Source organism: Mammaliicoccus sp. D-M19, assembly GCF_022386695.1.
Taxonomy (GTDB): Bacteria; Bacillota; Bacilli; order Staphylococcales; family Staphylococcaceae; genus Mammaliicoccus; species Mammaliicoccus sciuri.
Genome location: NZ_JAJNHW010000008.1, coordinates 57,672 through 115,342, shown reverse-complemented (window position 1 = coordinate 115,342; position 57,671 = coordinate 57,672). Strand labels below are relative to the sequence as shown.

General features: G+C 32.9%; 46 protein-coding genes and 1 pseudogene (1 of these 47 only partly in view). 21 read left to right on the top strand and 26 right to left on the bottom strand.

All coding sequences use genetic code 11. The features are described from left to right. The first annotated feature begins 343 nt into the window (after positions 1-343). Complete coding sequence (locus LQ675_RS12875; protein WP_048540427.1) at positions 344-817, top strand: GNAT family N-acetyltransferase; 474 nt, start codon at positions 344-346, stop codon at positions 815-817. A gap of 41 nt (positions 818-858) precedes the next feature. Here the strand turns inward: LQ675_RS12875 and LQ675_RS12870 are convergent, their stop codons facing one another. Together LQ675_RS12870 and LQ675_RS12865 are read right to left on the bottom strand one after the other, a co-directional pair. Then, the gene (locus tag LQ675_RS12870) at positions 859-3,741 is read right to left on the bottom strand and encodes a DEAD/DEAH box helicase (protein ID WP_207593291.1); all 2,883 of its coding nucleotides are present in this window, start codon (positions 3,739-3,741) and stop codon (positions 859-861) included. Between the two features lie 2 nt (positions 3,742-3,743). After that, the gene (locus tag LQ675_RS12865; protein ID WP_025905399.1) at positions 3,744-4,136 is read right to left on the bottom strand and encodes a (deoxy)nucleoside triphosphate pyrophosphohydrolase; all 393 of its coding nucleotides are present in this window, start codon (positions 4,134-4,136) and stop codon (positions 3,744-3,746) included. A 196-nt stretch (positions 4,137-4,332) separates the two neighbouring features. On the opposite strand from LQ675_RS12865, the gene dcuS reads away from it, so the two are divergent. From dcuS to LQ675_RS12835, 6 genes are all read left to right on the top strand, one after another. Beyond that, positions 4,333-5,940, top strand: coding sequence for a DcuS/MalK family sensor histidine kinase (gene dcuS / locus LQ675_RS12860; RefSeq protein ID WP_239727758.1), 1,608 nt, complete (start codon positions 4,333-4,335; stop codon positions 5,938-5,940). Further along, positions 5,934-6,647, top strand: coding sequence for a response regulator (locus LQ675_RS12855; RefSeq protein WP_048540430.1), 714 nt, complete (start codon positions 5,934-5,936; stop codon positions 6,645-6,647). The genes dcuS and LQ675_RS12855 overlap by 7 nt, the downstream gene beginning before the upstream one ends. A 135-nt stretch (positions 6,648-6,782) precedes the next feature. Beyond that, on the top strand, positions 6,783-8,126 hold the full coding sequence (locus tag LQ675_RS12850; RefSeq protein ID WP_107610412.1) for a 2-hydroxycarboxylate transporter family protein: 1,344 nt from the start codon (positions 6,783-6,785) through the stop codon (positions 8,124-8,126). Between the two features lie 27 nt (positions 8,127-8,153). Beyond that, positions 8,154-9,335 (top strand): NAD(P)-dependent malic enzyme, encoded by a 1,182-nt coding sequence (locus tag LQ675_RS12845; RefSeq protein ID WP_107610411.1) that lies wholly within the window; start codon positions 8,154-8,156, stop codon positions 9,333-9,335. A 139-nt stretch (positions 9,336-9,474) separates the two neighbouring features. Beyond that, the gene (locus tag LQ675_RS12840; protein ID WP_084756153.1) at positions 9,475-10,074 is read left to right on the top strand and encodes a hypothetical protein; all 600 of its coding nucleotides are present in this window, start codon (positions 9,475-9,477) and stop codon (positions 10,072-10,074) included. Between the two features lie 115 nt (positions 10,075-10,189). Further along, positions 10,190-11,611 carry an amidohydrolase gene (locus LQ675_RS12835; protein WP_107610410.1) on the top strand — a complete coding sequence of 474 codons (1,422 nt, stop codon included), beginning with the start codon at positions 10,190-10,192 and terminating at the stop codon, positions 11,609-11,611. A 537-nt stretch (positions 11,612-12,148) separates the two neighbouring features. On the opposite strand, the gene LQ675_RS12830 is transcribed toward LQ675_RS12835, so the two are convergent. Then, a complete protein-coding gene (locus LQ675_RS12830) occupies positions 12,149-13,429 on the bottom strand; it encodes an amidohydrolase (protein ID WP_107610409.1) in 1,281 nt (426 codons plus the stop codon). 12 nt (positions 13,430-13,441) lie between these two features. Then, complete coding sequence (locus tag LQ675_RS12825) at positions 13,442-14,953, bottom strand: AbgT family transporter (RefSeq protein ID WP_107601964.1); 1,512 nt, start codon at positions 14,951-14,953, stop codon at positions 13,442-13,444. Between the two features lie 121 nt (positions 14,954-15,074). Between LQ675_RS12825 and LQ675_RS12820 the strand changes: the two genes are divergently transcribed. Then, entirely contained in the window at positions 15,075-15,611 is a 537-nt protein-coding gene (locus tag LQ675_RS12820) for a putative immunity protein (protein ID WP_107610408.1), read from the top strand. 622 nt (positions 15,612-16,233) lie between these two features. On the opposite strand, the gene LQ675_RS12815 is transcribed toward LQ675_RS12820, so the two are convergent. The 7 genes from LQ675_RS12815 to LQ675_RS12785 form a co-directional block, all read right to left on the bottom strand. Further along, positions 16,234-17,217, bottom strand: coding sequence for a FecCD family ABC transporter permease (locus LQ675_RS12815; protein ID WP_048540438.1), 984 nt, complete (start codon positions 17,215-17,217; stop codon positions 16,234-16,236). Then, positions 17,214-18,212 carry a FecCD family ABC transporter permease gene (locus LQ675_RS12810; RefSeq protein ID WP_075578286.1) on the bottom strand — a complete coding sequence of 333 codons (999 nt, stop codon included), beginning with the start codon at positions 18,210-18,212 and terminating at the stop codon, positions 17,214-17,216. The genes LQ675_RS12815 and LQ675_RS12810 overlap by 4 nt, the downstream gene beginning before the upstream one ends. Beyond that, positions 18,202-19,131, bottom strand: coding sequence for an ABC transporter substrate-binding protein (locus LQ675_RS12805; RefSeq protein WP_058591938.1), 930 nt, complete (start codon positions 19,129-19,131; stop codon positions 18,202-18,204). The genes LQ675_RS12810 and LQ675_RS12805 overlap by 11 nt, the downstream gene beginning before the upstream one ends. 118 nt (positions 19,132-19,249) lie before the next feature. Then, positions 19,250-20,374, bottom strand: a complete 1,125-nt coding sequence (locus LQ675_RS12800; protein WP_048540440.1) for an alanine racemase — start codon at positions 20,372-20,374, stop codon at positions 19,250-19,252. Continuing rightward, complete coding sequence (locus tag LQ675_RS12795) at positions 20,361-21,527, bottom strand: MFS transporter (RefSeq protein WP_239727760.1); 1,167 nt, start codon at positions 21,525-21,527, stop codon at positions 20,361-20,363. Before LQ675_RS12795 ends, LQ675_RS12800 begins: the two co-directional genes overlap by 14 nt. Continuing rightward, entirely contained in the window at positions 21,511-23,196 is a 1,686-nt protein-coding gene (locus tag LQ675_RS12790) for an IucA/IucC family protein (RefSeq protein ID WP_075578288.1), read from the bottom strand. The genes LQ675_RS12795 and LQ675_RS12790 overlap by 17 nt, the downstream gene beginning before the upstream one ends. Before the next feature lies 1 nt (position 23,197). After that, positions 23,198-24,760, bottom strand: a complete 1,563-nt coding sequence (locus LQ675_RS12785; protein WP_239727763.1) for an IucA/IucC family protein — start codon at positions 24,758-24,760, stop codon at positions 23,198-23,200. A 274-nt stretch (positions 24,761-25,034) separates the two neighbouring features. Here LQ675_RS12785 and LQ675_RS12780 point away from each other — a divergent pair, with 274 nt between their 5' ends. Next, positions 25,035-25,493, top strand: coding sequence for a MarR family transcriptional regulator (locus tag LQ675_RS12780; protein ID WP_239727770.1), 459 nt, complete (start codon positions 25,035-25,037; stop codon positions 25,491-25,493). Between the two features lie 587 nt (positions 25,494-26,080). Beyond that, positions 26,081-27,469, top strand: a complete 1,389-nt coding sequence (locus tag LQ675_RS12775; RefSeq protein ID WP_152291923.1) for a DHA2 family efflux MFS transporter permease subunit — start codon at positions 26,081-26,083, stop codon at positions 27,467-27,469. Positions 27,470-27,520: 51 nt separating this feature from the next. Here LQ675_RS12775 and LQ675_RS12770 read toward each other — a convergent pair whose 3' ends face one another. The 4 genes from LQ675_RS12770 to LQ675_RS12755 all read right to left on the bottom strand — a co-directional run bounded on the left by LQ675_RS12770 (position 27,521) and on the right by LQ675_RS12755 (position 31,552). Continuing rightward, complete coding sequence (locus LQ675_RS12770) at positions 27,521-29,455, bottom strand: LPXTG cell wall anchor domain-containing protein (protein WP_239753262.1); 1,935 nt, start codon at positions 29,453-29,455, stop codon at positions 27,521-27,523. A 282-nt stretch (positions 29,456-29,737) separates the two neighbouring features. Further along, positions 29,738-30,358, bottom strand: a complete 621-nt coding sequence (locus tag LQ675_RS12765) for an NAD(P)-dependent oxidoreductase (protein ID WP_048540447.1) — start codon at positions 30,356-30,358, stop codon at positions 29,738-29,740. 200 nt (positions 30,359-30,558) lie between these two features. Next, positions 30,559-30,726, bottom strand: coding sequence for a hypothetical protein (locus LQ675_RS12760; protein WP_155403650.1), 168 nt, complete (start codon positions 30,724-30,726; stop codon positions 30,559-30,561). Positions 30,727-30,991: 265 nt separating this feature from the next. Then, positions 30,992-31,552, bottom strand: coding sequence for a TetR/AcrR family transcriptional regulator (locus tag LQ675_RS12755; RefSeq protein WP_048540448.1), 561 nt, complete (start codon positions 31,550-31,552; stop codon positions 30,992-30,994). A 103-nt stretch (positions 31,553-31,655) separates the two neighbouring features. On the opposite strand from LQ675_RS12755, the pseudogene LQ675_RS12750 reads away from it, so the two are divergent. Together LQ675_RS12750 and LQ675_RS12745 are read left to right on the top strand one after the other, a co-directional pair. Continuing rightward, positions 31,656-31,778: pseudogene (locus LQ675_RS12750) on the top strand (intercellular adhesin biosynthesis polysaccharide N-deacetylase); the annotation flags it as partial. Next, positions 31,771-32,811, top strand: coding sequence for an acyltransferase family protein (locus tag LQ675_RS12745; protein ID WP_048540449.1), 1,041 nt, complete (start codon positions 31,771-31,773; stop codon positions 32,809-32,811). The pseudogene LQ675_RS12750 and the gene LQ675_RS12745, both read left to right, overlap by 8 nt. A gap of 58 nt (positions 32,812-32,869) precedes the next feature. Here the strand turns inward: LQ675_RS12745 and brnQ are convergent, their stop codons facing one another. From brnQ to LQ675_RS12730, 3 genes are all read right to left on the bottom strand, one after another. Next, positions 32,870-34,228 carry a branched-chain amino acid transport system II carrier protein gene (brnQ, locus tag LQ675_RS12740; RefSeq protein ID WP_182675949.1) on the bottom strand — a complete coding sequence of 453 codons (1,359 nt, stop codon included), beginning with the start codon at positions 34,226-34,228 and terminating at the stop codon, positions 32,870-32,872. Between the two features lie 233 nt (positions 34,229-34,461). Then, on the bottom strand, positions 34,462-35,739 hold the full coding sequence (locus tag LQ675_RS12735; RefSeq protein ID WP_048540451.1) for a hydroxymethylglutaryl-CoA reductase, degradative: 1,278 nt from the start codon (positions 35,737-35,739) through the stop codon (positions 34,462-34,464). Beyond that, the gene (locus LQ675_RS12730) at positions 35,739-36,896 is read right to left on the bottom strand and encodes a thiolase family protein (RefSeq protein WP_239727776.1); all 1,158 of its coding nucleotides are present in this window, start codon (positions 36,894-36,896) and stop codon (positions 35,739-35,741) included. The genes LQ675_RS12735 and LQ675_RS12730 overlap by 1 nt, the downstream gene beginning before the upstream one ends. Positions 36,897-36,998: 102 nt before the next feature. On the opposite strand from LQ675_RS12730, the gene LQ675_RS12725 reads away from it, so the two are divergent. Then, a complete protein-coding gene (locus LQ675_RS12725) occupies positions 36,999-38,168 on the top strand; it encodes a hydroxymethylglutaryl-CoA synthase (protein WP_239727785.1) in 1,170 nt (389 codons plus the stop codon). Between the two features lie 52 nt (positions 38,169-38,220). Here the strand turns inward: LQ675_RS12725 and LQ675_RS12720 are convergent, their stop codons facing one another. Next, positions 38,221-39,618, bottom strand: a complete 1,398-nt coding sequence (locus LQ675_RS12720) for an MFS transporter (RefSeq protein ID WP_239727787.1) — start codon at positions 39,616-39,618, stop codon at positions 38,221-38,223. A gap of 157 nt (positions 39,619-39,775) precedes the next feature. On the opposite strand from LQ675_RS12720, the gene LQ675_RS12715 reads away from it, so the two are divergent. The 4 genes from LQ675_RS12715 (at position 39,776) to LQ675_RS12700 (ending at position 43,915) form a co-directional block, all read left to right on the top strand. Further along, a complete protein-coding gene (locus tag LQ675_RS12715; RefSeq protein ID WP_048540455.1) occupies positions 39,776-40,519 on the top strand; it encodes a glycerophosphoryl diester phosphodiesterase in 744 nt (247 codons plus the stop codon). 164 nt (positions 40,520-40,683) lie between these two features. Further along, positions 40,684-41,637 (top strand): extracellular solute-binding protein, encoded by a 954-nt coding sequence (locus LQ675_RS12710; RefSeq protein WP_075578296.1) that lies wholly within the window; start codon positions 40,684-40,686, stop codon positions 41,635-41,637. Beyond that, complete coding sequence (locus LQ675_RS12705) at positions 41,634-43,175, top strand: sensor histidine kinase (RefSeq protein WP_075578297.1); 1,542 nt, start codon at positions 41,634-41,636, stop codon at positions 43,173-43,175. Before LQ675_RS12710 ends, LQ675_RS12705 begins: the two co-directional genes overlap by 4 nt. Before the next feature lie 5 nt (positions 43,176-43,180). Beyond that, positions 43,181-43,915, top strand: a complete 735-nt coding sequence (locus tag LQ675_RS12700) for a response regulator transcription factor (protein ID WP_075578298.1) — start codon at positions 43,181-43,183, stop codon at positions 43,913-43,915. A 34-nt stretch (positions 43,916-43,949) separates the two neighbouring features. Here LQ675_RS12700 and uhpT read toward each other — a convergent pair whose 3' ends face one another. The 3 genes from uhpT to LQ675_RS12685 all read right to left on the bottom strand — a co-directional run bounded on the left by uhpT (position 43,950) and on the right by LQ675_RS12685 (position 47,299). Next, positions 43,950-45,329 (bottom strand): hexose-6-phosphate:phosphate antiporter, encoded by a 1,380-nt coding sequence (gene uhpT / locus LQ675_RS12695; RefSeq protein ID WP_075578299.1) that lies wholly within the window; start codon positions 45,327-45,329, stop codon positions 43,950-43,952. A gap of 168 nt (positions 45,330-45,497) precedes the next feature. Continuing rightward, positions 45,498-46,841, bottom strand: coding sequence for a dihydrolipoyl dehydrogenase family protein (locus LQ675_RS12690; RefSeq protein ID WP_075578300.1), 1,344 nt, complete (start codon positions 46,839-46,841; stop codon positions 45,498-45,500). Between the two features lie 20 nt (positions 46,842-46,861). Next, on the bottom strand, positions 46,862-47,299 hold the full coding sequence (locus tag LQ675_RS12685) for a MarR family transcriptional regulator (protein WP_119493335.1): 438 nt from the start codon (positions 47,297-47,299) through the stop codon (positions 46,862-46,864). Between the two features lie 196 nt (positions 47,300-47,495). Here LQ675_RS12685 and LQ675_RS12680 point away from each other — a divergent pair, with 196 nt between their 5' ends. Then, complete coding sequence (locus tag LQ675_RS12680; protein WP_025907530.1) at positions 47,496-47,681, top strand: hypothetical protein; 186 nt, start codon at positions 47,496-47,498, stop codon at positions 47,679-47,681. Between the two features lie 48 nt (positions 47,682-47,729). Here LQ675_RS12680 and mecA1 read toward each other — a convergent pair whose 3' ends face one another. Further along, positions 47,730-49,730, bottom strand: a complete 2,001-nt coding sequence (mecA1, locus tag LQ675_RS12675; protein WP_107611023.1) for a PBP2a family beta-lactam-resistant peptidoglycan transpeptidase MecA1 — start codon at positions 49,728-49,730, stop codon at positions 47,730-47,732. 291 nt (positions 49,731-50,021) lie between these two features. On the opposite strand from mecA1, the gene LQ675_RS12670 reads away from it, so the two are divergent. From LQ675_RS12670 to fadH, 3 genes are all read left to right on the top strand, one after another. Next, positions 50,022-51,848 (top strand): APC family permease, encoded by a 1,827-nt coding sequence (locus LQ675_RS12670; protein WP_239727814.1) that lies wholly within the window; start codon positions 50,022-50,024, stop codon positions 51,846-51,848. A gap of 545 nt (positions 51,849-52,393) precedes the next feature. Then, positions 52,394-53,734 (top strand): hypothetical protein, encoded by a 1,341-nt coding sequence (locus tag LQ675_RS12665; RefSeq protein WP_239727789.1) that lies wholly within the window; start codon positions 52,394-52,396, stop codon positions 53,732-53,734. A 186-nt stretch (positions 53,735-53,920) separates the two neighbouring features. Next, positions 53,921-54,685, top strand: coding sequence for a 2,4-dienoyl-CoA reductase (gene fadH / locus LQ675_RS12660; RefSeq protein ID WP_048540465.1), 765 nt, complete (start codon positions 53,921-53,923; stop codon positions 54,683-54,685). A gap of 52 nt (positions 54,686-54,737) precedes the next feature. On the opposite strand, the gene nadA is transcribed toward fadH, so the two are convergent. The 3 genes in view from nadA to LQ675_RS12645 are tightly spaced (each overlapping or abutting the next) and all read right to left on the bottom strand, a layout consistent with a single transcriptional unit that may run on beyond the window. Continuing rightward, the gene (gene nadA / locus LQ675_RS12655) at positions 54,738-55,838 is read right to left on the bottom strand and encodes a quinolinate synthase NadA (protein WP_107611024.1); all 1,101 of its coding nucleotides are present in this window, start codon (positions 55,836-55,838) and stop codon (positions 54,738-54,740) included. Beyond that, positions 55,839-56,672 (bottom strand): carboxylating nicotinate-nucleotide diphosphorylase, encoded by an 834-nt coding sequence (nadC, locus tag LQ675_RS12650; RefSeq protein ID WP_107611025.1) that lies wholly within the window; start codon positions 56,670-56,672, stop codon positions 55,839-55,841. After that, on the bottom strand, positions 56,623-57,671 hold the 3' portion of the coding sequence (locus LQ675_RS12645) for an L-aspartate oxidase (RefSeq protein ID WP_107611026.1). 526 nt of this gene lie beyond the right edge of the window; only the last 1,049 of its 1,575 coding nucleotides appear in the window; the start codon falls outside the window, past its right edge; the stop codon is at positions 56,623-56,625. The genes nadC and LQ675_RS12645 overlap by 50 nt, the downstream gene beginning before the upstream one ends.

Here is a 57,671-nt window from a genome sequence, read left to right as displayed (position 1 = left end):
GTAATCATTCCAGAACTCCGTCAAAAGTTGGAATGGTTACTTTTTGAATGTTGCTAATTAATATTAAACCACTGATTGATATGACAACCATTAGAATTTCATAATCAGTCATTCTACTACTTTCAAGGAGCAAAAACCAACATCATAGGCATCACCCTTGAAATAGAGATTAGCCACTATCTTTCGAACTTGCTTATATTAATATAAAAATAAAATCAATCATTCCGTAAACTTGATTAATAGTTGGGAATGGTTATTTTTTTGTAATAATTTAATGCTCATAGCACAAATTAAAGAGTATTTAATATAATTTGTTTAAAGTACAAGAAGCGGGTGATTAATAATGAAAGTGGTTCATACTAATGACATCAATAAACAAGTACTCATCGATTTGTTTATTGATAACTGGGGAGATGATGAAATGGTTGTCTCTTCAGGAACTTATCAATTATCAGATTTACCAGGATTTGTTGCGTTCGATGAAGCGGAAATAATCGGTGTGATTACATATATAATAAGAAATGATCAAATAGAAATTATTTCATTGGATAGTTTTAGAGAGAATGTAGGAATAGGAAGTCAATTGTTGAAAAAGTTAGAAGAAATATCTGAGGAAAAGGATATAACAAAAATTACAGTCATAACAACAAATGATAACTTAAATGCTTTGAAGTTCTATCAAAAAAGAGGATATAGCATCATAAAAGTCATATCAAATGCAGTAGAAAAAGCAAGAAAGCAAAAACCATCCATTCCACTATTAGCAGAAAATGGGATTCCAATTCGAGATGAAATAGTGTTGGAGAAATATTTGTAGAGAATTGAAAAGTCTAGAACAATGATGTCCTAGACTCTTCCCTACGCCTCTATGATATATCTATATATTTCGTCTTTTACAGGTGATTCCATAGATAATGTCATTGTGACGATATTTTGTTGTTTAGCATTTGGCATGATTGTTTGTTCTGCCGAATCTTTAATGTAATGTGCTTTTCCCAGGTAATAAAATTCTTTTCCGTCTGCCACGTCTTCTTTCTTTACAAAGATATACATGTCTATATTATTTTCTTGATGTGCTAAGATTTTTTGGACTTCTTTTGATTCTAATGTACGATTACTTCTTGTAAACCATTTGAGTTCATCAGGGCTTAGGAATTCATCTTCGTACTTTGTATTATCACTAATATCATCTTGTTTATGATATGTAATGAAAATTGGTAAAGTATTATTTCCGAATTTATAGCCGTTAATTGTTCCGGACTCATCAGATTTCCAGTTTAGTAATTTAACGAAGTCTTTTCTTGTATATTTGTTATATAGTAGTAGGCCGTTTTGGCTACCGTGATGTACCATATTATTGTATTTAGCTAATTCGATAATGTCATCAACGTATGTTTTGAACTCTGTTTTTTCTAGTGCTGCTGAAAATGTATCGGTCAGTCTAACCTCATCATCGATTATGTTGATAATAGGATTACCATACGTTTTGTTTATTGTAACGCTAAAGAAACGATGGTCTAAAATTTTCAAGGTTGTCTGAATGTCATCGTTTGTAACGTTTGAATCAATTTGTTGTGCGATTGGTAGTAGCTCATGTATTTTATGAGGTCTTCTAATAATAGCTTCTAAAATTGTATAATCAACGTTTTTTAAGCCTGGTGCTATTTCTCGAGACAAGAACGTTAAGTTGAGACTTTCATTCTTAGTTAAAGTATCTTCAATTTTCTTAAATCTGACTAGAAATTCATGATAGTTATTATAGGTACTGTCACTAGAATATATCACGCTAGGATCTATAGAGTTCTGTCTAATGAAATCCATTAAAAATGGCGTTCGACCAATTCTTTGTTCAACTTCATTAAAAGCCTGTTTAATGTGAGCTGCTGAACTCAAGTTGACTTGTTTCAGTGAATCATATATTTGTTTCTTAGCTACTTCTTCAAAGTTGATAGTAGAAACACCTGTTAATGCAGTATTATCCGCTATAAATCTTCTGTAATTATCTTTATTTTGTGATTGGTCACCAGATAATGCGACTGGAATGAGGTAGTTTTTCTTATAGTTACCTATGAAATCAATAACCGTTAAATATTCTTTGTTTTCCGCTTTTCTTAATCCTCTACCAAGCTGTTGAATAAAGATAATACTTGATTCTGTCTCTCTTAACATGACAATCTGATTTACAGGTGCGATATCAATACCTTCGTTAAATAAGTTAACGGTAATAATGTAATTGATTTCTCCTGATTTTAGTTGTTCGATTGCTTCTTGTCGTTTATCCATGTTGTCTTCACCAGTCAATGCAAGTGAAGGTACGTTAAGAGCAGTTAATTTATTAGCGAGCTCCCATGCTTCATCTTTTCTACTTACGAAAATAAGTCCTTTAAGCGTATCACCAGAATAACCATAGTATTGTGTCTTTTCTAGAATATGTTTAACTCTTTCATCAGAAGTTAAATCCGCTAAACTACTGTAATCATCTGTAGATTGACCATTAAGCACATAGTCTGTGACACCAAAATAATGGAAGGGACAGAGTATTTCACTTTCCAGCGCTTTTTGTAATCTAATTTCATAAGCAATGTTGTAATCGAACATTTCAAATATATTTAAATTATCGGTTCTTTCAGGTGTTGCGGTCATCCCAAGTAAAAACTCAGGTGTAAAGTAATTGAATACCTTTTGATATGATGAGGCAGCAGAGCGATGCGCTTCATCGTAAACGATATAATCAAAGTATTTTTCATCAAACTGCCTAAAAACATCTTCTTTAGATAATGTTTGAATCGTTGCAAATAAATATTTAGAATTAGTATTCTTTTGTTTCCCTGTTAATAAGCCAAAGTCCTCATCTTGTGCTAATGGCAGTACTTTTTTAAATTCTTGAATGGCTCTTTTTAAAATACCTTCATTATGAACAATAAATAGAAATTGATTAGGGTTGTAACTTCTCACATCTAATGCAGAGAGAATTGTTTTCCCTGTACCAGTAGCTGAAATAATCAGTGCTTTATCTTTATGCTCTTTTCTGAGTTCAGCTAATGAGTGTAAAGCTTCTTTTTGCATAATGTTTGGTTCGATTCTAACAGCTTCATCAATATTTTTCTGAATTTCATTTTGTTGCTCAGTAATACGATATGCTTCTTTTAAATTACGCGCATCATATGTCTTCTCATAATCTTGAATCCATTCATCAGAAAGAGGCGTACTATTATGCCATAGTTCATCAAATTGAGCCTTAACATTATAAACAAGATCGCCGTTCTTTTGCGTAGAAAGTAAGATATTATGTTCGTAGTTTACTTTTAAAGCATTAGAAGTTAAATTAGAGCTTCCGACAATCATGGATGAATAATGTTCATGATCAAATACATAACCTTTAGCGTGAAATCCACTAACACCAGTTAATTTTACATCTACATTTTTAAGCTTTAATAATTCTTTATACATTTTAGGCGTGTTGAATCCTAAATAATTCGAAGTAATAATTTTACCTCGAACACCTTTTTTGTCTAAATCATATAGATGAGATTTTAAACTTGCTAATCCACCTTCTGTGATAAAAGCGACTGAAATCGTGAATGTCTTACATTTATGCAGTTCATTAATAATAGTTGAAAGTACATTTTCTTCATTATTATTAACCAATAATTTCGGCATGAAATTACCTTTATGTGAAATTGTACGATCTATAAACCCTTTGTGTAGCGACTGATTAAAGTCTTCTAATAAATTGTTCATATTTATACCTCATCTACAATGATTTTGACAGCAGGTATATCGGCCGGTGCCCATTCTAAAGTTTCAAGATCTTTAACATCAAGCCATTGAATACTTTTATGTTCAGTAAGTGTAGGCATTTTTTCTTTCAATTTACATTTATATGTATGAAGGTTAACTATTCCAAAGTCATATTCATAAGAAGTAGAAGTAACTTTATCACCAACTTCAAGATCACATAACATTTCTTCACTGATCTCTCGTTTTAAAGCTTCTATTTCAGATTCACCTTTTTCTATTTTACCGCCAGGGAATTCCCACATAAGAGGTAAACTCATATTTTCATTTCTTTGTGCACAAAGTACCTTATCATCATTAAAGATAATTGCACCTACAACTTCGATTTGTTTTTTCAAAATATTACCTCCAAAAATTATGATATTTGTCTATATTTTATCAAAAATTGTTCTCAAGGTTAATAAAATGTAAAATTACGATCCATAAAAATTCAACTTTAGATAATTTCCAGTGATTTATTATATGAAAACTAAGAATATGATATATTCTTAATAATTAATGACATTTGTAATGTTTACTAAAGGCGGTTATGTTTTGAAGAAGCAAAGATTAAAGTTGAGTACGCTTGTGATTATTGTGGTTTGTATTGTGGTGTTATTTTCTTTATTAATTACGTGTTTATTAATCAGTAATACGATTAAGGATACGATTCATAGTACGACAAAGGAGAAGGCAGAGGTTATTGGTAACGCGATTGCTGGTTCTGAGGTTGTGCAGAAGTCTTTGGCTGAGGGTAGTGATGATCGTAAGATTCAAGATTATACGTCTAAGATTCAAAAAACAACGGACGTGAGTTTTATTGTTGTGATGGATATGAATGGAATTAGAAAGTCTCACCCGAATGAGAAATTGATTGGTAAGCATTTTAAAGGTGGCGATGAAGGGGATGTCTTACATGGTAAGGCTGGTTCGTCTATTGCGAAAGGTACGCTTGGTTTAACGATGCGTGCTTTCACGCCTATTTATGCTGATGGTAAACAAGTGGGTGCGGTATCGGTTGGTGTGCCAATGCAGACGGTGTATGAAGCTTTAGCAGATGGTAATAAGAAAATTATGATTGGATCTGTAATTGGTTTAATTGTAGGTGCTATTGGCGCGTATTTATTATCGATTTATATTAAGCGTATTTTGTTAGGACTTGAACCTTCACATATCGCGAAAATTCTAGGTGAACGTAATACGATGTTACAGTCTGTTCATGAAGGGATTGTGGCAGTGGATAAAGATGGCAAAATTAATTTGGTTAATAAGTCTGCAATGGATATTTTTAAGAAAGCAGGTCTTAAAGGAGATCCTATAGGTATGCCAATTAATGATTATATGGCTTCGACGCAATTACCTAAGATTGTTGAGCTTGGAAAGCCTGAACTTGATAAAGAACAAGATATTAACGGCGTGAAGATATTGGTTAATAGAGTACCGTTAATTGTGAATAATGAAATAGTGGGTGCGATATCAACGTTTAGGGATAAGACGGAAGTGCATAAATTATCGGAGCAGTTAGTAGGTGTTCGGACTTATGCAGATACCTTAAGAGCACAATCGCATGAATTTAGTAATAGATTGCATGTAATTTCTGGTATGTTGCAGATGGAACATTACGATGATTTAAAACAGTACATACGCGAAATTGTAGAACTTGGTAGTCAAGAAAGTGGAGATATCACATCGAAGGTTAAAGATGCAGCATTAGCTGGTTTCTTAATTGGTAAGCTTAGTCTGGCACGCGAACAACAAATCAAGCTTTCTATAGTTAATCATGCTACGATACCAGAACCGAAAGATTCACATGTTACGCATGAAGTGATTACAATTATCGGTAATTTAATTGATAATAGTATAGACTCATTAGTATCATCATCACTTAAAAAGAAAACAATTGACGTACATTTAAACTATAAACAGGATCAGTTAATGATAGATGTAATAGATTCAGGTGTAGGACTCAATCATGAACTAGATGAACATATATTTGAAAAAGGCTTTTCTTCTAAAGGAGAGAATAGAGGATATGGTTTGCACCTTGTTCAACAAAGTGTTGAAAAGCTTGATGGTCAAATATCAATTAATGCGCATGAAGCAGGAAATGTACAGTTCTCAGTTGTTATAAACTATCCGAAAAAGGACGAAGATAAATGTTAAATATACTTATAGTTGAAGATGACCCAATGGTTGCGCAAATCAATCGTCAATTTATAGAAAAAATAGATCCTGAAGCGTTAGTTGATTTTGCACAGAATGTAACAGAAGCAATGGAAGTCATTCAGTCAAAGACGATCGATTTATTATTGTTAGATATATACATGCCAGAAGAAAATGGCTTAACTTTTTTGAAATATGTAAGAGAGCAAGGTTATCAAGTAGATGCGATATTGATAACAGCTGCTACAGATGCTGAAGATATTCAGACGGCGTTCAGATATGGTGCGGTAGATTATTTAATTAAACCATTTGAATTTGAAAGATTTAAGAAGTCTTTACTTAAATACAAACAAGGACAGACTTTCTTTAAAGGTAATCATCAAATTAAACAAGCAGATATTGACGCAGAGTTCTTGAATAAACAAGTTGTTACAGATGATTCAGAATTGAAATTACCAAAAGGCGTCACAAAAGAAACGTTACAAAGCATCATTGAGAAGATGAATGACTTTGAAGATCATGCATTTTCAACAGATGATATTTCTAAAGCAGTTAATATTTCAAGAGTATCTGTAAGAAAGTATTTAAAATTCTTAACAGATATTGAAGTACTGGAAGAGTCTTTAACATATGGTATTGGCCGACCGATCTACTTCTATAAGTTAAACAAAGACAACTTAAAATATTTACAAGGATATATGTCATGATATATCTCAATAAAAAACCAAACGATTCAGTTCGTTTGGTTTTTTTAATTACAAAAAGATAATTAAAATTTCATAAGCTATAATTTTTGGTTGCGTTTTCATAAAATGAGTTTATATCAATTAAGGGGGATAAAAATGAATACGAAGACCAATTTGGAAGCGGTTACCGAGAATGAGTTACCCATCCAAAATAATATAAAAAGCTTATGGGAAAAATTGATGAAAGCTAAAGTTGGTGTATTGCCATTACCGTTATACATTGTCTTAGCTGCAATTATATTAACAGCATCTATATATAATACGTTACCAGCAGATATGATTGGTGGATTTGCTGTCATTATGATTTTAGGAATGTTGCTCGGTGATTTAGGGCAGAGAATTCCTATATTAAAAGAAATAGGTGGTCCGGCTATATTAGCATTGCTTGTACCTTCTATTTTAGTGTTTTTAAACGTGATTAATACATCTTCAATGGAAGCCGTTACGACTTTGATGAAGACGTCTAATTTCTTGTATTTCTATATTTCTTGTTTAGTAGTCGGCAGTATTTTAGGAATGAATAGGAAAGTATTAATTCAAGGTTTCACACGCATGTTTGTACCTTTAATAGTGGGTACAGTCTTAGCTGTCTTAGCAGGTATGTTAGTTGGATTATTGTTTGGATATGATTTACAACATACTTTCTTCTATATCGTTGTTCCAATTATAGGTGGTGGTATTGGTGAAGGGATACTTCCATTATCTATTGCGTATTCATCTATTTTAGGTGGATCAGCAGAATCATTCGTATCTCAAATGATCCCAGCAGCTGTTATTGGGAATATCTTCGCAGTTGTCAGTGCAGGACTTATGATGCGTTTAGGAGAAAAGAAAAAGCATCTTTCAGGAAATGGGAAGTTAGTAAAATCTGAAGATGGTAATGAAGTTCCTGAAGAAAAAGAGAAAGTCATTGATTTCTCATTAATGGGTGCAGGGTTACTCATTGCTTGTACATTCTTTATTGTTGGTACACTTGGTCAGAAATTCATTGGTGTCCCAGGACCGGTTATTATGATTTTATTTGCGACATTAATTAAATGTCTTAAAGTGATGCCACACAAAATGGAAGACGGTGCGCATAATTTATACAAATTTATTTCAACAAGTTTAACTTGGCCGTTAATGGTCGGTCTCGGTATGCTTTATATTCCATTAGAAGATGTTGTGAAAATTGTGACACCAGCCTACGTTATCGTATGTGCTTCAGTTGTATTCATCATGATGTTATCAGGATATTTCGTAGGAAAATTAATGAAGATGTATCCCGTTGATGCAGCAATCGTAACAGGTTGTCATAGTGGATTAGGTGGAACAGGAGATGTTGCGATATTATCAGCATCTAAACGTATGGCATTAATGCCGTTTGCACAAGTGGCTACTAGAATCGGTGGTGTATCTACCGTAATCTTAGCATCACTTTTATTAAAATTATTAAGCTAAATATAAATAAATAAGGAGTAAATAAAAATGACTGAAAGTAATGAATACGGAGAATCTATAAATTTACATCAAGAACGCGCAGGTAAAATTGAAATCACGAGCAAAGTAGATGTGACTTCAGAAGAAGATTTAAGTGTTGTCTATACACCAGGTGTTTCTGCAGTATGTAGAGCAATTGCTGAAGATGAAACAAAAGTAAATACTTTAACTGCTAGAGGTAACATGATTGCAGTTATTACAGACGGAACAGCCGTACTTGGTTTAGGTGATATCGGTCCGAAAGCAGCCATTCCTGTTATGGAAGGTAAGAGTATTCTCTTTAAAAAACTTGCGAATGTTGATGCTTTTCCAATTTCATTAGACACGAAAGATACTGAAGAAATCATATCAATTATTAAAGCGTTACAACCTAATTTTTCAGGTATCAATTTAGAAGATATTTCAGCACCTCGTTGCTTTGAAATAGAGAAGCGTTTAATAGAAGAATTAGATATACCTGTATTTCATGATGATCAACATGGAACAGCAATTGTCGTACTTGCAGCACTAATCAATGCACTTAAAGTTGTAGATAAAACGGATAAAGATGTCAAAATCATTATAAATGGTGCAGGTTCAGCAGGCATTGCGATTGCGAAATTATTGTTAGAAGCAGGTTGTCAAAATATCACCCTCGTTAGTCTAGAAGGGGTCTTAAATAAATCAGAAGAATGGTTGAATGATGCACAAAGAGATATTGTAGAATATACAAATTTTGATAATGTACAAGGTACTCTAGAAGATGTCATTAAGGATGCAGATGTATTTATTGGCGTATCAGGTCCAAAAGCATTATCAAAAGAACATGTTCAATCCATGAACAACGATCCAATTATCTTTGCATTAGCGAATCCAACACCAGAAATTTATCCAGAAGAAGCGTATGAAGCGGGTGCAGCAATCGTTGGAACAGGTCGTTCAGACTATCCAAATCAAATTAATAATCTGTTAGCATTCCCTGGTATATTTAGAGGTGTATTAGATGCCAAGACACAACATATCACAACTGAAATGAAAATAGCTGCAGCAAAAGCCATAGCAGCAACGATTCATAAAGACGAACTCAATGCAAATTATGTCATTCCAAATTCATTAGAAAAAAGAGTCGTCAATCAAGTAGCAGCATCAGTCCAACAATGCGTAGAAAATAAAACAGAAATTTTGGTGTAAGATATATTTAGAAATAGTTTAAAAAGAATAGAGGAATCTATTCTTTTTTTATTTTAGGTTACTATAGAAAGTCATTTTGATATGAATTACAATACATTTATAAACTTTTTTATGAAAATTATAGTTCGGAGGAAGGAATTTGAAACAGATATTTTCGGGAATGATATTAGTATTACTACTTTTAATCGTTGGTGTATTTGGTTTCATCGCGTATCAATTTATTGCTGGTGATAATCGTATTGAATTTTCTAGTAATCAACAAACAGCTGATAAAGAACCGAGTAGTGAAGAAAGTAATGACAAAGAATCAAGTGATGATTCTGAGGAACCAGAAGGCGATCCTCCAAGCATCGATGTCCAAACGACTCAATTTAGCCAAGATTTTATGAATTCTGATGTAAGAAGGGGATTTTATGGAGTAGGTATTGGATTGTCGCGAGATGCCATTGAAAAGAAATTCGGGAAGTCAGATGGACGTATAGAAGTTGGGCAATCTCATGCTGAAAAATATGGCAATGTAGCCGTAAGATATAATAGTAAAGATAAAGCAGAACATATATACGTAGCACCGACAAATGTAACAGTAGAAGCATTTAAATCCGTTCACGGAACACCGACTATAGAAAATAGCGATGGGTTAGTTTATGATGATAATCCAAACAATTCCTTCTCAATATTAATAACGACAAAGAATGGTAAAGTAACAGCCATTGAAAATGCCAATCAAATACAAAGATAATATAATGCCAGCTATGATGATGTAGCTGGTATTTTTATATGTTATAAGAAATGCCTCTAAATGAATATATTACACCTTTATGGTAAAATTTATATTTAAAAGGGGGGATGGTTTTATGAGTAGAGTAAAGTTTTTGAAAGATTATAGAGATAGTCATCTAGACCAGTTCAAGGCAATTAGTGAATATTTATTTTATCATCCAGAATTAAAGTTTAAAGAATTTCAATCTGCAGAATATCTCATGAAACAATGTGAAGAATTGGATTTTAAAGTTGAAGGTAATGTAGCAGAAATTGAGACAGCTTTTGTTGCTTCATATGGATCAGGTAAGCCAGTCATTGCAATTTTAGGAGAATATGATGCACTACCAGGTTTATATCAGACACCAAACTCAGCTTCGAAAAATGACGAAGGGAATGAGGTTGGTCATGGATGCGGTCATAACTTATTAGGTACAGGATCACTTATGGCGGCAGCTATGGTTAAAGCTTATATGGAAGAACATCAACTAGAAGGTACGGTAAGATACTATGGTTGTCCGGGTGAAGAAATTGGTTCTGGTAAGACATTTATGGTTAGAGATGGTGCTTTTGATGATGTTGATTTTGCATTATGTTGGCATCCGTCACCTTCTAACAGCGTGATGAATTTGTCATCACTCGCCAATTACTTAGTGAATTTTCATTATAAAGGTATTTCATCACATGCTGCTAATAGCCCTCATCTTGGTAGAAGTGCCTTAGATGCTGTCGAGTTAATGAATGTTGGTGCCAATTATTTGAGAGAGCATGTTACAGAAGATGTGAGATACCATTATGCATTACACGATGTAGGTAGTTCATCTCCAAGTGTTGTACAAGACTCAGCAACAGTACAATATTTGATTCGTGCCAAGACAATTGATACAGTTCATGATGTCTATGAGCGTATTAAGAAAATTGCACAAGGTGCTGCTTTAATGACTGAAACTGAAGTAGAAATCGACTTTGTTAAAGGATGCTCAAATTATATTCCGAATACACAAATAGGCGCTCAATTACATCACTCATTAAATGAAATTTATGAGTATCAAGCGAGTCGTGATGATGAACAATTTGCAAAAGAAATTTTTAATTCATTAACAGACAATGAACGAAAAAATAAATTAACAAGTTTAGTAGGGTTTGGATTTTTAGATGATGAAGAGGCTTTAGAAGGTAAATATATATACGATAAAGTCAGTCTATATAAAGAGACAGATCATATATTATCAGGCTCTACCGATGTATCTGATGTAAGTTGGGTAGTACCAACTGGCCAAGTGTCATGTGCGACCTCAGCTATCGGAACACCATTACATACATGGCAAATGACAAGCCAAGGATTATCAAACTTAGCAGTACAAGGCACAAGTAACGCTGCTATGACAATGGCACATACAGCAATAGAACTATTAGATAACCCAAATTTAAGATCACAAGTACAACAAGAATTTAAACAATTCCGTAGTAAAAATGAATATACAAATCCAATACCAAAAGGCGTATTACCTAGGTAATAATTGGAGGATGAGTTTAGTGTCAGTGGAAAGGTGAATAGGGGAAGAGAAAGTCGAAATCATGGCTTAAGTAATGAGTAAAGCCAAGAGATGGTCCAAGTCATGGCTTAAGTCCTGAGTAAAGCCAAGAGATCGCCGAAGTCATGGCTTAAGTCCTGAATAAAGCCAAGAGATCGCCGAAGTCATGGCTTAAGTCCTGAATAAAGCCAAGAGATAGTCGAAGTCATGGCTTAAGTCCTGAATAAAGCCAAGAGATAGTCGAAGTCATGGCTTAAGTCCTGAGTAAAGCCAAGAGATAGTCGAAGTCATGGCTTAAGTCCTGAGTAAAGCCAAGTGATGGTCCAAGTCATGGCTTAAGTATTGAATAAAGCCAAGAGATAGTCCAAGTCATGGCTTAAGTCCTGAGTAAAGCCAAGAGATAGTCGAAGTTATACCTTCCCCTCATACAAACCCAACATTCAATTAATCTCTCCATCCTACATACGACAAAAAAGCATGGCCAATTTTTAATGGTCATGCTTTTTCAATATTCTATTGTTATTTACTTTGATAGTGTTTTACGATTTCGTATAATACGTTAATACCATTAAATATATCATTTTCTACGACATCAAATTTTGGATGGTGATGGTTATAATCATGATTGCTTCCGATATTCATATAGATTGCATCTTTTTTACGGCTCATCACTCTGTCTATAAAATAAGTAGCATCTTCACTTCCACTAGGTGTGGATTCTTCTTGAATAATATTTAATGATGGCAACTTATCTTTTAATAATTGATAAACTGTTTGTTCCATATCTTCGGATGGCTTAATACTAATGGCTTCACCGACTTTTGTCATTGTAATTGTGACACCAAACATTGCTTCAACGCCAGCCTTAATTTCTTCTACACGTTTCATCATAAATTGATTCACGTCGTTATTTTCTCCTCTTACTTCCAATTGTAGAAATGCTTCATCTGCAATAACATTTCTGCCGCTACCTGCTTGAAGTGTACCAACATTTACACGAGATGCACCTTTTTCATGACGTTCGATTGCATATACTTGTTGAACAAATGTTGCTGCAGCGAGTAGGGCATTGCGACCATCTTGAGGTTGTGCTCCTGCATGACTTGAAACACCGTTTATTTGAACATCTAATTTAGTAGAAGCTAAGAATCCTTTTACGGATGTGATAATTTCATTAGATTGAGCATTTAATCCGATATGTGCGCCAACAAAGTAGTCGACATCATCTACGACACCTTGTTCTACCATAGATCTAGCACCTCGAACACCTTCTTCTGCAGGTTGGAAAATGAGCTTAAGTTTCCCTTTTAGTTCAGATTCATGTTCTTTTAAAAGTTCTGCAAGGCCAATACCGATAGTTGTATGAACATCATGTCCACATGCATGCATAAAGCCTTTGTTTGTAGAAAGGAATCCATTGGCTTGAGGATAATGATCGCTATCCTTATTTTCTGTAATTGGTAAAGCGTCCATATCAAATCTAAGTGCAAATATTGGACCAGGAACTTGTGTATCTAATGTTGCAACGATTCCTGTATATCCATCTCTAAAATGCGGAAGTTCTTCGTCGAGTTGATCTAATTTTTCAATATGTGAATTAAATTCATTTTCAGTAGGATACCCCATTAAATAATCTTTGTTCATCACTTCTTGCCCACTTTTAATGTCATATCCAAAAGAATCAAGATAGTTCTTAACGATATTTGCAGTTCGAATTTCTAAAAATCCTACTTCAGGAAAAGCATGTAAATTACGTCTAAGTTTGATTAACTTTTGTTTAAAATCTTCGTCAAAATTCATGAATATCACTCCTTACAAATGTCTTGTTACGCCAGGACCTAAAGGTAATCCTGTTAAATAGAAAATCGTTAATAAAATAATCCAAGTAATAATAAATGCAACCGTATAAGGTATCATTAATGAAATAAGCGTACCTATACCAGCCTTTTTATCGTACTTATTTAAGAAAGCTATAATGACGACAAAATATGGATTCAAAGGTGTAACAATATTAAATGATGAATCAGCTACACGATAAGCTGCTTGAGTAAAACCTGGATGAATACCAAGTTGCATAAACATCGGAACAAACACGGGTGCTTCTAATGCCCATTTAGCTGAACCAGATGTGATTAATAAGTTGAGACATGCTGTAAATAAGATATATAACAAGATTAATGGTAGTCCTGTTAAATGAATACTTTTCAAGAAATCAGCGCCATTTACAGCAATCCAAGTAGCCATATTAGACCATTGGAAGAAACTGATGAATTGTGATGCAGCAAATATGAGCACAATGTATCCTGACATGTCATTAACAGCTTGCGTCATAAATTTTCCTACATCATGTGTGCTTTTAATCTTTTGATCAACAATACCAAACGTTGTGCCGACTACAAGGAAGAAACCAAGTATGACAGGTACAATTCCTGCTAAAAATGGAGATTCAAGTATGTCGCCTTTTTCACCTAATAAAGGACTGTTTGGTATTAATAAACCAACAACAAATATAAGTATATAAATTGCAGCTGCAATTAAAGCGTAAATGAAAGCTTTTTTGGCAGTAGGTGAGTCTTCATGTTCATCTAAATCTTCAATATGTCCATTATATTCACCTAAGCGTGGTTCTATAATTTTAGTCGTCACTTGTGCACCTACAAAGGTTAATAAAACTGTAGAAATAATATTAAAATACCAGTTTGCTACTGGAGATACGACCATATCAGGATCAATAATCTTTGCAGATTCAGTACTGATACCAGCAAGTAATGCATCTGTACCTACAACTAATAAGTTAGCGGTAAATCCTGCACCAGCCGCAGCGAACCCTGCAGCTAAACCAGCTACCGGATGTCTCCCTAATTTATAGAATACCATAGCTGCTAATGGAGGAATTAAAATCGTTGCAGCATCAGAAGCAATATTACCCATAATCCCAATAAACACGACTGCATATGTAATTAAAGCTGGTGGCGCATTGACAATGGTTTTTTGAATAATGTATTCTAAAAAGCCAACTTTTTCTGCCAAGCCAACACCAATCATCATGGATATAACGAGACCTAAAGGTGCAAATCCAGTGAAGTTCGTGATAAGGTTAGTGAAAATGTATTCAATACCTTCATTTGAAAATAAATTTTTTACATCAAGTGCTTTATCCGCACCAGGAGGTTTAACAGTTGCATCAAACAAACTAAAAATAAATGATAATACCATAACGAAAATAGCTAAGTATAAAAATATAAAAAATGGATGTGGCAATTTGTTACCGATTGTTTCAATTCCGTCTAAAAATCTATTAGACTTTTGCTCTTTTGTTGTCATATTACATCACTCCTTCAGGTGATTATATCATTACAAAGAATAAAAGTTCTAAATATTTAGACAATTTAATAAAAAATTTTTTTGATAGCTTAAACAATCGTCATACTAATGAGGACATGTTATGGATTTAGAGGAATATGCGTGGAATGAACATGAAAGGGAGCTTAAGAAAGCTCATAAAGTTGAAATACCTTCTAAATATAAAGTGAAAATTCAAGATGATATTGAGAAAAGAATAACCTTAGAGACATTGTTAGAAGAACTGACTCAGAAAGAACTTGTCGAGTGGGCGATTACAAATGCGAAGAGATTTATTGATGATATAGATATAGGCAATGATGAAGACAAACAGACAATTATTTCAGAAACAGAACACAAATTACAACTTAGAAAAGAAGGGCAAATGAGTGCTTATGAACTTAGACAAGCTGGATTTTTAGCGAATAAATTATCACAAAGATCAATAACAGAACAAAGTAAATTTGCAGCACGTGTATACGCACAAGCAATCGCAACAGGACATATGAGAGGACATGCAATTGTATCGTCAGATTATGCTATTAAAGTGATGAATATAATATCTAACAATGATTTAAAGTTAGTGACTGAGGAAAGAAATAAACAAATCCATATAGCGAAAGATATCATGGAAAGATGAGTATTGTTTGAGTTGAGGGTTTAGTAAAGCCAAGAGATCGCTGAAGTCATGGCTTAACGTCTGAATAAAGCCAAGAGATAGTCGAAGTCGTGGCTTAAAACCTGAATAAAGCCAAGAGATCACTGAAGTCATGGCTTAACGTCTGAATAAAGCCAAGAGATAGTTAAAGTCATGGCTTAAGTGATGAGTAAAGCCAAGAGATCGCTGAAGTCATGGCTTAAGTACTGAATAAAGCCAAGAGATAGTTAAAGTCATGGCTTAAGTGATGAGTAAAGCCAAGAGATAGTTAAAGTCATGGCTTAAGTGATGAGTAAAGCCAAGAGATCACTGAAGTCATGGCTTAAGTGATGAGTAAAGCCAAGAGATCACTGAAGTCATTGCTTAAGTACTGAATAAAGCCAAGAGATAGTCGAAGTCATGGCTTAACGTCTGAATAAAGCCAAGAGATAGTCGAAGTCGTGGCTTACCCTCATATAACCCCAATATTCAATTGATTTCTCCATCCTAAATACGACAAAAAGCAGGATCATTTATTGATGACCCTGCTTTTTCAATATTCTATCGTTATTTACTTTGATAGTGTTTAACGATTTCGTACAATACGCTAATACTATTAAACATATCATTTCCTACTCTTGATTAATAAATACATAAAGAATGGTGAACCGATGAGTGCAGTAAAGATTCCTGCTGGGATTTCTTTTGGTAAGAAGAGTGTTCTACCGATTAAATCACTTAATAATAGTATGATGGCGCCGATTATGGCACTATAAAATATTCGATTTCTAAATTGATGTGCACCGAGTTTCAGTGCGATGTGTGGTGCGATTAATCCGACAAACTGTATACCGCCTACATAACTCATGGATATACCAATTAGGATACTCATTGATATTAATGCAATGACAGATATGTGTTGATAAGGATTGCCTAATGCTAATGATAAATTTCTACCTAAGTAATGAATATCAAATGAACGTGCATAATATGTCAGGATGACCATGACGATAAATAAGATGCTTCCTACAATCATGACTTGTTGATATTCTGCTTGATGAACGGAACCTGTAATCCAAATTTGAGCTTGGGCACTTCGTTTATTTGAAGTTAATATTAAGAACATTACAATTGCTTGGCAAAGTATGTTAAAGCTTATACCAATTAATATGAGACGATCGCGTTTGTAACTTTTTCGCATGGCTAAATAATATAATAATGAAGTAACAATTATCGCACCAAGCATTGAAAAGATAGGCTGATAAGCTATTGGTAATAATAAAGCTTCGGTACTTGTTGTTAACACAATAAGAAATACTAATGAACCAACATTAGCACCTTGTGATATACCAATCACATCAGGTGATGCTAATGGATTCTTCGTAATAAATTGTAAGACACATCCTGCAATGCCAAGTGCTGCACCCGTTACAATTGCTAATAAGACTCTCGGCAGTCTTAAAGTATTAATGACTAAGTTTGTATAAGGATCTCCAAGTTTAAATAGGCCACTTAATACATTTTGAGGTGCGATAAAGCTATCACCTAACATGAGTGTGAGTAAAGTCGTTAACATGAGCATGATGATAAGTATGATAAATTTCTTCATTCTGTTAACTCCTTACGATTAAGAATTAAATAAATGAATATTGGTGCACCAATAAGTGCTGTTGTAATACCGACTGGCAGTTCTCTCGGCATTAATAAATATCTGCTTAAAATGTCGCTTAATAATAGAAGGCAACCACCTAGAACACCTGATAAAGGTATGACGATGAAATGATTATGAGATTTACATAACAATTTCGCAACATGAGGTGTAATCAGTCCAATAAAGGCAATTGGACCAGCTAATGCGACGGCTGATCCACTTAACAGGACAACAGCAATCATCGTGAATACTTTAATGGATAATATTTTTGCACCGAGTCCTTTTAATGCATCATCACTTAGCATATAAAGATTAAGCGGCTTGGCCATATAAATAGATATGATTAAACCAACGATAATAAATGGCCATATGTACATTAAAATAGTGGTATGTTTATTCGCTACTGAACCATTTAGCCAATATATTAATTCTTCTATAGCTGATTCGTTATAGATGAGTAGACCTTGTGTGATGGCCATACAAAAAGCACTAATACTTGCTCCGAATAAAGTTAATTCCATCGCATTGAATGGCTTAAATGGTAATGTAGTGGCTAATATAATTAAAGTTGCAATGATGACGGTACCAATAAAAGCCATAATGGTTTGTTGAAATACACCGTTCATACCAAACGCAACAGTCGTAATCACAACCATTAAACTAGCACCACTATTAACACCCATAATGCCAGGACTTGCGAAGGGGTTTCGTGTAATGGTTTGGATCATCACACCACTAATACCCATTAAAACACCGACAACCCCGCCCAAAATTGCGCGAGGTAGTCTTAATTGTGTCAGTACACGTTGATCTTTAATTGTTTCTCCATGGATATAATGTTGCCATATATCTGAAAAGGTAAAATGTTTATAGCCAAGCATCATGCTTAAAATGAATAGCACGACAAAAATACCTGAAAATAGGAGAAATAACCAAAGATATTTATTTTTCATTCAATTTATCCTTTAAATCATCAATCATCATATTGGCAGATAATACACCACCTGAAGTGTTCCAAACAGCATCATCTACTTTATAAACATGACCTTTTTTAGATGCATTTAATTCTTTAAAGGCTGGATCGTTTACCCATTCTTTTTCTAATGCTGAAACTTTCTTATCATCTTCTTGGAAAGTAAAGTAGAAGATGTAATCTCCATCCATTGCTTTAATACGTTCTTTTGTAACACCTTTTTCTGCAAAGTCGTTCTTATCTTGACCTTTAGGACGTTTAATACCAAGTTCGTCTAAGATGACACCTGAGAATGTATCTTTATGATAAATTCTTACATCACCTGGCATAAAGCGAACCATTGATACTTCTGAGTTTGCTTTATCTCCAATCTCTTCTTTTGCTTTTTTAACGTGATTATCGTAATTCTTTAAGACTTCATTCCCTTTATCTTCTTTATTTACAGCTTTCGCGTATAATTTAAAGTTGTTTTTCCAGTCGCCACGTAGTTCTTTAGAGAATACAGTAGGTGCAATTTCAGAAAGTTTCTTGTATTGTGCTTCTTGTCTGAATTTATTACCGATAATTAAATCTGGTTTAAGTTTCGCAATTTTTTCTAAGTTGATTTCACTTTCTCCACCCACAGGTTCAATGTCTTTATATTTCTTCTCTAAATGTTTATACCATGGATCGCCAGCATATGAATTAGCAGCACCAACAGGTTTAACGCCCATTGAAACAAGTGCTTCTGTACCTTCATTTGTTAATACAACAACACGTTTAGGATTGTTAGGTACTTTAGTCGTTCCCATGGCATGTTTCACTTCATGTGTATCTTTGTTTGAAGATGCCTCTTGTTTATTACCACAAGCTGCTAGCATTACAACAAGTACTACTATAACTGATAAAAGCTTTCTCATTTCTTTAACCTCTTTCTTAAGTTGAATTATGATAATGATTTTCATTTTCAATTATAAAATATTACCTTTTTTTGTCAATATATTTTTAGAATATGCTTTCAAATTAAACAAAGTATCTTTAAATATACTGAATAAGCGGCAATTCATGAGATAAAAATTGTAAATGGCTAATGTCATATCCGTAACTTCCAGCTAATTTAAATACAACCCAGTCACCGGTTTGTATACTTTCAATATCATAGGGAAGACCAAATACATCATTTGGTGTACATAGTTTCCCAGCTAATACGACGGTATCATTGGTAATGGACTTCATTCTGTTAGAACTAGTATGTGAATGAATAATTTCAAATGGTTGATGATGTTGCCACGCTTTTGGAAATCTAAAATGATTTGTGCCACCGTTTAATAAGACGAATGTTTGATCATGCATGGATTTAATATCGTAAACATTAGCGGCATAATAACCTATAGGACCTGTAATAAAACGTCCAAGTTCAAAAGTTAAGCGTGGTAGATGATGGATACGTGTTGCAAAATAATCAAAATCAAAACATGTTTGACAATCGTAGTCGATACCTATACCACCACCTACATTAATCGCATATTCTTCCGGTAAATGTGATTGATATTGATGCGTAAATTCAAGCGCACTTTCAATGAATGTGACGTGAGCATCTTCGTCCAAATTATTGCTCATTGCATGAAAGTGGAAACCTGTTAAAAATATTTGATCTGTATCGTGACAGATTTGAATGGCTTCATCTAAATCATTGTAAGGCATACCAAATTGTGTTGGGACACCCGCCATTTTTAATTTAGCTGTTGATTGAATGTTACTTAAATTAATACGAATCATAACTTCGATTGATTGTTGTTTGTCTTGAAGTAATGATTGCAACGTATCTAACTCAAAGAGACTCTCTACTTGAATAGATTTCACATGTGCATCTAAAGCGTATTCTAGATGTTGTTTCGTCTTTACAGGTCCGCCGTAAATGATTGGAATTTCTTTTGAAATAGATCGAACCTTTTCAATTTCTCCAGTAGAAGCGACTTCAAATCCCGAAACAAAAGGTGCGAGTGTTTCTAAGATTTTTATATTAGAGTTGGCTTTCACTGCATAGAAAATATCATGTTTCGTGACAGAGCTGATCCAATTGATGCGCTTCTTTAATTCGGTTAAATCATATATATAATAATCGTGATTACTGTCTGTTAACACTTCTTTAATTCTTTCCATATTGATTCTCCTTATTTATCATAAACATGACACAGATGACCATGATGAGCAGTCCAACAACCATTGTTATATATACAATTTGTAAATTGAACTGTTCAAAGATAAAGCTTAGTAATATACCACCAAGTGGAATGAAACCTTTATCCATCATTGAAATGGATAATACAGATCCTCTATATTTCGCTTCAACAAGCTGTTGGACGAGTATTCGATTGGTCGTTCTAAATGCCTGTGATGCCAAGCCCATTATTAATAAGACAGCTGCATATAAATATGTATCATGTATAAACATTAATAGAATGAGGGTTAACGTAAATATCACTGCCCATCGTTTCAAACTTTTCATCGTATTCATATTTTTAGTGCGCATAAACATGACTAAAATTATAATAGATCCAGCAGCAATCATGGCAGTAAAGAGTGAATAAATCATCGTACGGCTGCCAAATTGTTCATCTACAATGCTAGGTAGAATAATCGTATACGAAAATCCAAAAAGCATCGATAAGACACTGGATAACATGAGCATGACAATAACAGGTTGTTGTCTTAAGTACGACCATATTTTATGACGTGTCTTCTTCTCATGATGGACCTCTGGCAAAGTTTGGTTGAATAATATAACCATTAAACTCCCAATAATAGGTAGGGATAATACAATGTTAGAATTCAGTTGAGCTAATAATATCCCACCTATAAATGGTCCAGTTAGTCTAGCAATATTTAAAATTAAAGCATTTAAACTGATCGCTTTATGAAGCTTGTCTGGTTCTACAAAACTTTGTATAAGTGCATTTCTTTGTATCGTATCAATTGCTTGGAAAAATGAACGTACCATAATAATAGAAAGTATGATGTAGATATTCCATTTTTGCCAAAAAGCATAGACGATACATACTGTGAATAACATATTTGCACAATGGATGATGTACATGAGTTTCGTAGAACTAACAGTATCGATAATTTTGCCGATTATAAAAGCAAATGCTAACTGTGGCATTAACCGTGCAAAATTTATATATGCAATGTAAACAGCACTTCCAGTCATTTGTAACGTTATCCAATTTAATGCGATGATATCTACCCAATCGATTGTTCGAGCTATAAACTGAGAACTGACAAAACGATGATAAGGATTAAACTTTAACTTCATCACTTATGAGAAGTGGGTTGGCTTTTTGGATATAAATATCTTGATCTTTATTAGATACGCGCATCGTTAATAATGCTTTCTCGTTTATAGTCTTTTTGTAAAAGGCTTTGATATCTGCCTCTGTATGTTGAATGTCTTGTGATAATAAATCTTCAAATACGGCTTTAAATATACGGTTAATATGTAGCCATAACATGTTTGAATCATATGCATAATCTTCACTGAAATGATGCACAAGTGTGTTGAGATGATTACTCAATAATGTGTTTTGTACTTTCTCATACATACTTTCAGTCGTTGCATTTGTTAAAGCATTGCTTAGTTCTAACCATTCAGGCACGCGAGAAGCATCTATTCTTAATCCGCCAAAGTCTCGTACATGTAAACGTGTAGGCATACCGTTTATAAATTCAAATGACATATTTTGAAGATGAGCTTCTAAACCAACACCGTATTTCGTCATGAGTGTTAACACAGTTTCAACGAGTAATGAGACATATTGGTCAAACCAAACAATCGGTGTTGCTGTTGCACGAGCAGTTTCAATCATATCGACGTAGATTTTTTGGTGATTTTCATTCAACTCAAACAAACATGTCGCTGTATAAAGTGATGCATGAGCAGGTATATATTGCGTATTATTTTCTCTCAATATGAATGATAAATTACGCTGTTTATCTACTTCGTCATGAATGTAAGTCATTCCGCCATATTCTAATACTGGTAAGCTGATTTCATTAAGACGGTCGTCATTCTTATAAATAAATTTGAAATATTCACCGATATTTTTAGAATTGATAATACTGTTGTTACTAATAGAACGTATTGTTGACGTCATTTGTGAATTTACGGGTAGTTTGATAATCGGTGTTATCGTATCTAAGGGACAAACGGTTCTAAATGATGAAGTACTCTTTACGAGTCCACCAGTATGTTGAAGCGGTATAATATTTTGAGATTTGATCTCTTCTGTATAAACTTTTGGTATGACATGTTCGAATTGAAACGGATGTACAGGTATCAAATCATAATCTTCAGGTATTTCTCCTAAATAACCACTAAAGTCTGCTAAAGTTTTTACCTCAGAAGCTTCTAAATTATTATATAGAAAGCCTTTTTTAACGAATAACCAGTTTAATTTGAATGCATGATTATATTCAGGTGAATATTGCATAACTTCTTTGAAAGACAATCCTAACTTTGTCTTAGCACATGGGTGAATGTTATGCCCAGTAATTACATATTGCTCACTATGTAATAATGGATGGTCGCTTTTAGATGTATAAGAACAATGAATAAAACTAATTGCTTGGTTGATGAGATGATTTTCAATTTCAACATGCAATTTGTGGTAATCGTGATGTTCGTCACTAAAATGATTAAGCCAGTCTATTAATTCAAGTGGATCTTGAACAAAGCGAGTTATTGTATCATCTGTAATTTGTACGCGATGGTTCGCTTTATCATAAGTTACAAATATAGAATCGCTAATATATAAAGTTGTGATTGTTTTAAAGGATTCTACATGATGTATAGGAGGTGTTACTTCTTCATATAAGCATGTTAATAATTTCTTGAATGTTGTATGAATGCTGTCTTGAATACATTGCTCGATGTAGTGTTGTTCGTATTTATCTGTATGTTGATATACCTCATTAGTCCAACTCATTTTATTTGGCCTCCATATATAACGGGTTATTGATATTTGTATATTGGTAATCGTAACCTTCAGCGTATATTCTCATTTTTAATAGTGATTTAATTTTAAAGGTTGGTTGTTCTAAAATATTGATGTCAGGCGCACTATTTACGTGATGATCAGCTATCATATTTCGAATGATTTGATAACCTTTTGTACTGTCATAACCATAAGTAGCCAACACTTGTATAAGTTGGAACAGGTGATTGTATAAGACTGCATGGGAAAATACTGATAACAAATCTTCAAATGAGTCAGTAATCAAGCCTGTTGAATCATCAATATCTATATTTCTTTCATATAATCTCACGCCACCAAAGTCTTTTATATAAATAGAAATAGGCATGCCATCTTTAATGATGACAGTGCTATTTTGCATATGTGCTTCTAAACTAATACCTTCTTCAAGCAATAATCTATAAGTAGCTTCTAATAAATTATGTGTATATTCTGTTAAGAATAATTGAGTTGCAGAATCGAATGACATGTCTTGTGTTTGCATAATTGTTTCAATACATTCAATGAGTATAGGTTTTCTCGTAACAAAGCTATCAGTAATCAGACTGGCACATACTAATTGGTGACTGGCTTTCTGTTCAGGTATAAGGCTTCTTAACATAAAGCTGCATTTATTAGCGTGTGATTGATTGATGTTTAAATAACTGCCTGCTAAATCTTTTTGAATATAGCTATTATCATAACCATTTGAACGATAAATGCGTTCCACAACATCGCTTAGAATAATGCCATTACGGATAGAAGCGGGAGACACATTTCTTACTGCACTTGTCGCTTGTGCATTGACAGCAGTCTTAACGATGCAATTTAATTCTCGCGCTTCTAAAGTTCTAAATGATAATAATGGACTGCTTTCAACAGCTAAATCGTGTAATGGAATCATGAACTGTTGTTCGAAACATGTTTCAAACTGTGGTAACAGAAAATGCTTCAATTGCCATTCATGAATAAACAGTAAAGCATAGTTTTCAAATTTAATGCCATATTCTTTGCAATATGTATCAACTTTCTTTCTAAAAGTCTCTAATGCAGGCGATTGATAGATATTGATTTCATCTATAAAATCTTTATTGCACAATAGAGGAATGACGTTCACCGTTTGTCTAAATTCTGGGGAAAACTTAATAACATCATCTATAGAGAAACCTAATTTCGTCTTAGTCATAGGGTGGAAAGGATGTCCTTCAGTTACACTTTGTTCAAAAAAGACATCCGTTATATTTTCTTGTTCAACAAACTCAAAAATATTTTGATAACTGTGACCATGTTGTTGATGATCGCGTTCAAATTGAATATAGCTCAAAGTGAGATTGCGAATAGAATCTTGAATTTCGTGTACTAAGCGTTCATCATCATAAATGACATCTTGACCAATATCTTCAAAACTTGATAATTGATCAATACGTCGCGTGATTTCACGGTATGCTTTCTGGTATAAAGTTGTTATGTCTTCTTCAGAAAAATCTTGAAAATATTGACGTATTTCTTGTATCTGTTCGTTATATACGATTTCCAAAAAGATCAACTTCCTTTTCAAATAATTTATATAGTGATAATCATTCTCAATTATAGGAGGTTTGAAAGGTTTGTCAATGATAGAAAATAACAATAAATAATTATGATAAATTATATAAAACTATTATTTTAATACTTTAGTTAGTCTGAAAAGGTTGGATTATGATAAGTACAATTGAATGAACTATTGATTTTTTATCATTTCTGTTACTATGAAGAAAAGTATGTGTAAAGGGAAATATCATATATGAGATTGAATATAAGGGGATTTAGCGATGAATAAAGTAAAAACTTTAATGCAAAAAATGGGTCATGTACAAAATAGAATTGTCTGGCTAAATAAACCTAAGATGGAAGAAGCTTTATCTGGATATACTTCCTCAGAAGTTCATTGTATAGAAGCTATTCATAATATAGAAAATCCAAATGTTAAAAAAATATCAGATGACTTATTTATGACACGTGGTGCCATTAGTAAATTAACGAAAAAACTCATTAAGAAAAATGCGATTACGGTATATCAAAAAGATGATAATAAAAAAGAAATATACTTTGATTTAACAACAGAAGGAAACCGAATATATAGTAGTCATTTAGCATTACATGATCAATTTTTGGAAAGATACAAACCATTTTTTGATGATATAACAGAAGAAGAATTTGAAATATTGAATCGATTTTTTGATAAATATAGTGACTACTTAGATCAAGTCATTGAGAAGGAAAAAGATTAAATAGAAGGAAGAAAAGCTGAGATGTCCGTGTCTCAGCTTTTTTGGATTTAAGGATATTGACATCTCATACGGACATTATTCGAAATTCTGTCCGTAACGATGGTTCTAAGGGACACAATTCTAAATTCTGTCCCTAACGGTGGTTCTAAGGGACACAATTCTAAATTCTGTCTCTAACGATGGTTCTAAGGGACATAATTCTAAATTCTGTCTCTAACGGAGGTTCTAAGGGACATAATTCGAAATTCTGTCTCTAACAATGGTTCTAAGGGACACAATTCTAAATTCTGTCTCTAACAATGGTTCTAAGGGACATAATTCTAAATTCTGTCTCTAACAATGGTTCTAAGGGACATAATTCTAAATTCTGTCTCTAACGATGGTTCTAAGGGACACAATTCTAAATTCTGTCTCTAACAATGGTTCTAAGGGACACAATTCTAAATTCTGTCTCTAACAATGGTTCTAAGGGACATTATTCAGAATTCTGTCCCTAACAAAATTTTCCCTAATGTTATTTATGTTGACTAGGAAACAAAATTCTCTTATAATGTTTCTGTGGAAACAAAATATAAAGGAGTTTATTGATGTCTTCTCAACAATTAGAACACATTCCTAAAAGCACAGTGATAGCGGCATGGGCCATTGCTTTAGGTGCTATTATGCCCATGCTCGATTCAACAATGATTAATATTGCTATTGATGATTTAACGAAATACTTTGATACATCACTTAATTTTATTCAATGGGGTGTTACGGGATATATTCTTGCTATGACAGTTGCTGTACCGTTTTCTGGTTGGTTAATGGACCATTTAGATGGTAAACGTGTATATATTAGTGCTGTCATTACATTTGGTATTGTTTCAGTATTAACAGGATTAAGCTCAAATATCTTTTGGTTTATTCTATTTAGACTCGTTCAAGGATTTAGTGCAGGTATCATTTCAACGCTTATGGCTACACTGCTTGTTAAGATAACCGGCCAAGATAAAATTGGTAGAGTTATGGCCATTGTAAGTATTCCCATGATACTTGGTCCTATATTAGGTCCGGTAGTAGGTGGGTTTATTATTCATTATATATCTTGGCAATGGATATTTTATTTGAACATCATTGTCATGATCATTATTACACCAGTTATGATTAAACGATTACCGTCATATGAACCTTTTAATAAAGGTAAGAGACTAGATTGGTTTGGGATAATCAATTTATCTTTAATCAGTATTACGTTAATTTACGGTATTACACACGCTACTGAAACAGCTTCATTTACAAATATTGAAACTGTACTCGTGCTAACTTCGAGTGCATTACTTATCGTGATTTATTTGATATACAATCGAGTTCAGGATTATCAAACCGTATTACCAACTAATTTATTCAAAAATCGTAACTATGCAGCTTCAAGTACCGGTTTATTTTTAGGCAATTTAGCGATTATGGGACCGATGATTATTTTCCCGCTGTTCTTTCAAAATTTTAAAGGGTTTAATACGATTGAAGCGGCTATTGCATTAATGCCTCAAGGTATCGGTATGTTATTAGCAAGACCTATGATTGGTAAATTAACAGATCAATATGGTGCTAAGAAAGTGATATTTGTAAGCTTAATATTATCGATTGTTGCTTCTATACCATTTATATTTGTAAACGGCAATACATCTATCATCATATTAAGTATGCTACTTTTATTACGAGGTATCAGTGTTGGCGGGATATTGCTGCCGTTTACGACAAATACTTATGCAGATTTAAAAGACGACCAATTACCGCAAGCAGGTATTACGATTAATATTGTAGAAAATATTGGATCTAGCTTTGGCTCTGCATTGATTGCAACAGTCGTCGCAACAATATCTATCCACAATCAGATAATGGCATTTCACATTGGATTTCTAGTCCCAGCAATTGTATTTATATTATTGCTTGTGTGTTGGGCAATGATTCCTCCTAAAAGTATGAAAGTATAAAAAGACCCCTAAGAGATGTTTCATATGAAACATCTCTTAGGGGTTATCTTATTATTTATCAGTTTTACGCTTTCTGAAGAAGAATAAACTTCCTAACATTGCGAATAGTGTACCGAATAATGTTGTACTTATTGCTTCATTTTCACCTGTTTTTGGTAATTGTTTGTTTTCTTGTTTATCATCTGATTGAGTTTCTGCTTTAGCTTCATGGCTAGGTTGTGATGTCGTTATTTGTGTATCATTTACTGCTTTATCAGTATTGTTAATTTGAATAGCCTTAGATTCTAATTTAGATGCGTTATGTGATTTAGGTTGCTCTGTTGGTTTAACAGAGTTGTCGTCTGATTTAGGTTGTTCAGCCGGTTTAACAGAGTTGTCGTCTGATTTAGGTTGTTCAGCCGTTTTAACAGAGTTGTCGTCTGATTTAGGTTGTTCAGCCGTTTTAACGGAGTTATCGTCTGATTTAGGTTGTTCAGCCGTTTTAACGGAGTTATCGTCTAATTTAGGTTGTTCCGTTGGTTTAACAGAATTATCGTCTGATTTAGGTAGCTCATCTGTTTTATTATTAGAAACTTTGTTTATGTTTATAATTGTTGAATTTTTAAGTTTGTTTTTATTAATCAGTGATTTATTAATAGCAAAATCATTATTTGTACTAGATGCATCAGAATGATTAACGTCATTATCGTTATCAGATTTATCTAAGTCGCTAGTATAATTGTTATCATTAGGTGTATCAGAAGTAGTGACATCATTATCGTTATTATCGATATTTGATTTATCGTTTGAAACATTTGAACCTGAATCTGGAACTCTATTTAATATAGATTGAATCCAGTCGTAGATTTCTTGCGTAATTGGGGTTCCTAAAGTACCGTATTTATTACCTCTTGTTCCATAAGAATGAACTGCAATAATTTCATCGTTATTATCTTCTAAATAGACTGGACTTCCTGATTGACCAGCTGAATTATCCATAGAATATTCTATATTACCTTGTTTTTGCTTTTGTACAATAGTACCTAGATTAGTCCATTGATTAATAGAAGTCACATTTTTATCAATTGGATAACTTTGTGTTTGTACCTTTTTACCGATTAAATCGTCCGTATATACTTTAATGTTATAAGGTTTTAATTCATCTAATTCTTCGCGTGGAGGATGGCCGTCTGCATCAACTATTGGTTCAGGATCGACTTCAATTATACCGATATCATATTTTCTTAAAGGTGAAGCTTTATATTGATCTGGTACATAAAATGCTTTAATTTTATATTTTCCAAATGGTTCCCAATTTCCATGTTTACCAGGAATTAAATAACCGCCTGTTAAGTATTGTCTAGGGTAATTGTTATCATAAATAACATGAGCTGCAGTTAAGAAATAATTCTTACCTATGTATGCTCCTGACCCTTCACCACCTTTGAGATTTTCAATTTCACCTTTATAATTCTCGTTTTCTACTCTTATATATGCAGTTCTGTTGTCGACTTCATAGTTTTCTTGCATCCTTCTCGTATCTTTTAAATAACCTTCTTCGTCATAATTGGGATCTTGAGTCTTATCATAATTTACGTTGTCCTCTACAGAAGGGTAGAAATATCTGAAAGATCCAGTTGGTACATTCGGTTTATTTGTATTTTTAGAGTTATCATTTTGTGATGTATTTTGAGTCTTACTATCTGAAGTTTCTAATTTATTAGAAATTGTTTCTTTATTTCCCTCAGATGTTGTATCTACATTATTTGTATCTGTAGAAGCCTTTGTAGTGCTATAATCTTCTTTTGACGTATTGGAAAGTGTACTTGTTGCATCTTCATTTTCAGTCTCTTGTTTATTCGTTTGACTAGCTTTTGGACTTTCCTCTATTAAATTGTTATTCTCGCTAGCATGAGTGACAGTTGGATGAGATAAGAAAAATACACCTGCGATAATAACAGGTAACTTTACTAATCCCGTTCTGAAGTTGATAAAGTTTTTATTCATGTAAAACTTCCTTTCTTGGATGATACGAATAATATACAAAAATTCCCATGTAAATTCAATATGAAAATGATTATTATTATCAATTATTTTAGAAAAATTTTACAGTTGTATAAATCTGGGTAGTAAAGGTGTGAAAGAAAGGAAATTTATCAAGAGAAGAGTGACTAGATAAATAGAAGGACTCTATGTTGCAAGGTCCGTGTGACTAGCAACATAGAGCCATCAAATATTATTTAAGTAACTACTAGATGTTTTATGTTAATTATTACTGAAATTTTCTTATCAATATCCTATTCCAACGCGTGATTGAATAAATACGTCGGACGATATTTGATCGTAAACGAAGTCTGCTGTGTCTGGGACAGATATTTTCACTGCATTCTCTGGTAAGTAGTCTCGTTCGACTCTGTATTGTCCGATTCTTTCGCCATCTGGTAAATAGGTTGGGCATATGATTGTCCAATCTAGCTCTGAATTTTTAAGCATTGTATAAACTTTATGATGTTCTTCTGCTGCACGTGTTGTGCGTCTTTTAGATTCGTTAGATTGATAGCGTAGTAAATTCTTGTCAGTTCGACTTTGTAATATACCAGCAGTACCTATTGTGATGATACGTTTAATGCCTTGTTGTGACATTGTTTCAATAATTAATGGCATAGCTTCTGATAATGTAGTGGAGCCGTCTGTACTTAATGCACTTACAATAATGTCGTTACATTCAGCTGCTTTTTGAATATCATTTGGATTTAATACATTTCCTTCGATTAGTCTCACAGATTGATGGTCGACGCTTAATTTATTTTTATCACGAACGAGTACAGTTACGTCATGGCCGTCTGATAGTGCGTGTGTTAATACTTCTTGTCCAACTCTGCCAGTAGCACCTAAAATTAAAATTTTCATTTGTATTGCTCCTTTTATAAAAGTTTTTTATTTTGATTATAAATATGTTTGAGTATATATGATATATCACCAGTATGCATTACAAAGATTATATAACTACTTTTTCATTTGAGACTAATTTATCTGGTGAGTTCTAATATATAAAATAAAAACCATTTCCAAGAAATGTGGAAATGGTTTTTATTAAAAGTATTCATGAGTTAATCTGATAATTTGGATTCCAACCTTTCCAAGATTTCTTTTATTATAGCGAGCTCTTCAGATAAGTTATATTCATTAGATGATATTTTTTGACTAATTGTTTGTGAAACATATAATAAATCATCACTAATGTCTTCAAAATAGTCTCTCCCGTGATTATTGACCATACTTATACCTCTTCCTATTTTGTATATATAAGTATATTACCCAAATTTATTTTATTTCTAACAAAAATTGTAATTAATTTAAGTTTTTATTCTTTATATTCACTTTGATAAATTATTTTTAAATCAAAAATATAGTTTTAAAAAATAACATCTCATTCTACTTAATAATTCAGTAAGCAATGAGATGTTATTTTGTCTTTATCATTCAAGCACTAGAGTTTTAATGTTTTATCAGTTGAATTGTAAACTACGATAATGTTCTACTTTATTTAATTTTACTTAATAGCAAATTTGCGTGATGATTGAATTCGTTTTTAACTTCATTTTGTGTTTTCTCTGATTGAGTGTATGCTCTACGATAAAGCCACCCATTAATAAACATCCTAACTAATAATACAAAGTCACTCTTATCTAATTTAAGTTTATGATGTGCATGAATCTTTTCTAATTTATACGTTAGAGTAGTAGATAACTTATGATTATAATGTTCAATATTAGATGTAAAGTTTGAAGGTGCAAATGATAACTGGACATAAAATTTTACTAAGTAATCTGAATCGTAAATATAATTATAGAAAAAAGAAGAAAGCTCATCATATACATTCAGAGGCTGAGAATCGATTCCTTCAATAATACTTAGTCCTACTGACATACAATTTTCAATACATTGTTCATACAATTCATCTTTGCTTTTAAAGTAGTTATATAAACTTGCCTTTTTTATTCCTAGTTCATTGGCAATATTATTTAGTGATGTTCCATAATAGCCCATTTCAGAAAAGGTTCTCATACTTATATGAATGAGTTTCTCAGATGTATTATTCACTTCATTTGCCTCCTTTGCTACATATGAATAACTATACAGGAAATAGCACAAAAAATCACTCGTAAAAACGTTTACATTTAACACAATAAATTACGCATTGCCTTTTTCTTTGGAAGAAAAAGCAGTTGTTCCAGATAGCGATAATTTTTACATTCCAAGAGTTATGGTAAGTGATGACGCTTTTAACAAGCTTGTTAAGAAATGGGAAGGATTTAATCATGAGTAAAGGAAGATATATTGAATTTATATATTTAAGAACATTTTTATGTTTATTAATTGTACTAACACATGTTTTTACCGAGTTTACAAACACAAATGAACCTGATGATCTGCAATTACAAGTCTTATATTGGATCAGAATGATCTTAATTATCGGGACACCTTCATTTATTATATTGTCTCAACTATTAACGACACTAAATTATAATGATAAATTAAAAACAGGCTATTTAAGAACACGTCTAAAATATATATTATTACCTTACTTAATTATGGGTGCTTTCTATAGTTATTCTGAATCACTTAAATTAAATGATTCATTCTTAACGCAATACACAGAGAATGTTATTCAAGGTAATTGGTATGGCTACTTTATTGTAATCATTATTCAGTTCTTCTTGTTAAATTGGATCATCTATCGAATAAATGCTAAAATACTTTTTTCAAAATGGAGTCTTATCATTTCGTTCATAATTAATACAATCTATTTGTATAGTTACCAAAATGTTGAACCTGTTAGAGAATTTATAAGTCAGTATTATCCATTTAGTCCTGAAACATTCATAATTGGTTGGCTGTTTTATTACTTTTTAGGTTCTTACGTAGGTCATAATTATCAAGCTATTAAAGCTTTCGTAACGAAATACATCGCTTTAATCGTATTTTTAACAATTGCTGCATACGTAGCCTTTGTATTTGTAGGAGAACATGATTATTGGATGGTTAGTAGTATGGATTATCGTATTTTATTATATATCACTTTTGCATTTTTAATTATAATTAACTTTAGCACACAGTTTGATGAATTTATGTTTAGTTCTGTTGAGTTGATTAGTCAATATTCATTTTTCGTTTATTTATTACATCCTATTATACTGGAATATATGTTCCAATATACAAGTATATTTGAAGAACAAACATTAATCTTTATTCCAATATCTTTATTGTTTATTGTGGGAAGTTGCCTAGGGATTGGTATTTTATTAAAAGAATTTCAAATTTTTAAATTCGTAATGGGACGACAACCTTATAACAAATAAATATCTATATAAAAAAAGCAAGTTATCTCATAGTCGAGGTAACTTGCTTTTGTCTGAATTATGTTGTTTTGTATGATGATTTCTTAAATTGATATACGATGAAGCCGATGATAAATCCGACAAAGGCTGGTAAAACCCAACCCATTCCAATCGTGAAGAATGGTAAGAATTTTTCGCCAAAAGTGATAACTGCATGTGCAAAACCTGTATTTGCGATGAATTCAGGACTTGCTTTAATACCATCAACAAATGAAGCGATTATTGTAAAATATGTCGTAAATTGATAAACGATTTTTGAATGATTAAAGAATGAACTGAATAACGTTAGCAAAATAATTGTAATCGCTAAAGGATATAAAAACATTAATACTGGTGTAGAGTATTCAATAATTTTTGTTAAACCAACATTAGCAAAGATACATGAAATAATACTTACAACTGTTGCAAACATTAAATAGTTTTGCTTTGGAAATAGTTCTGTGAATGTTTCTGAAAAGGCTGTGATTAGGCCAATAGCAGTCTTTAAGCAAGCTACGATAATGATGAGTGATAGTAATATGATGCCGTAATCACCTAAATAATATCGTGCGATTTGAGCTAAAGCTATGCCACCATTTTCACTCGCTTTAAAATGACCTAAACTCATCGTACCCATAAATGCTAATAAACTATAAATAATACCCATTAAAATAATGCTAATCGTACCAGATTTGAATGTTTCTTTCGCAATATGATTTGGGTTTGTAATACCTAACTTTTTAATAGTTGATACGATAATAATACCGAATGCAAGTGCAGCTAAAGCATCTAGCGTATTATAACCATCAATGAAACCTTTTAATAACGCGCTGTTTTCATAATCAGGACTAATATTAGCATTTGATACTTGTCCAATTGGATTAATAAACGCTAATAAAATCAATAAGCCTAAAAGGACTAAAAATACAGGATTTAAAAATTTACCGATATATTCTAGAATTTTTGAAGGTTTTTTTGAGAAAAACCAAGCAACTAAGAAGAATAAAATACTAAATATCGATAAATATAATGTGACAGATGAATCTGAAATAAACGGTGTAAATGCAATTTCAAACGATGTCGTTGCAAGCCTAGGTAAAGCATAAAAAGGACCAATTACAAGATAAAGTAAAATCGTGAATATATAAGCATATTTGCGATTTACACGTGTCGTTACTTCAAAAATACCATTCGTCTTAGAAATACCAATTGCGATAATTCCTAAGAATGGTAAACCAATCGCAGTAATTAAGAAACCAATATTGGCCGTTAAAACATTCGATCCTGCCAATTGACCTAAATGAATAGGGAAGATTAAATTTCCCGCTCCAAAAAACAAGCCAAAAAGTAATGATCCGATATATATATTTTCTTTAAAAGTAAGTTTATTTTTCATGATGATAAATTTCTCCTATTTTTTTAATCAACTTCACTATCTTAATGTGTTTTGTAAGAAGATGTCAAATTGATATTGAGGATATACATAAAAAGAGCCTAGAACAACGATATACATTGTTGTTCTAGGCTCTTTTATACTTTTATTGTGGTGCTATCGATCAAGAAACGAAAACAAGATCGTTAGAAATTTTAACGTTCAAGAAAGTGAAACAAGATCGTTAGCGCACCAAATTTCTAATTATTTCTCATCTCATAAAGTAATCCTTGTGCAGCTTCTAGGTTTGGCTTATCCATACTTTTAAGTGCTTCTGTTATAAGTTGGATTTCACTACCTTTTGCACCGATTTTAATTGCTAAGGATTTATAGTGGAGGTTCATATGACCTTGCTGTATACCTTCTGATACGAGTGCACGACATGCTGAAAAGTTCTGTGCGAGTCCGACTGCAGCTACAATGTGTGCTAATTCTTGTGCTGTTTTAACATCTAGTAAGTCTAATGTAACTTTAGATATTGGTAAGAGGTCTATGCTTCCGCCAATAATGCCGAGTGTTAATGGTAATTCTATTGTACCTACTAAAAATTGGTTATCACTATCATATTTCCAAGTTGTTAAACTTCTATATTGTCCGTCTTTACTTGCATAAGCATGCGCACCTGCTTCAACGCTTCTCGTATCGTTTCCTGAAGCTAATACGACTGAGCTAATCCCGTTCATAACACCTTTGTTATGTGTGACTGCTCTGTATGGGTCGATGTGAGCTAATACAGATGCTCGTTCCATACGGTGTGCGACTTCTGCACCGCTTACTTCACCTTTTTCTAAGTCTGAAATGGCGATTTTACCTTCAATGCGAATAACAGATGTTGTTGAATAGTTTGAAAGAATACTCATTAGTATGTTTGTATCGCTTAATTGAGTTTCTAAATAGTGCGCAATTCCTTCAAGAATGGTATTGATAATATTAGCACCCATTGCATCACGTGTATCGATATGAACTTTTAAAGAAAGCATACCTTCTTCAGGAAATTCATCCGTTTCGATTTTGCGGTAACCGCCACCTCTTTTAAGGATAGAAGGGTAGACTTGATCGGCTACTTGGCGGATATCTGATTCTAAATTTAAAATATCTTTAGATAGTTGAGCAGTATCTGTAACATTATCAAATACGATTTGACCTAATTTAATATTGTCACTTTGAACGACTTTAAGACCACCAGATTTGTTGAAAAGTTTAGAACCGAAACTTGCTGCTGCAACAACTGATGGCTCTTCAACCATCATAGGTACAGCGTACGCTTTATCTTCTACTATAATTTCAGGTAAGACACCTACTGGTAGCGTACCTTGACCAATGACATTTTCGATTAAATTCTCTAAAAGTTCTTTATCTATTTCTGAATTGTTAAGTAATATTTGCTCAGATTCTTCTTTAATCCAACCATGATCTTTTAATTGTTTGATTTTCTCAGGTCGTGATAAATGTCTGAAGTCTTTCGTTAAAGGTTTCATTAAAGTCCTACTCCTTTTTCTATCATTAATGCTATACCTAAGCCACCACCGATACATGCAGTTGCAATACCCGTTTGCTTATCTTCTTGTTTTAAGGCATGTGCAAGTGTTGTAACCAATCTTGAGCCTGTTGATCCTAGTGGGTGACCTAAAGCAATCGCGCCACCATAAATGTTAAATTTCTCATCTGGAATGTTAAGGTTTTTTTTAACAGGAATGCTTTGTGCTGAGAATGCTTCTGTCATCTCAACTAAATCGATATCTTGAATTGTTTTTCCAGTCTTGTTTAATAGTGACTCTACGGCATAGAATGGTGCATAACCCATATATAATGGATCACAGCCGATTTCAGCGTGTTGTCCGACAGTTGCTAAGATTGTGTAGCCGTGTTCTTTCGCGTATGATTCACTCATTAAAATTAAAGCAGAACCACCGTCGCTTAAAGCTGAAGCGTTACCCGCAGTAACTGTACCGTCTTCTTTGAAAATTGTCTTTAATGTTGCAAGATCTTCTATTGTACTTTCAGGTCTGATTAATTCATCTGAAATTATTGTTTCACCATTAACATCTTCTAATGGAACAATTTCTTCATTGAATTTACCAGCTTTTGTTGCTTTATCAGATTTTAAATGTGAATTTAATGCAAACGTATCTTGTTCTTCACGGGTAACTTCATATTTAGTTGCAATTGCTTCTGCAGTTAAGCCCATCGCCATATTATGAAAGACGTCAGTTAAACCATCATGCATGAAACTTTTAACAGGTGCGTCGCCTTTTTTAAGAATAAGGTCTGGTGTGTTCGTCATACTTTCGATGCCGCCTACAGCAACAACATTTGCTTCTCCAAGTTGAATAAGTTGTTTGCCTAAAATGATAGATTTAAGTCCTGATCCACAAACTTCGTTTACAGTCATACCAGGTGTTTCATATGGTAAACCGGCATTTACAGCAATTTGTCGAGCAGCATTTTGTCCCGTACCAGCTTGAACAACGTTACCGAAAATAACATTATCGATATCTTTAGGATCTAGTTGGATTTTATTAATTGCAGATTTTAAAGCAGCAGTCCCTAATTCTACTGCAGAGTAGTTACTCAACCTTCCTCTGAATTTTCCTACAGGTGTTCTTTGAGCACTTACGATTACAACTTTATTCATATTTTATGTTCTCCTTAAAAATTTATTTATTAATAATTGTCAATATTTAATGTAGTTTGATATCATTCAATATATAAAATAACATATTGAGAGGAAATTATTATGGCAATAGGTATTGATAAATTAGATTTTTACATCCCAAGTTTTTATGTAAGTATGGACGATTTGGCAAATGCTCGTGGAGTAGATCCAAATAAATTTAAAATAGGTATCGGTCAAAATAAAATGGCCGTTAATCCAGTAAGCCAAGATATTATATCAATGGGTATTAACGCAGCTCAAGATATTTTATCTGAACAAGATAAAAAAGATATCGACATGGTGATTGTAGCGACTGAATCGGGAATCGACCACTCTAAAGCAGCATCAATAGAGATTCATAACCAATTAAATATTCAACCATTTGCACGTTGTATTGAAATGAAAGAAGCATGTTACTCAGCTACAGCAGCTATCCAACTTGCTAAAGACTTCTTATCTAACAATCCGAGTAAAAAAGTACTTGTAATCGCATCTGATATCGCACGTTACGGATTAAATTCAGGTGGAGAACCTACACAAGGTGCAGGAGCAGTCGCTTTACTATTGAGTCATAATCCTAGAATTTTAGAATTAAATGACGATAGCGTTGCATATACAAATAATGTATATGATTTCTGGAGACCAACATCTGAAAAATATCCTGTCGTAGATGGTGCTTTATCTAAAGATGCATACATTGAATCATTCAACACAGTTTGGAATGAATACGCTAAACGTACAGGTCATGAAGTAAATGATTTTGAATCATTCTGTTTCCACGTTCCATTTACTAAAATGGGCGAAAAAGCCTTCAAGACTATTTTAAACGAAAACGTAGAAGATTCAATTAAAAACAGATTAATGGATGCATATCAAGATTCTGTACTATGGAATAGAGACGTAGGAAATATTTATACAGGTTCATTGTATTTAAGTTTAATTTCTTTATTACAAAACCATACATTCCAAGCAGGACAAGAAGTATGTCTATTTAGTTATGGTTCAGGTGCAGTAGCTGAAATATTTAGTGGTTCAATCGTAGATGGTTATGATAAAGCGCTAGATAAAGAAAAACACTTAGACATGCTTGCATCAAGAGAACAATTATCTGTAGAAGAATACGAAACATTCTTTAATAGATTTGATAATCAAGAATTTGACTTCGAACGTGAACTCAGACAAGATCCATATTCAAAAGTATACTTACACAGTATCGCAGATCACATTAGAACATATAAAACAGAAGAGTAATAAATGAAGCCTAGGACATCACTTAAGACGTCCTAGGCTTTTGCTTTTTGTATTAAACTTTTTCAATATATTGATCTTCGTGTTCGACATCTTTACCGACTGGTTCCCATTTAATATAAGTAGTAATGATTAGCCCAACTATAGGCACTAATGCTAATAGCAGCATTGTCTTATTTAATCCTAAGTTAGCTAATATAATTGGAAAAATAAATGTACCAAACATACTACCGAATCTACTCACGGATTCTACAAAGCCTGTTCCTTTACCTCGTAGAATTGTAGGGTATGAAAGGGCGGCAATTGCTTTACCTTGAGTTCCTGGTCCACCTGAATGTCCAAATAGGAAGAATGCCACCATTAACGCAATCAACCAAGTATAGGTATGTCCATAAAATAAACCTATAATAATCATGGCTGTCCCTACAATGCTAAACCCAGCAATTGTTAATTTACGTGCGCCGTATTTTGTTGTGAGTAATGCACCAGTTAAACCACCAATGATACCCGCGATATTAATGATTGCAGTACCTGATAAGGATTCGATTTTGTTTTCTCCGATTATATAAATTGCGATTAAAGGAATATATAGACCGATTGCATAGTACTGCATACCTTGTAATGTTGCAATGGAAGTCGCTAATATTGTTCTTTTACGATAGCGTTTATTAAACAATGTACGTAAAGGATTTTTAACTTCTGTTTTACTAAATGATTCATCTTCACCTTTATTAGGTTCGATATTCACATTGATGTTGTAGTTCTTCTCGAGTTCTTTACTCGCTTCTGTTAAGGTTTTATTTTTCATTGACCATGATGGGCTTTCGCTTAAATAAAATAATCTTAAAACGAGTATAATCGTTGCGAACACTGCGCCGAGTGCTACGGAATAACGCCATAACCAAGCACCGGTACCAAGAGAATATAACAAAATAACGATAAGAGCCGAAGATACAACGGCGATATACCAAACGACTTGCCAATAGTTTACGTTACGGCCTTTATCTTTTTTATTACTGATTTCTGCTATAAAAGTAAAAGCAACTGGGCTATCCATACCAATTGCAAATCCCATCAATAATCTGAAACATAATAAAATAGCTGGTGCAGGTGATAACGCAGCCCCAATTGCCCCAATGATTAAAGAAATCAATGAGACAGATAGAATTAATTTACGACCTAATTTATCGGCGTAAAATCCACCAATTGCAGCACCAAATAATGCACCGAATGGCATTGCTGTCATAATGAATGATAAGTAAGTCGGAGAAAGTTTGAATTCTTGAGTAAGTTGATCAGTCGCTGTACCTAAAATTGTTAAATCATAAGCATCTAAAAATATTGTGCCTAATACGATAATTAATAATAGTGACGTACGCTTTGTCGTCTTACGTTCGTTCACATAATCGATAATATCCTGTTTCGTATGTATTGTAATTGTTTCACTAACCATACCCTCCTTAAAAAATCTATACACATTTTGTTGGCAATAAACAGACCAATAATGTGATAATACAGGTATGCTGATTCTACGGATGTTTGTTGTAAATATATACCCTAAGAATCAAAAAATTAACAATTTAAAAATAAAAAGCGCAAGGAGAGGTAATATGCTAACAATATATGGACATAGAGGATTACCAAGTAAAGCTCCAGAAAATACAATAGCATCTTTTAAAGCAGCTTCAGAAATAGAATGTGTAAAATGGCTAGAGTTAGATGTTGCCATTACAAAAGATGAACAATTAATCATCATTCATGATGACTATTTAGACCGTACAACAAGTATGTCCGGGGAAATAACAGCATTAAACTATGAAGAATTAAAAGAAGCATCAGCAGGATCATGGTATGGTGCGAAATTTAAAGATGAACGCTTACCAACATTCGATGATGTGATAGAAATAGCAAATGAATATAACATGAACTTAAATGTAGAGTTGAAAGGCGTCACTGGCGCGAATGGACTCGCTCTATCTAAAAGTATGGTAAAGCAAGTTAAAGAAAAATTAGCAAACTTAAATCAAAATCAAGAAGTACTCATATCAAGCTTTAACCTCGTACTCGTTAAACTAGCAGAAGAAATCATGCCAGAATATAAAAGAGCAGTCATCTTCCATACGACATCATTCAAAGAAGACTGGAGAACATTGTTAGATTATTGCAATGCGAAGATAGTGAATACAGAAGATGCCAAACTCACAAAAGCAAAAGTAAGAATGGTCAAAGAAGCGGGTTATGAATTAAACGTTTGGACCGTAAACAAACCAGCACGCGCAAACCAATTAGCAAACTGGGGCGTTGATGGGATATTTACAGATAGCGCAGATAAAATGGTGCATTTGTCTGAATAGCAGAGACTTTAAAAATATAATCTGTTATACACTAGGTTGTTCAAATAGAATAACCTAGTGTTTTTGGTTTGTAATATTTAAAAAAAGATATTGTTAATTTATTCCAAATGATAAAATGATTTCAAGAGCAGTAAATGAAAAAACAATAATCGGGAGAAAAAAATATGAAGAAATTTTTTGTTTTACTTTGCTTATTATTGATTGTTTCTGGCTGTAGCAAATTAAACAATTACCAAGAAACTATAACTGTTTATTCTCCATATCCTAGAGAGTTAATACGTTCTCTATTAAATGACTTTGAGCAAACTGAAAATGTTAAAGTTGAACTTAAACAGGGTTCTACACAAGTTTTATTAAGGGAGATACATCAAGTTGATGAGAATGAACTAGGGGATATTGTAGTTGGAGGTGTTCTGTCAGAAATGATTGAACATCCTGGTGATTTTGAAGCATACGAATCGAAAAATCAGAAGTATATGAAATATGATAAACAAAAAGTTCCGTATGTTTCAGATTTCATATTAATGCCAACTACAATTGTTGTGAACCAAGACTTAATAGGAAATATTAAAGTTAGGGGTTATAAAGACTTATGTGCCGATGAATTGAAAGGGAAAGTGGTCTATTCTAATCCTCTAGAAACAACGACAGGGTATCAACATATGAAAGCTATTGAAAGTATTAATCACAATGTTGATGATGTAAAAGGTTTTATGGCTTCTGCAAATAAAGTTGATAAATCTTCTAAAGTTATACAAGAAGTTGCGAAAGGTAAATATTATGCTGGTTTAAGTTATGAATCGGATGCTAAAGCTTATATAAATAAAGGTTATCCTTTGAAAATGATTTATCCAAGTGAAGGTACAATGTTGAATCATGACGGTATCGCACTTGTAAAAAAAGAAAATATTAATCCAAAAAGTAAAAAACTGATTAATTACTTAACAAGTAAAAAGGTTCAACAAAAAATAGCAGATGAGTATAAAATTCAGTCCGGTAGAAAAGATGTTTTTAATCAAAATAAGCAAGTTGCTACAAAGTTCAGGGAAATACCTATTATTAAGGATGAAGATATTAGTCATCTAACTAGAAAGCAATTTTTGGAGTTGATTCAATGATACCAACTAAACCTTATCAACGTATGATTAGAAAATCATTATTCATCACTACTATACTACCGGCATTTTTAATTATATTAATAGGATTTGTAACATTTTTAGGCGTATATAGAATGATTGAAATAAATAATTTGAAGCATAATATAGTTCAAAGTAAAGATATAGTCACGTCATTAAATCAGAAAGTTACAAAAGCTATTAATAATAATAAACACCAATTTGAATCTTTAAATCCTAAGAATGATCATGATAAAACAGAAATACGTCGTCTCATTAATGATTCAATTCACATAAAAGATGCTTCTATGATTTATATATTAGAAAATCATGATATAAAAATGACGAATAATTATGAAGATAAAAATTTATCGAATTTACTTCGAATTAAGAGTCAAAATATAAAGTTTAACAATGGTAATTATAAACTCACGATATATATAGAAGAACAACCTTATTTGAACCAATTGCACTATAGAAATAATCAACATTTATTATTAGTAGATAGTTATGATAATGTCTTATATTCAAATTATGAAAAGATTCCATCAAACTATAAGGTTACATTATCTAAATTTGGATATGTTTATAAAAGTGAATATATACCTGAGTTAAATGCACATATTGTTTTACTGAAAGATATACATGAAATATTGAATGACGGTATTAAATTACTATCAATTATGTTGTTAACATTCATCATTTTGACTATATTTGGTTACGTTTCTTCTAGTAAAATTTCTCAAGTCCAAACGCGAGATATAGAATCAATTATTAAGCGAATTAAATACGCAAAAGAAAGAAAACTAGGTACATATGAACCTTTGTCTCGTACGAGTGAACTAGAAGAAATAAATAAGTATGTTTATGATTTGTTTGAATCCAATGAAGCATTAATTCATTCAATTGAAGATACAGAAAAATCATTGAGAGAAATTCAACTTAAAGAAATAGAACGGCAATTTCACCCGCATTTTTTATTCAATACAATGCAAACGATACAATATCTTGTAAGTACTTCTCCGAAAAAGGCGGAAGAAATTTTGCAAAAACTATCAGAAATGCTGAGATATTCATTAAGAGTTAAGTCTGATAATGTACTCGTTAAAGATGAACTCCTATATATAAAAAAATATGTCTCTATTCAAAATGTAAGATTTGATGACAAAATAAAATTATTAATCGATGTTCCTTATGATATTAAAGAAATGAAAATTGATAAAATGTGTATATTTCCATTTATAGAAAATGCGATCAAACATAATGAATATGAATGTGATTTGACAATCAATATTCGAATAAGAGAAAACACTCATAATCTTCTTATTATTGTTAAAGATGATGGGGAAGGTATGTCAAAAGAACAACTAAGATTAACGCGAGAAAATTTAAATCTTTCTGTATATGAAACAACGCATTTAGGATTAAACCATTTGAATCATAAATTAATATTGAAATATGGTTTAAGATCAAAAATAAAAATTTATTCAATAGAAAATAAAGGCACAATGATTGCTTTAAGAATACCTAGAGGTAGGTGAGTATAATGCATACAGTTATTATTTGTGATGATGAAAGAATTATAAGAGAAGGTTTGAAGTCTCATATACAATGGTCTGATTATAATTTCAATGAAGTATTGTTAGCAAAAGACGGAGAAGAAGCACTGGAATTAATTCATATCAATCATCCACTACTCGTGATTATTGATATTAGAATGCCTAAGATGAATGGCATACAATTATTAGAGAATATTAAAGATATTTCTTGTGAGAAAATTATTTTATCTAGTTATGACGATTACGAATATATGAAAGCAGGCATTCAACATAAAGTAACAGATTATTTGCTAAAACCTATTAATCAACAAGAATTAAAACAAATACTCAATCAGATTTATGAAAAGTATGATGATCAAGAAGAAAAAGTAGATATAGAAGTGTTCAAACCTATAAAAGAGGTTGATTATGATGACTATTATGTAAATAAAATCATTCAATATATCCGTAAACATTATCATGATAAACAATCAGTGAAAGAAATGCTTAGTCAATTTGACGCTAGTGAAAGCTATCTTATGAGGATTTTTAAACAAGAAGTAGGTATTACAATATTAGATTACTTAAATAGATATAGAGTATTCAAATCCCTTCATCTACTAGAACATCATTATAAACATTATGAAGTGGCTGACATGGTAGGTTTTTCAGAATATAAAGTATTTAGTTATCAATTCAAAAAATATTTAGAAGTATCACCAAGTGATTATATGAAAAAATAAAAAGGAATGGGTTAAAAACCATTCCTTTTTTATGTTAAATGTTTAATGAGCGTATTTTCTTTTCTTCATAATATGCAACGATACATAATAAAATGATACCTATGAATAAGGCGAAATAGAAGACGATAAAGACATCTGTCCAACCGCTAAGTGTGTAACCAAATACATTTAATCCTTTTGATTTAGGATCGGCAATAGCAGCAAGTCCTACTTTGGCCATTGAATCACCGAATAAATAAGCGAATGATCCTGTCATACCGTTAGCAACACTGATTGCTCGTTTTGGTACAAATCCTGTTAGTGATACACCAATCAATAGTTGAGGTCCAAAGATTAATGCACCTAGTGCAAATAAAGCGATATTAACCATAGCAACACTTGTAGCATTTGTATAAAGTATAACTACAAATGTAATGATAAACATACAACCAACTGCTACGACAGCACGACGTCCTTTTAGTAAATCGGAAACATATCCCCATAATAAACTCGCAACAAGTGCACCTATCTCAAAGTAGAATATGGTATTGATAGCATCAGATTGACCGAATCCTAAATGCTCAGATACGTATAAAGGTGCCCAGTTATCTATACCTATACGTACTATATAAACAAATACGTTTGAAATACATAAAATCCAAATAACAGGATTTTTTAAAATGTAAGTTTTGAAAATTTCCCATTTTGACATATGAACTGAATCAATATTTTCTTGTTCAATGGGTTCTTCCCATATTTCTTCAGCACGATTCCAACCTAATTCTTCAGGATCATCTTTACCAATGAATAAACCCGCAATACCTATAATTAAAGCAATGACTGAAGGGAAGATGAACATACCAACAACACTACCATTAAAGAATGTATGTGCACCCCATAAAGCAAGTCCACCGGCTATTGCACCACCAATATTATGTGAAGTATTCCAAAATCCAAGGTAACGTCCTCTTTTCGAACGTGGCGCCCATCTTGAAATCGTCGAATAACTAGCTGGACCACCAACTGATTGGAACACACCGTTTAATCCCCATAAAACAATGAAAAGTCCTAAAATAGAACCAAAGTAACTAAGCGTAAAGCCCATTATTAAAACAGCAAGTGCTGCTAAAACAAGTAAGAATGAAATAACTTTTTTAGTGTTCTTACCATCTATAAAATAGCCGAGCAATGATTTACCAAGACCATATGTAATACTAAACGCTAATCCAATATATCCTAATTCTAAAGTAGTCAGGCCGACTTCTTCTTTAAGTAATGGCTGAGCAGCTTTAAAGTTATTTCTAATTAAATACATTGCCATATATGTAAAGAATACTACAAAGAAAGCTTTTAAAAAGTGTCGAAGCCATAATTTTCTTTGAGTTGAAAGTGGAATTCCTTTGTTAGGAATTTTGTTAATTTCAAAAAATTGCATGTAATCACCCCGTGTAGTTTTGTATATAAAAATCTTAGCAATTTGTGTAAGCGCTTTATATACGAATAAATGTCTTTTTATCCAAAAAAGTGAAGTGATTTTCCAAAACAAAAACAGAGGTAAGACTTCCGTATTAGTGACGGTAGTCTTACCTCTGTTTTTTATATTCTACATCATTGCTACTTTTAATAAATCTAGCACGCCGCTTGATGATCCTGGGAATGCAAAGATGAGTTGGTTGAGGTCTTTGGCTGTTAGTTTTTGGTTAACGATAAATGTGAGTAGGTTAATTAAGTTTGCTGCGTCGTCTGCGTAGATTTCTGCGCCTACGAGTTGTTTGTCTGCGTTTAATACAATTGTCATTTCCGCTTCTGTTTCGTTTTTATATTCAAACACCATTTGTTTACCGAATGGAATGTCTTTTATTGTATATGCTTCGCTTTGCTCTGCTTCTTTAACTGTAACACCAATTTGTGAGAGTCTTGGTAATGAGTATAATACAGATGGTATTGCTGGATATTGAATTGGGTTTGGATTGATTCCTAATATGTGAGTCGCGATGTAGTTAGATTCAAATGTTGCTGTTGGTGTTAATTTAGGAATTGTTTTATCTAATACATCTCCGCTTGCATATATGTTGTGTATGTTTGTTCTTAAATAATCATCAACTTGAATACCTTTTTCACTATATTCGATGCCTAATTCGTCTAGTCCTATATTTTGTACATTTGGTTTACGTCCAGTAGCATCTAGAACATAGTCAGTATCAACGCTAAGTCCTGATTCTGTTGTTACGTGATAACTGCTACCAGTTTGTTGTACAGATTGAACATTTTCATTTAAATGGAATTGTACGCCTTCTGATTCAAGTTTATGAATTAATTTCGCGATGTGCTTTTCATTAAATCCATCTAATGGTTTATCTGTATGGTGGATGACATGAACTTCAGCACCTGATTTAATTGCGATTGAAGCGAATTCGATACTAATAATACCAGCACCAATAAATGTGATGCTATTTGGCATTTTATCTAAAGATAAGAAGTCACGACTATCATGTGTTAATGCGCTACCTTCTATATCTAATTTATTACTATGTTGTCCTGTTGCAATGACGATGTTTTCAGCTTGAATAGGCGTACCTTCAACATCAACTGTATGAGCATCTACTAATTTACCGGCACCCATTATAACTTCAATACCTTGTTGTTCAAACATAGATTTAAGCGTATTGGAAAGGGGATTTATGACAGCTTTCTTATATTGCATCAAGTTCTTCCAGTTTACGTGTAATTGATCAGATTCAATAATTTGAGGATAATGACTAGCTTCTTCTAATACTTCATAAGGTCCTTCAAGTAAGATTTTGGCATTACAACCGTAATTTGTACATGTACCAGCTATCGTGTCTTTTTCTATAATGGCTACAGATTTGCCTGCATGTTTTAACGTTAACGCAGCGTGCCATGCAGCATGTCCACTTCCTATAAATACAACATCAAATTTTTTCATAGTTTATCACCTTTTATATGTTATTTATTTAATTGCTTTCTTAAAGTTGCTTCTAATTGATCCATAATGTCTTTCGTTTGTTTGTATAAGTCTAAATTCATATCTTCTGATACACATTTAGAGATAGCATCGTAAATAGGTTGCTTTTGATCTTTCCCTTTTTGAGTTAACGAAACAATTAATTGTCTTTTGTCTTGGTCTGATTTTTGTCGAGTGACCCATCCTGATTGTTCTAATCTTTTAAGTAGTGGGGTAAGCGTGTTGCTTGAAAGGTCCAATTTATGACCAATTGAATGTAATGTTTGAGGATTTTCCTCCCATAATGAAAGTAAGACTAAATATTGTGAGTAAGTTAAACCAAATGACTTAAGCTCTTTTTCATAAAATTGGGCAAATAATCGACTTACATTATATGCTGAGAAACATACTTGATTGGCTAGTTTCATATTGTAATCCATAAAATACTCCTTTCTATCGTGTGCGATTGATTATATATTAAACTATCGTGCGCGACTAATCAAATGTGGTGCTCACAAATTGAAAAAAGGTACTAGAATTGATAACTTGTAATTAATACAAAGTAAAGATTGTCCTTTTACAGAAATTGTAATAATATAAATTTAAAGATGAACATGTAGTCGTGGAGGGATGGTTGTGAGTGAAAATCATGACAAAGATATTAACGAGGAAATAGAGAAAGAATTGCTAGAATATCTAGAGAATAAAGACGAAATTGAAGCAGCAAAGCCTAAAAAGAAAAAATATATGAGCATGGTATTTCTATGCAGTTTAATCATTGCGTTGCTATATATTTCTAGAATTGTTATGAATATTTTTTAAAGACATAAAAACAGAGCAGCATCCAAACGCGGATGTTGCTCTGTTTGTTTATTTATCAATACGATACGTTTTCTTACCGTTATCATATAAATCGTCATACACTTTTCCAGATATTTTGGCATTGTAACTTGCCATGCCTTTATCTTGTACATCTTTCACATTAATAGCCATCATTATATTTGGATTATCTTTATCATATGAAATGAACCAACCTATTTGTTGTCCTGTCTCACCTTGTTTCATCTTGAGTTCAGCTGTACCTGATTTACCAACTAAGTTGGCATATGATCTATAAATATCTTCTCTATGTGTTTTGTTCACGACTTGTTGCATACCGTCTGTTAACAATTTAATATTTTCCTGGGAAATGATGTTCTTCTTCCAGACTTTATTTTTCGTATCTTTGAGTACATGTGGTGCATTCACATTACCTTTGTTCTCTAATGCGCTGTATATTGAAAGAATTTGAACAGGATTGATTAATATTTCACCTTGGCCATAACCTGAGTCAGCTAACAATATTTCATTATCTAAGTTCTTATTTGAAATTTGTGCATTGTAGAATGGATAATCACTCGGGATATCTTCACCAACACCAAGGCGTTTCATTCCTTCTTCGAATTTTTTGCTGCCTAATTCAAGTGCAACTCTCGCAAAGAAGATATTATCTGATGATTCAATAGCTTGTTTTAAGTCGATATCGGCATTCACAACTTCGTATCTTGTAACGTTGTAGTCACCCCAAGATTTATCTTTTTGCCAACCTTTTCCATTAATTTTATAACTTGTTTTGCCGTCTAATGTCTTATTGTTTAAGCCAATCATGGCTGTTAATATTTTTTGAGTCGAACCTGGTGATGTCGTAATTTGGAACTTATTAAGGAGTGGCTCTTTATCATCTTCAGTTAATTTCTTATAATCTTCATCGCTCATTCCATTCATAAATGGATAAACATCATAAGATGGCGTGCTGACAAGTGCTAAGAGTTCACCAGTTTGTGGATGAATAGCAGTCCCCGAACCGTAGTCATCTTTCATGTTGTTATAAATACTTTTTTGGACTCTAGCATCAATGGTTAATTTAATATCTTTGCCGTCTATTTTCTTTTTCTCTATTAATGTATCAATAACTTTATTATTATCATCAATTATTGTGACACGGTATCCGTCTTTATTTTGAAGGTCTTTATCGTATAGTTTTTCGATACCTTTTTTACCAACGATGGCATCCTTTTTATAACCTTTAAATGCTTTTTGCTTCAATTCTTCTGAATTAATAGGGCCAACATATCCAAGTAAGTGCGTTGTTGCTTCTTCAAGCGGATACTGTCGACTTTCTGTTTCCTGTGATGTGAGATGATACTTTTCAACAAAATTCTTTAAATCTTGATTCATATCTTGAACAGTCTTGAGAGGGACGAATGTATCATCTTTAACCCAATCCTGTTCTGTTTGCTGTTTAATATACGATTCTGAAAGGTCTAACTTTTCAGCGATTGCTTTGTAATCACTTGTGGAAACATTATTAGGAACAATACCAACTTCATGTGCTGTTCCTGTAGTGGCTAACTCTACATTGTTCCTGTCTAAAATCTTACCTCGTTCTGATTTCAATGGTTCAATATTGATGGATTGATTTTTCTTCATGCCTGGAATAATGGCACTTTGATTCCAATCCAATTTCCAATCTTTATCTTCTTTAATAAAGTTTAATTTAACGTCACGATTAATTTTGCCGTAATTCGTTTGAAGTTCATACTTTGCTGTGACTTGTTTTTTGTTTTTCGAAACCTTTTTGATATCACGATCTTTAATGTTGATATCTTTGACGCCGAGACTGTCATAAATCTTAATAGGGCGGTCTGTCATTTCTACTTCACCATTATCGTTTTTAGATTGGTAAGTACTATTTTTAAAGACTTGCTTAACGTTTTTATCTTCAATGGCATCAATTGTTTCGTTTATTTTCTTATCTTTAGATGCATAAAAGAATACGCCTGAACCAACAGCGATGATTACAATCACGATGGCGATGATTAATTTTTTCATAAGAATCCTCCCAGAATTAGGACTAAGAATGAGTGTTTTAGTTATTCAAGTTGTGAATACAAATATAACATAAATAATCAATTTACCCTTATTATGAAAGTTAATTAATGGGGTAATTATATACTTTAATTAAGAGTTATTTTATTAATAAATAGAAAAAATACACTTAAAAGATGGTTGCTTATATATACTTTTAAATGTGATGAGCGTATAAATATATATATGCTTTTGATGTCATCAATCGTTAACGTTTTATTCAATTTATTAAATATGATTAGGAGATTAGACATGATATTTTCTCAAGCTAAAAGATTACTAATAGGTAAACCAAAGAAAAACAAAGAGTTACAAAATGAAAAGATTAGTAATACAAAAGCGTTAGCCATACTTTCATCAGATGCATTGTCCTCTGTAGCATACGGACCAGAGCAGATATTAATTGTGCTCTCTGTGTTAGGTGCTATAGCAGCTTGGTATACACTACCGATTACGGCATTTATATTGATTTTGTTAATCACATTAGTGCTGTCATATAGACAAGTTATTTACGCTTATCCTCATGGTGGTGGTGCTTATACCGTTTCAAAACATAACTTAGGAGAAAAATGGTCGCTATTAGCAGGTGGGTCGTTACTTGTAGACTATATATTAACAGTCGCTGTTAGTATTTCATCAGGTACTGATGCATTTGTAGCCGCATTTCCATCTTTATATGAAAAACGAATTTTAATAGCATGTATTTTAGTAATTTTGATATTAATTTTGAACTTAAGAGGTTTAACAGAATCTGCAACGGTGTTGTCGTATCCCGTATATTTATTTATATTTGGTTTGATTATGCTGATCGTCGTAGGTGTATGGAAAGTAGCAACTGGCCAAGCTGAACCACAAACAATATCCGTTGTCGGTAGCTCAGTACCGGGTGTAACGTTCTTTCTATTACTAAAAGCATTTTCATCTGGTGCATCATCTTTAACAGGTGTTGAAGCGATATCGAACTCAGTTAAAAGTTTCAAAGATCCCGCACCCAAAAATGCTGTTAAGACTTTAATCGCAATGGGAAGTATTTTAGGATTTATGCTTGTAGGTATGGTCTATTTAACTTATTTCTATGGCATTATGCCACAAAGAGAAACGACTGTATTATCTCAACTTGCAAAACAAGTCTTTGGAGAGAATGTGATATTCTACTTTATTCAAGGTGCAACAGTACTCATTCTGATATTAGCGGCTAATACTGGATTTACAGCATTTCCACTACTCGCAGCAAATATGGCTAAAGATAAGTACATGCCACATATGTTTACAGTTCGTGGTGATAGATTAGGTTATTCGAACTCTATTATTATATTAGGTGTTTTAGCAATATTTTTAATAATAGGCTTTAACGGTAAAACTGAAAACTTAGTTCCACTTTATGCAGTGGGGGTGTTCATTCCGTTTACGTTAGCACAACTCGGTATGATGATAAAATGGATCAAAGAAAAACCGAAACATTGGAAAAAGAAATTAGCAATCAATACATTAGGTACTGTTATAACATTTACAATATTTATGATTTTACTCATAACAAAAATGCCACACGTGTGGCCAATCTTAATCTTTTTACCGATCGTCGTATTGATGTTTGTTCGAATTCATAAACACTATATAAATATCGCGAAAGAATTACACGTTTCAGAATCACACAAAAGCACTACAACAAAAAGTAAGAACTTAGCCATTATTCCAATAAGCGGTATCACAAATGCAGTAGATAAATCTATCGCATATGCAAAATTAACATCTGATGATATCATCGTTGTAAACGTAGCAGTAGGTGAAACAAATGAGAAGAAATTACAAGCGAAATGGAAGTCATTGTACCCAGATATACGACTTGTCATATTGCATTCAGAGTACAGAGACGTCATTAAACCTATCACGCGTTTTATAGATAAAATTAATCATAAAGCAGCAGCAGAAGATTATTTAATAACTGTCATCATACCGCAATTTATTACAAATAGAAGATGGCATAATTTATTACACAATCAAACAAGCTTTATGTTAAAAATCCATTTATTCTATAGAAAGAATATCGTCATATCAACGATACCTTATAAATTAAAACATTAAACTTAAAATAATTTGTATTTTACAACTATATATTTAAAAAAGCAGAGGAAACAATCAAAAGATTGAATATTTCCTCTGCCTTTTTCTTTTTAATGCAATAAAACTGTAATTAACCGAAAGTTTGGATACAAGTCTTGATTAAATCAATAATGCTTGTAATAACACCAGCGATATCCATTTGCAAAACCTCTTTCCTTTTAAGATACATTAAGTATAAATAAACTTAACCCATTTATGTTAAAAATTCCCTATAAAGCCAAAAATCATACATAACTGCCAATGAGTTAAAAAACAACGTACAAATATGCACAAAAATCCATCACTTAGGGAATGTGAAGGAAATTGAATAGTTTGGAATAAAAGAATATTAAAGGGTGAAAGAGTTGAAGTGAGATGATGTGATACTTTTATATTAAAAGCATCAGTGAAATATCTTTGAATACATTTCAATTTACATTGTATTTGTTACAATAGTAAAGAACATGTATATAACTTATTTAAAATTATTTAGCGAATATATTATAAATTTATAAGGGGTGATTCTTTTGAAGAAGCAGCTGTTCTCTGGTCTTGTACTTATGTCTGTAGTGGCATTAAGTGGTTGTAGTTTTAGTATTGGTGGAGATTCAAATAATAGCAAGTCATCTGAAAATGCTCAAAAGGGTGAATCACAAGATAATCAGTCTAATGATTCATCAAACAATGAGGATAATAGTAATGAAAGTGGCATTAAAGATGAATCGAATATCACTGAACAACAGAGTATTGCGATGGCTATGTTAGATCCTAGTGTTGAAGATGATATTGTAACAGGTGATGAATTATTATCTGGAAAATATACGCAAACTTTTGGAGCTGGTGAGAAGAAAGAACGTAATATTGATACGTTAGAACTTGCTGAAAGTCCGGAACTAAATAAGATGAAAAACAAACCAAATGGTATGAAGTTCTATAGTTTGAATGCTACTAAAGGTAGCTATGCGACAATAGTCGGTGTAAATAAGGATGAAGTTGTATATATTAAAACTCAAAGTGCTGTTCAAGATTTTAATGATGTAATAGATGATGGAACAGTAAATCGTTTGAACATTGCTGATTTATATAAGAAATATAAAGATAATCGCAAAGTTTCTAATGTAGCAAGTAAGATTGAGTATGTAGATCCATTACCTTCTAATGATGATTCAGATGATAATAAGACTTCTAACGAGAATGTAAATAGTGATGAATACTATGCAAAGGTATGGTTAACGGCTTTACCGAGTTATCGAAATATGGATGAAAGTGAAATGAATGCAGAGCTTGAATTTAATAATCTTGAGGGTGAGTATTTAAATCCATACAACAAAGCTAATACGGTGAAATATCCTAAAGGTGTGTATCGTTTAGCAGGTTCTCCTACTGCTGCTGGACATGTTGTGTATAAAAATAATGGAGATGGTACGATTTCTATTTATAATGTGCCTTCACATTTTCATGATGAAAGATGGTTAGAAGATGATGATTACTCTCAAAAAGAGTCTGAAAAGATTTTAAACAATCCGAAAGTCATTAAGCTTTATGATGCGTCTGACGAACAAATAGCAAGAACTGTGAAAATGTTTGATGGCACGTCTTCTATAGATGATGGTGCTGATTCAGATGATGATAGTAATTCTGAAAAAGTAACACGAGAGAATGTTATTGATAAAGTAGAATCGTATGAAGGTGAAACGTTAGATACAGATAAATATACGTTTAAAGAGCCTGAGAAGACAGAAGAAGGTAAATGGGGCTTCTCATTTGAAGATAAAGATGGCAATTTAGCAGGTTCGTATATTATAGATGATGACGGCAAAGTGACTGAGTATGATGAAGATGGAGAAGAAGTCGGATCAGGATATTAATATATTGAAAGACCTTTGAGCGTAACGTTCAAAGGTCTTTTTATTATACTAATAAATATTTTTTAAAGCTTTATGTAATGTGTAACTTCTGTTTAATTGTCCTTTATTGCAACTTATTGTACACTATATGTAAGCGCTTACTAAATGCAAGTATTTTAATATAGTAAATATGAGGAGAATATATATATGAAGGATAAAGTGATCATTGTAACGGGCGGTAGCAGTGGTATGGGTAAAGCGATGGCAACGAGATTTGCTGCAGATGGTGCAAAAGTTGTCATAACTGGACGCTCACTTGAAAGACTTGAAGAAGCGAAAAAGGATATAGAACAAGAAGAAGGACAAGTATTATGTATTGATATGGACGTACGTGATCCAGAACGTGTTCAGTATACAGTAGATGAAACGATTAAAACATTTGGTAAAATAGACGGATTAGTCAATAATGCAGCAGGAAATTTCATTTGTGCAGCTGAAGATTTATCTTATAACGGTTGGAATTCAGTTATTGATATTGTATTAAATGGGACTTTTTATTGTTCGCAAGCAGTAGGTAAAGAATGGATTAAGAGTGGTCATAAAGGTCGTATATTGAATATTGTAGCAACATATTCATGGACAGCTGGTGCAGGAGTTATACATTCAGCAAGTGCCAAAGCAGGTGTGCTTGCTATGACGAGAACATTAGCAGTTGAATGGGGAAGTAAATACGGTATTACAGTTAATGCCATTGCACCTGGACCGATTGATAATACAGGTGGTGCTAAGAAGTTAACGTTATCTGAAGATGCCAGACAACAAACGTTAGATAGTGTTCCTGTAGGTAGAATGGGCCAACCTGAAGAAATTGCAGGATTAGCCAGATTTTTATTCTCAGATGAAGCGGCTTATATCAATGGCGATTGTATCACAATGGATGGTGGTCAGTGGTTAAATCGAAATCCATTTTAATATTAAATAACCTTTCACCTCGATTGTATTGTAGGTGAAAGGCTATTTTTTATTAAACGATACTTAACATACGTTCTAAAGATTGTTTCGCAAAATGCGATGTTTCTTTATCGACTTTAATAATGTTTGATCGCTCTCCGTCAATGATTTTATCTAAGCACCATGCAAGATGGGGTAAGTCAATTCTATTCATTGTTAAGCATGAACACATGAGCGGATTAAGTGATTCAATCGTAATTTCTGTATATGTTTCTTTTAAACGTTGTACGAGGTTCATCTCAGTACCAATCACCCAATGAGAACCTTTTGGCGCATTTTTTATTTTGTCGATAATATATTTAGTTGAACCTACATAGTCTGCCATTTGTACGATATCAAATTGGCATTCTGGGTGTACAATAACATTCACGTCTGGGTATTTTTGTCGCGCTTGATCTATATGAATGGGATAGAACTTTTCATGAACAGAGCAATGTCCCTTCCATAAGATGATTCTAATATCTTCATCACGACCATCGAAGTCTAGTTTCTTTTGTATCGGATCCCAGACAGCCATTTCCTCAAGTTTGATACCTAATTTATAAGCTGTATTACGACCTAAATGTTGGTCAGGTAAAAATAATATACGTTTATCTTGATCTAAAGCCCATTGAATCACACTGTCAGCATTACCACTTGTTACACAAGAACCACCATTTTCTCCGACGAATTTCTTGATCGCAGCAGTCGAGTTCACATAAGTAAGTGGTAGAATATTATCACCTAAACGATTCGTTAATATGTCATAACCATGAAGCGCTTGTTCGATATTTGCCATATCTGCCATAGAGCAACCAGCGGATAAATCAGGTAAGTAAATATCTTGATTATCGTCAGTCAAGATGTCAGCAGTTTCAGCCATAAAATGAACACCATTAAAGACGAAATATTGAGCCTTTGTATTCTCTTTACAAATTCGTGCGAGTTCAAGAGAGTCACCCATAATGTCAGCAAATTGCGCAACTTCATTTTTTTGATAGTGATGCGTTGGCATAAATAAACGATCACCTAATGAAGCTTTAATAGATTTAATTTTGTCTTCAAGTTCTTTATGAGACATTTTTATGTACTTTTCAGGGATAGATTGCGCATTCTCAATTGTGAGATTAAACATTTATATAACCACCTTTGCAGAGATATCTAATGCATGTTGCTCATAAAATAACGAACCTATAGAAATATAATCGACACCCGTTTCAGCGTAATCAACAACATTCTTAATATTGATGTTACCCGATGCTTCAGTTTGTATATGTTCAGGCACTTTCGCAATATGTGCTTTGATCCAATCTGGTTTGCAATTATCAAACATGATGATATTCACATTGGATAAAATGGCTTTATCTAAAGTATGTTCATCTTCAATTTCTATTTCAATTTTATCCATAGGTCCGATATGTTGCTTAGCTTTAGAAACAAGTTCACGAATCGATGGACTGAAACTGATATGGTTGTCCTTTAACATTAATCCATCATTAAGCGTTCGACGGTGATTATAGCCACCACCAATAAATACTGAATGTTTCTCAAACATACCTAATCCTGGCGTTGTCTTTCTCGTATCTACAACTTTGACGTTTGTATGCTGAACCTTTTGGACGATTTCATGTGTAGCTGTAGCGATACCTGACATTCTTTGAATTAAATTTAAAGTGATGCGTTCCATCGTCAAGAGTGTCGAAATGCTACCTTTAATAACAGCGAGCTTCTGGCCTTTCTCTAAGAACGTACCGTCTTGAACGAACAAAGTGGTCGTAATAGCATCATCAAGCAGTTTAAAACTTTCTTGAATGATCATTTCACCACAAAATATGCCTTCTGATTTACTTAAAATTGTTAATGTACCTTGTTGAGTGGCGTCGAATAAGCTTGAAGACAAATCACCATAATGGTTATCTTCAAGGTAAAATTGTTTGAGTTTTTCTTGGACGTATAACTTGTTTAGCATGAATTGAATCCTCCATTAGTATTTCGATATCAGTATGTTGTAGTGTTGATTCAGTATTTGGATAATCTAATCTGTAGTGTACACCGCGTGATTCTGAACGACTTAAAGCTGATATAGAGATCATTTCTAAAGTCTTTACTTCTATATATTTCTGCCAATCTGATTGAGTCCATTCAGCTAAAGTCATCGCATTGCTAAGACAATCTTTTATTGAATTTAAGTAAGCTGTAATGTCTGTACCATGACGCTCTATACCTAACACTTTAAAAGTTTGTTGACGAAAATATTGTATGTCTTCATCACTTATTTTAGGAATATGTCGTTGCTCAGATTCGCTAATATGAATATCTCTTATTTCAGATTGATGAATAGTTTCCCCACAAAGATGTCCCATAACAAGTGCTTCTAATAAGGAATTACTTGCTAGACGATTTGCACCATGGAAATTCGTATTACTCGCTTCTCCTATAACGTAAAAGTGGTTCAAGTTCGTTCGACCATAAATATCAGTTTTTACGCCACCCATTGTATAGTGTGCACCTGGTGTAATAGGAATGAGATGATGCGCATATTCATCTGGAAAATGTTCAATGACGTTTTGATAAATCGTTGGAAATCTATTAGAAAATGCTTCAACTTGTTCGATATTAATAAAGCATTGATGACCAAGTTGTTGTTGCTGAAAGATGGCTCTACTTGTCACATCTCTAGGAGCGAGACTGCCTAAAGGATGTTTATCTTCCATAAAGTGATCCCCAAGGCTATTGACTAAAATACCACCATGCCCCCTTACTGCTTCAGAAACTAAACCGTATGTTTGTCCAGGCTTACCGAGTAAAGTCGGATGAAATTGAATCATTTCCATATGCCTTAATGGAATGCCGTGATGATGCGCGATAACATGCCCTGAACTTATTGAACTGGATGCGCCTGAATGAGTAGGGAATAAATTGCTGTAACCACCTGTAGCCAAAATGACATCATGGGCTATGATATCAA

What these genes read in the sequence shown, in the direction of transcription:
- LQ675_RS12875 (WP_048540427.1), top strand. Translation starts at nt 344, where the DNA reads ATGAAAGTGGTTCATACTAATGACATCAATAAACAAGTACTCATCGAT.
- LQ675_RS12870 (WP_207593291.1), bottom strand. Translation starts at nt 3,741, where the DNA reads ATGAACAATTTATTAGAAGACTTTAATCAGTCGCTACACAAAGGGTTT.
- LQ675_RS12855 (WP_048540430.1), top strand. Translation starts at nt 5,934, where the DNA reads ATGTTAAATATACTTATAGTTGAAGATGACCCAATGGTTGCGCAAATC.
- LQ675_RS12850 (WP_107610412.1), top strand. Translation starts at nt 6,783, where the DNA reads ATGAATACGAAGACCAATTTGGAAGCGGTTACCGAGAATGAGTTACCC.
- LQ675_RS12845 (WP_107610411.1), top strand. Translation starts at nt 8,154, where the DNA reads ATGACTGAAAGTAATGAATACGGAGAATCTATAAATTTACATCAAGAA.
- LQ675_RS12835 (WP_107610410.1), top strand. Translation starts at nt 10,190, where the DNA reads ATGAGTAGAGTAAAGTTTTTGAAAGATTATAGAGATAGTCATCTAGAC.
- LQ675_RS12830 (WP_107610409.1), bottom strand. Translation starts at nt 13,429, where the DNA reads ATGAATTTTGACGAAGATTTTAAACAAAAGTTAATCAAACTTAGACGT.
- LQ675_RS12825 (WP_107601964.1), bottom strand. Translation starts at nt 14,953, where the DNA reads ATGACAACAAAAGAGCAAAAGTCTAATAGATTTTTAGACGGAATTGAA.
- LQ675_RS12820 (WP_107610408.1), top strand. Translation starts at nt 15,075, where the DNA reads ATGGATTTAGAGGAATATGCGTGGAATGAACATGAAAGGGAGCTTAAG.
- LQ675_RS12815 (WP_048540438.1), bottom strand. Translation starts at nt 17,217, where the DNA reads ATGAAGAAATTTATCATACTTATCATCATGCTCATGTTAACGACTTTA.
- LQ675_RS12810 (WP_075578286.1), bottom strand. Translation starts at nt 18,212, where the DNA reads ATGAAAAATAAATATCTTTGGTTATTTCTCCTATTTTCAGGTATTTTT.
- LQ675_RS12805 (WP_058591938.1), bottom strand. Translation starts at nt 19,131, where the DNA reads ATGAGAAAGCTTTTATCAGTTATAGTAGTACTTGTTGTAATGCTAGCA.
- LQ675_RS12800 (WP_048540440.1), bottom strand. Translation starts at nt 20,374, where the DNA reads ATGGAAAGAATTAAAGAAGTGTTAACAGACAGTAATCACGATTATTAT.
- LQ675_RS12795 (WP_239727760.1), bottom strand. Translation starts at nt 21,527, where the DNA reads ATGAAGTTAAAGTTTAATCCTTATCATCGTTTTGTCAGTTCTCAGTTT.
- LQ675_RS12790 (WP_075578288.1), bottom strand. Translation starts at nt 23,196, where the DNA reads ATGAGTTGGACTAATGAGGTATATCAACATACAGATAAATACGAACAA.
- LQ675_RS12780 (WP_239727770.1), top strand. Translation starts at nt 25,035, where the DNA reads ATGAATAAAGTAAAAACTTTAATGCAAAAAATGGGTCATGTACAAAAT.
- LQ675_RS12775 (WP_152291923.1), top strand. Translation starts at nt 26,081, where the DNA reads ATGTCTTCTCAACAATTAGAACACATTCCTAAAAGCACAGTGATAGCG.
- LQ675_RS12770 (WP_239753262.1), bottom strand. Translation starts at nt 29,455, where the DNA reads ATGAATAAAAACTTTATCAACTTCAGAACGGGATTAGTAAAGTTACCT.
- LQ675_RS12765 (WP_048540447.1), bottom strand. Translation starts at nt 30,358, where the DNA reads ATGAAAATTTTAATTTTAGGTGCTACTGGCAGAGTTGGACAAGAAGTA.
- LQ675_RS12760 (WP_155403650.1), bottom strand. Translation starts at nt 30,726, where the DNA reads ATGGTCAATAATCACGGGAGAGACTATTTTGAAGACATTAGTGATGAT.
- LQ675_RS12745 (WP_048540449.1), top strand. Translation starts at nt 31,771, where the DNA reads ATGAGTAAAGGAAGATATATTGAATTTATATATTTAAGAACATTTTTA.
- LQ675_RS12735 (WP_048540451.1), bottom strand. Translation starts at nt 35,739, where the DNA reads ATGAAACCTTTAACGAAAGACTTCAGACATTTATCACGACCTGAGAAA.
- LQ675_RS12730 (WP_239727776.1), bottom strand. Translation starts at nt 36,896, where the DNA reads ATGAATAAAGTTGTAATCGTAAGTGCTCAAAGAACACCTGTAGGAAAA.
- LQ675_RS12725 (WP_239727785.1), top strand. Translation starts at nt 36,999, where the DNA reads ATGGCAATAGGTATTGATAAATTAGATTTTTACATCCCAAGTTTTTAT.
- LQ675_RS12720 (WP_239727787.1), bottom strand. Translation starts at nt 39,618, where the DNA reads ATGGTTAGTGAAACAATTACAATACATACGAAACAGGATATTATCGAT.
- LQ675_RS12715 (WP_048540455.1), top strand. Translation starts at nt 39,776, where the DNA reads ATGCTAACAATATATGGACATAGAGGATTACCAAGTAAAGCTCCAGAA.
- LQ675_RS12710 (WP_075578296.1), top strand. Translation starts at nt 40,684, where the DNA reads ATGAAGAAATTTTTTGTTTTACTTTGCTTATTATTGATTGTTTCTGGC.
- LQ675_RS12705 (WP_075578297.1), top strand. Translation starts at nt 41,634, where the DNA reads ATGATACCAACTAAACCTTATCAACGTATGATTAGAAAATCATTATTC.
- LQ675_RS12700 (WP_075578298.1), top strand. Translation starts at nt 43,181, where the DNA reads ATGCATACAGTTATTATTTGTGATGATGAAAGAATTATAAGAGAAGGT.
- uhpT (WP_075578299.1), bottom strand. Translation starts at nt 45,329, where the DNA reads ATGCAATTTTTTGAAATTAACAAAATTCCTAACAAAGGAATTCCACTT.
- LQ675_RS12690 (WP_075578300.1), bottom strand. Translation starts at nt 46,841, where the DNA reads ATGAAAAAATTTGATGTTGTATTTATAGGAAGTGGACATGCTGCATGG.
- LQ675_RS12685 (WP_119493335.1), bottom strand. Translation starts at nt 47,299, where the DNA reads ATGGATTACAATATGAAACTAGCCAATCAAGTATGTTTCTCAGCATAT.
- mecA1 (WP_107611023.1), bottom strand. Translation starts at nt 49,730, where the DNA reads ATGAAAAAATTAATCATCGCCATCGTGATTGTAATCATCGCTGTTGGT.
- fadH (WP_048540465.1), top strand. Translation starts at nt 53,921, where the DNA reads ATGAAGGATAAAGTGATCATTGTAACGGGCGGTAGCAGTGGTATGGGT.
- nadA (WP_107611024.1), bottom strand. Translation starts at nt 55,838, where the DNA reads ATGTTTAATCTCACAATTGAGAATGCGCAATCTATCCCTGAAAAGTAC.
- nadC (WP_107611025.1), bottom strand. Translation starts at nt 56,672, where the DNA reads ATGCTAAACAAGTTATACGTCCAAGAAAAACTCAAACAATTTTACCTT.